The organism is Bacillus pretiosus (assembly GCF_051294775.1).
In the GTDB taxonomy this organism is placed as follows: domain Bacteria; phylum Bacillota; class Bacilli; order Bacillales; family Bacillaceae_G; genus Bacillus_A; species Bacillus_A wiedmannii.
Genome location: NZ_JBPPHF010000009.1, coordinates 1 through 56,843, shown reverse-complemented (window position 1 = coordinate 56,843; position 56,843 = coordinate 1). Strand labels below are relative to the sequence as shown.

At 35.9% G+C, this 56,843-nt stretch carries 58 protein-coding genes, 12 tRNA genes and 1 riboswitch (1 of these 71 running past the window's edge); of the genes, 52 read left to right on the top strand and 18 right to left on the bottom strand.

Going from position 1 to position 56,843, the window contains the following annotated elements; genetic code table 11:
• The 7 genes from ACSG5Z_RS27725 to modA form a co-directional block, all read right to left on the bottom strand.
• A protein-coding gene (locus ACSG5Z_RS27725; RefSeq protein ID WP_435712637.1) for a peptide ABC transporter substrate-binding protein crosses the window boundary here: on the bottom strand, window positions 1-535 show its start. 1,094 nt of this gene lie to the left of the window's left edge; 535 of the gene's 1,629 nt are visible here — the first part of the coding sequence; the start codon lies at window positions 533-535; the stop codon falls past the left edge of the window.
• 447 nt (window positions 536-982) lie between these two features.
• The gene (locus ACSG5Z_RS27720; protein WP_435712636.1) at window positions 983-2,623 is read right to left on the bottom strand and encodes a peptide ABC transporter substrate-binding protein; all 1,641 of its coding nucleotides are present in this window, start codon (window positions 2,621-2,623) and stop codon (window positions 983-985) included.
• A 132-nt stretch (window positions 2,624-2,755) separates the two neighbouring features.
• Window positions 2,756-2,860: riboswitch (SAM riboswitch) on the bottom strand.
• Between the two features lie 153 nt (window positions 2,861-3,013).
• Window positions 3,014-3,847 (bottom strand): glyoxal/methylglyoxal reductase, encoded by an 834-nt coding sequence (gene pgoN, locus ACSG5Z_RS27715; RefSeq protein ID WP_088061710.1) that lies wholly within the window; start codon window positions 3,845-3,847, stop codon window positions 3,014-3,016.
• Window position 3,848: 1 nt separating this feature from the next.
• Entirely contained in the window at window positions 3,849-4,652 is an 804-nt protein-coding gene (gene proC, locus ACSG5Z_RS27710) for a pyrroline-5-carboxylate reductase (protein WP_435712635.1), read from the bottom strand.
• 212 nt (window positions 4,653-4,864) lie between these two features.
• Window positions 4,865-5,716 (bottom strand): GRP family sugar transporter, encoded by an 852-nt coding sequence (locus tag ACSG5Z_RS27705; RefSeq protein ID WP_000353549.1) that lies wholly within the window; start codon window positions 5,714-5,716, stop codon window positions 4,865-4,867.
• Window positions 5,717-6,016: 300 nt separating this feature from the next.
• Entirely contained in the window at window positions 6,017-6,691 is a 675-nt protein-coding gene (gene modB / locus ACSG5Z_RS27700; RefSeq protein ID WP_435712634.1) for a molybdate ABC transporter permease subunit, read from the bottom strand.
• A 5-nt stretch (window positions 6,692-6,696) separates the two neighbouring features.
• Window positions 6,697-7,503 carry a molybdate ABC transporter substrate-binding protein gene (gene modA / locus ACSG5Z_RS27695; protein WP_137011016.1) on the bottom strand — a complete coding sequence of 269 codons (807 nt, stop codon included), beginning with the start codon at window positions 7,501-7,503 and terminating at the stop codon, window positions 6,697-6,699.
• A 133-nt stretch (window positions 7,504-7,636) separates the two neighbouring features.
• Between modA and ACSG5Z_RS27690 the strand changes: the two genes are divergently transcribed.
• Window positions 7,637-8,584 (top strand): substrate-binding domain-containing protein, encoded by a 948-nt coding sequence (locus ACSG5Z_RS27690; RefSeq protein WP_087984958.1) that lies wholly within the window; start codon window positions 7,637-7,639, stop codon window positions 8,582-8,584.
• A gap of 218 nt (window positions 8,585-8,802) precedes the next feature.
• Here ACSG5Z_RS27690 and ACSG5Z_RS27685 read toward each other — a convergent pair whose 3' ends face one another.
• A complete protein-coding gene (locus ACSG5Z_RS27685; RefSeq protein ID WP_001060018.1) occupies window positions 8,803-8,904 on the bottom strand; it encodes a DUF3948 family protein in 102 nt (33 codons plus the stop codon).
• Window positions 8,905-9,159: 255 nt separating this feature from the next.
• Window positions 9,160-10,026, bottom strand: coding sequence for a LysR family transcriptional regulator (locus ACSG5Z_RS27680; protein ID WP_048542928.1), 867 nt, complete (start codon window positions 10,024-10,026; stop codon window positions 9,160-9,162).
• A gap of 127 nt (window positions 10,027-10,153) precedes the next feature.
• Here ACSG5Z_RS27680 and ACSG5Z_RS27675 point away from each other — a divergent pair, with 127 nt between their 5' ends.
• Window positions 10,154-11,122: a DMT family transporter gene (locus tag ACSG5Z_RS27675; protein ID WP_142954002.1), complete on the top strand. Its 969-nt coding sequence runs from the start codon at window positions 10,154-10,156 to the stop codon at window positions 11,120-11,122.
• A 21-nt stretch (window positions 11,123-11,143) separates the two neighbouring features.
• A complete protein-coding gene (locus ACSG5Z_RS27670) occupies window positions 11,144-11,284 on the top strand; it encodes a YrzO family protein (RefSeq protein ID WP_000894068.1) in 141 nt (46 codons plus the stop codon).
• A 60-nt stretch (window positions 11,285-11,344) separates the two neighbouring features.
• Here the strand turns inward: ACSG5Z_RS27670 and ACSG5Z_RS27665 are convergent, their stop codons facing one another.
• Window positions 11,345-11,440 carry a DUF3948 family protein gene (locus tag ACSG5Z_RS27665; RefSeq protein ID WP_001060011.1) on the bottom strand — a complete coding sequence of 32 codons (96 nt, stop codon included), beginning with the start codon at window positions 11,438-11,440 and terminating at the stop codon, window positions 11,345-11,347.
• Between the two features lie 336 nt (window positions 11,441-11,776).
• Here ACSG5Z_RS27665 and ACSG5Z_RS27660 point away from each other — a divergent pair, with 336 nt between their 5' ends.
• Window positions 11,777-12,382: a lysophospholipid acyltransferase family protein gene (locus ACSG5Z_RS27660; RefSeq protein ID WP_000277788.1), complete on the top strand. Its 606-nt coding sequence runs from the start codon at window positions 11,777-11,779 to the stop codon at window positions 12,380-12,382.
• A gap of 73 nt (window positions 12,383-12,455) precedes the next feature.
• On the opposite strand, the gene ACSG5Z_RS27655 is transcribed toward ACSG5Z_RS27660, so the two are convergent.
• Complete coding sequence (locus tag ACSG5Z_RS27655; RefSeq protein ID WP_001060007.1) at window positions 12,456-12,551, bottom strand: DUF3948 family protein; 96 nt, start codon at window positions 12,549-12,551, stop codon at window positions 12,456-12,458.
• Window positions 12,552-12,856: 305 nt separating this feature from the next.
• On the opposite strand from ACSG5Z_RS27655, the gene ACSG5Z_RS27650 reads away from it, so the two are divergent.
• The 6 genes from ACSG5Z_RS27650 (at window position 12,857) to ACSG5Z_RS27625 (ending at window position 19,069) form a co-directional block, all read left to right on the top strand.
• A complete protein-coding gene (locus ACSG5Z_RS27650; RefSeq protein ID WP_087984956.1) occupies window positions 12,857-13,834 on the top strand; it encodes a LacI family DNA-binding transcriptional regulator in 978 nt (325 codons plus the stop codon).
• A gap of 147 nt (window positions 13,835-13,981) precedes the next feature.
• The gene (locus ACSG5Z_RS27645; RefSeq protein WP_060486406.1) at window positions 13,982-14,311 is read left to right on the top strand and encodes a PH domain-containing protein; all 330 of its coding nucleotides are present in this window, start codon (window positions 13,982-13,984) and stop codon (window positions 14,309-14,311) included.
• A 117-nt stretch (window positions 14,312-14,428) separates the two neighbouring features.
• Window positions 14,429-15,265 (top strand): YitT family protein, encoded by an 837-nt coding sequence (locus ACSG5Z_RS27640; RefSeq protein ID WP_000248044.1) that lies wholly within the window; start codon window positions 14,429-14,431, stop codon window positions 15,263-15,265.
• Between the two features lie 138 nt (window positions 15,266-15,403).
• Window positions 15,404-15,760: a YxeA family protein gene (locus ACSG5Z_RS27635; RefSeq protein ID WP_048563001.1), complete on the top strand. Its 357-nt coding sequence runs from the start codon at window positions 15,404-15,406 to the stop codon at window positions 15,758-15,760.
• An 894-nt stretch (window positions 15,761-16,654) separates the two neighbouring features.
• Window positions 16,655-17,443, top strand: a complete 789-nt coding sequence (locus ACSG5Z_RS27630) for a TatD family hydrolase (protein WP_137012878.1) — start codon at window positions 16,655-16,657, stop codon at window positions 17,441-17,443.
• Window positions 17,444-17,563: 120 nt separating this feature from the next.
• On the top strand, window positions 17,564-19,069 hold the full coding sequence (locus tag ACSG5Z_RS27625) for a DL-endopeptidase inhibitor IseA family protein (protein ID WP_435712648.1): 1,506 nt from the start codon (window positions 17,564-17,566) through the stop codon (window positions 19,067-19,069).
• Window positions 19,070-19,104: 35 nt separating this feature from the next.
• Here the strand turns inward: ACSG5Z_RS27625 and ACSG5Z_RS27620 are convergent, their stop codons facing one another.
• Window positions 19,105-20,754: a DUF2334 domain-containing protein gene (locus ACSG5Z_RS27620; protein ID WP_435712633.1), complete on the bottom strand. Its 1,650-nt coding sequence runs from the start codon at window positions 20,752-20,754 to the stop codon at window positions 19,105-19,107.
• Between the two features lie 250 nt (window positions 20,755-21,004).
• On the opposite strand from ACSG5Z_RS27620, the gene ACSG5Z_RS27615 reads away from it, so the two are divergent.
• Complete coding sequence (locus ACSG5Z_RS27615; RefSeq protein ID WP_137012874.1) at window positions 21,005-21,538, top strand: transglycosylase SLT domain-containing protein; 534 nt, start codon at window positions 21,005-21,007, stop codon at window positions 21,536-21,538.
• Between the two features lie 11 nt (window positions 21,539-21,549).
• Here the strand turns inward: ACSG5Z_RS27615 and ACSG5Z_RS27610 are convergent, their stop codons facing one another.
• Both ACSG5Z_RS27610 and ACSG5Z_RS27605 read right to left on the bottom strand, forming a co-directional pair.
• Window positions 21,550-22,344: a DUF4931 domain-containing protein gene (locus tag ACSG5Z_RS27610; RefSeq protein ID WP_435712632.1), complete on the bottom strand. Its 795-nt coding sequence runs from the start codon at window positions 22,342-22,344 to the stop codon at window positions 21,550-21,552.
• 134 nt (window positions 22,345-22,478) lie between these two features.
• Entirely contained in the window at window positions 22,479-22,607 is a 129-nt protein-coding gene (locus tag ACSG5Z_RS27605) for a hypothetical protein (RefSeq protein ID WP_002006681.1), read from the bottom strand.
• 421 nt (window positions 22,608-23,028) lie between these two features.
• Here ACSG5Z_RS27605 and ACSG5Z_RS27600 point away from each other — a divergent pair, with 421 nt between their 5' ends.
• Entirely contained in the window at window positions 23,029-23,163 is a 135-nt protein-coding gene (locus ACSG5Z_RS27600; protein ID WP_046956655.1) for an RAxF-45 family protein, read from the top strand.
• Between the two features lie 124 nt (window positions 23,164-23,287).
• Window positions 23,288-25,168 (top strand): ribosomal protection-like ABC-F family protein, encoded by a 1,881-nt coding sequence (gene abc-f, locus ACSG5Z_RS27595; protein WP_435712631.1) that lies wholly within the window; start codon window positions 23,288-23,290, stop codon window positions 25,166-25,168.
• Between the two features lie 242 nt (window positions 25,169-25,410).
• Here the strand turns inward: abc-f and ACSG5Z_RS27590 are convergent, their stop codons facing one another.
• Entirely contained in the window at window positions 25,411-25,608 is a 198-nt protein-coding gene (locus tag ACSG5Z_RS27590) for a hypothetical protein (RefSeq protein ID WP_435712630.1), read from the bottom strand.
• A 237-nt stretch (window positions 25,609-25,845) separates the two neighbouring features.
• Between ACSG5Z_RS27590 and ACSG5Z_RS27585 the strand changes: the two genes are divergently transcribed.
• The 6 genes from ACSG5Z_RS27585 to ACSG5Z_RS27560 all read left to right on the top strand — a co-directional run bounded on the left by ACSG5Z_RS27585 (window position 25,846) and on the right by ACSG5Z_RS27560 (window position 33,472).
• Complete coding sequence (locus ACSG5Z_RS27585) at window positions 25,846-27,546, top strand: ABC transporter substrate-binding protein (protein ID WP_435712629.1); 1,701 nt, start codon at window positions 25,846-25,848, stop codon at window positions 27,544-27,546.
• A 244-nt stretch (window positions 27,547-27,790) separates the two neighbouring features.
• Window positions 27,791-29,518, top strand: coding sequence for an ABC transporter substrate-binding protein (locus ACSG5Z_RS27580; RefSeq protein ID WP_048542902.1), 1,728 nt, complete (start codon window positions 27,791-27,793; stop codon window positions 29,516-29,518).
• A 108-nt stretch (window positions 29,519-29,626) separates the two neighbouring features.
• Window positions 29,627-30,583, top strand: coding sequence for an ABC transporter permease (locus ACSG5Z_RS27575; RefSeq protein ID WP_435712628.1), 957 nt, complete (start codon window positions 29,627-29,629; stop codon window positions 30,581-30,583).
• Between the two features lie 12 nt (window positions 30,584-30,595).
• Window positions 30,596-31,519, top strand: a complete 924-nt coding sequence (gene opp4C / locus ACSG5Z_RS27570) for an oligopeptide ABC transporter permease (protein WP_087984950.1) — start codon at window positions 30,596-30,598, stop codon at window positions 31,517-31,519.
• A gap of 10 nt (window positions 31,520-31,529) precedes the next feature.
• Window positions 31,530-32,510 carry an ABC transporter ATP-binding protein gene (locus ACSG5Z_RS27565; RefSeq protein WP_098230769.1) on the top strand — a complete coding sequence of 327 codons (981 nt, stop codon included), beginning with the start codon at window positions 31,530-31,532 and terminating at the stop codon, window positions 32,508-32,510.
• Window positions 32,507-33,472: an ABC transporter ATP-binding protein gene (locus ACSG5Z_RS27560; RefSeq protein ID WP_001294493.1), complete on the top strand. Its 966-nt coding sequence runs from the start codon at window positions 32,507-32,509 to the stop codon at window positions 33,470-33,472. The genes ACSG5Z_RS27565 and ACSG5Z_RS27560 overlap by 4 nt, the downstream gene beginning before the upstream one ends.
• A gap of 37 nt (window positions 33,473-33,509) precedes the next feature.
• On the opposite strand, the gene ACSG5Z_RS27555 is transcribed toward ACSG5Z_RS27560, so the two are convergent.
• The gene (locus tag ACSG5Z_RS27555) at window positions 33,510-34,382 is read right to left on the bottom strand and encodes a Cof-type HAD-IIB family hydrolase (protein WP_000766409.1); all 873 of its coding nucleotides are present in this window, start codon (window positions 34,380-34,382) and stop codon (window positions 33,510-33,512) included.
• A 451-nt stretch (window positions 34,383-34,833) separates the two neighbouring features.
• Here ACSG5Z_RS27555 and ACSG5Z_RS27550 point away from each other — a divergent pair, with 451 nt between their 5' ends.
• The 14 genes from ACSG5Z_RS27550 to uvsE all read left to right on the top strand — a co-directional run bounded on the left by ACSG5Z_RS27550 (window position 34,834) and on the right by uvsE (window position 47,994).
• A complete protein-coding gene (locus ACSG5Z_RS27550; RefSeq protein WP_000664237.1) occupies window positions 34,834-34,941 on the top strand; it encodes a DUF3948 family protein in 108 nt (35 codons plus the stop codon).
• A 41-nt stretch (window positions 34,942-34,982) separates the two neighbouring features.
• Window positions 34,983-35,090 carry a DUF3948 family protein gene (locus ACSG5Z_RS27545; RefSeq protein ID WP_000664237.1) on the top strand — a complete coding sequence of 36 codons (108 nt, stop codon included), beginning with the start codon at window positions 34,983-34,985 and terminating at the stop codon, window positions 35,088-35,090.
• Window positions 35,091-35,125: 35 nt separating this feature from the next.
• Window positions 35,126-35,242, top strand: a complete 117-nt coding sequence (locus tag ACSG5Z_RS27540; protein ID WP_000654250.1) for a DUF3948 family protein — start codon at window positions 35,126-35,128, stop codon at window positions 35,240-35,242.
• Window positions 35,243-35,277: 35 nt separating this feature from the next.
• Complete coding sequence (locus ACSG5Z_RS27535) at window positions 35,278-35,394, top strand: DUF3948 family protein (RefSeq protein ID WP_000654250.1); 117 nt, start codon at window positions 35,278-35,280, stop codon at window positions 35,392-35,394.
• A 42-nt stretch (window positions 35,395-35,436) separates the two neighbouring features.
• The gene (locus ACSG5Z_RS27530) at window positions 35,437-35,538 is read left to right on the top strand and encodes a DUF3948 family protein (protein ID WP_435712627.1); all 102 of its coding nucleotides are present in this window, start codon (window positions 35,437-35,439) and stop codon (window positions 35,536-35,538) included.
• A 310-nt stretch (window positions 35,539-35,848) separates the two neighbouring features.
• On the top strand, window positions 35,849-36,967 hold the full coding sequence (gene hppD, locus ACSG5Z_RS27525; RefSeq protein WP_000810916.1) for a 4-hydroxyphenylpyruvate dioxygenase: 1,119 nt from the start codon (window positions 35,849-35,851) through the stop codon (window positions 36,965-36,967).
• A 66-nt stretch (window positions 36,968-37,033) separates the two neighbouring features.
• On the top strand, window positions 37,034-37,990 hold the full coding sequence (locus ACSG5Z_RS27520; RefSeq protein WP_000674024.1) for a fumarylacetoacetate hydrolase family protein: 957 nt from the start codon (window positions 37,034-37,036) through the stop codon (window positions 37,988-37,990).
• Window positions 37,956-39,128 (top strand): homogentisate 1,2-dioxygenase, encoded by a 1,173-nt coding sequence (locus ACSG5Z_RS27515; RefSeq protein ID WP_048542891.1) that lies wholly within the window; start codon window positions 37,956-37,958, stop codon window positions 39,126-39,128. The genes ACSG5Z_RS27520 and ACSG5Z_RS27515 overlap by 35 nt, the downstream gene beginning before the upstream one ends.
• A 231-nt stretch (window positions 39,129-39,359) precedes the next feature.
• Window positions 39,360-40,775 carry a branched-chain amino acid transporter BcaP gene (gene bcaP, locus ACSG5Z_RS27510; protein WP_000809356.1) on the top strand — a complete coding sequence of 472 codons (1,416 nt, stop codon included), beginning with the start codon at window positions 39,360-39,362 and terminating at the stop codon, window positions 40,773-40,775.
• 108 nt (window positions 40,776-40,883) lie between these two features.
• Window positions 40,884-42,155, top strand: coding sequence for an MDR family MFS transporter (locus tag ACSG5Z_RS27505; protein ID WP_048542888.1), 1,272 nt, complete (start codon window positions 40,884-40,886; stop codon window positions 42,153-42,155).
• Between the two features lie 369 nt (window positions 42,156-42,524).
• Complete coding sequence (locus tag ACSG5Z_RS27500) at window positions 42,525-43,610, top strand: D-alanine--D-alanine ligase (RefSeq protein ID WP_088121135.1); 1,086 nt, start codon at window positions 42,525-42,527, stop codon at window positions 43,608-43,610.
• A gap of 60 nt (window positions 43,611-43,670) precedes the next feature.
• Entirely contained in the window at window positions 43,671-45,047 is a 1,377-nt protein-coding gene (gene murF / locus ACSG5Z_RS27495) for a UDP-N-acetylmuramoyl-tripeptide--D-alanyl-D-alanine ligase (protein ID WP_088121136.1), read from the top strand.
• 305 nt (window positions 45,048-45,352) lie between these two features.
• Window positions 45,353-46,939, top strand: coding sequence for a degradosome RNA helicase CshA (gene cshA, locus ACSG5Z_RS27490; RefSeq protein WP_000206596.1), 1,587 nt, complete (start codon window positions 45,353-45,355; stop codon window positions 46,937-46,939).
• Between the two features lie 92 nt (window positions 46,940-47,031).
• Complete coding sequence (uvsE, locus tag ACSG5Z_RS27485) at window positions 47,032-47,994, top strand: UV DNA damage repair endonuclease UvsE (RefSeq protein WP_149214239.1); 963 nt, start codon at window positions 47,032-47,034, stop codon at window positions 47,992-47,994.
• Here uvsE and ACSG5Z_RS27480 read toward each other — a convergent pair.
• Window positions 47,987-48,559 (bottom strand): rhomboid family intramembrane serine protease, encoded by a 573-nt coding sequence (locus tag ACSG5Z_RS27480; protein WP_435712626.1) that lies wholly within the window; start codon window positions 48,557-48,559, stop codon window positions 47,987-47,989. The genes uvsE and ACSG5Z_RS27480 overlap by 8 nt on opposite strands.
• A 92-nt stretch (window positions 48,560-48,651) precedes the next feature.
• Here ACSG5Z_RS27480 and acpS point away from each other — a divergent pair, with 92 nt between their 5' ends.
• The 6 genes from acpS to ACSG5Z_RS27450 all read left to right on the top strand — a co-directional run bounded on the left by acpS (window position 48,652) and on the right by ACSG5Z_RS27450 (window position 54,595).
• Window positions 48,652-49,011, top strand: a complete 360-nt coding sequence (gene acpS / locus ACSG5Z_RS27475; RefSeq protein WP_327957720.1) for a holo-ACP synthase — start codon at window positions 48,652-48,654, stop codon at window positions 49,009-49,011.
• A gap of 93 nt (window positions 49,012-49,104) precedes the next feature.
• Window positions 49,105-50,118 carry a LolA family protein gene (locus ACSG5Z_RS27470; RefSeq protein WP_000829111.1) on the top strand — a complete coding sequence of 338 codons (1,014 nt, stop codon included), beginning with the start codon at window positions 49,105-49,107 and terminating at the stop codon, window positions 50,116-50,118.
• 118 nt (window positions 50,119-50,236) lie between these two features.
• Window positions 50,237-51,406 (top strand): alanine racemase, encoded by a 1,170-nt coding sequence (alr, locus tag ACSG5Z_RS27465; RefSeq protein ID WP_000390587.1) that lies wholly within the window; start codon window positions 50,237-50,239, stop codon window positions 51,404-51,406.
• Window positions 51,407-51,715: 309 nt separating this feature from the next.
• On the top strand, window positions 51,716-52,003 hold the full coding sequence (locus tag ACSG5Z_RS27460; protein WP_000004570.1) for an antitoxin EndoAI: 288 nt from the start codon (window positions 51,716-51,718) through the stop codon (window positions 52,001-52,003).
• Between the two features lie 4 nt (window positions 52,004-52,007).
• Complete coding sequence (ndoA, locus tag ACSG5Z_RS27455) at window positions 52,008-52,358, top strand: type II toxin-antitoxin system endoribonuclease NdoA (protein WP_000635963.1); 351 nt, start codon at window positions 52,008-52,010, stop codon at window positions 52,356-52,358.
• Window positions 52,359-52,426: 68 nt separating this feature from the next.
• Window positions 52,427-54,595 carry a Tex family protein gene (locus ACSG5Z_RS27450; RefSeq protein ID WP_435712625.1) on the top strand — a complete coding sequence of 723 codons (2,169 nt, stop codon included), beginning with the start codon at window positions 52,427-52,429 and terminating at the stop codon, window positions 54,593-54,595.
• A 57-nt stretch (window positions 54,596-54,652) separates the two neighbouring features.
• Here the strand turns inward: ACSG5Z_RS27450 and cmpA are convergent, their stop codons facing one another.
• Window positions 54,653-54,769 carry a cortex morphogenetic protein CmpA gene (cmpA, locus tag ACSG5Z_RS27445; protein WP_001143642.1) on the bottom strand — a complete coding sequence of 39 codons (117 nt, stop codon included), beginning with the start codon at window positions 54,767-54,769 and terminating at the stop codon, window positions 54,653-54,655.
• 195 nt (window positions 54,770-54,964) lie between these two features.
• Between cmpA and ACSG5Z_RS27440 the strand changes: the two genes are divergently transcribed.
• From ACSG5Z_RS27440 to ACSG5Z_RS27380, 13 genes are all read left to right on the top strand, one after another.
• A complete protein-coding gene (locus tag ACSG5Z_RS27440; RefSeq protein WP_000344252.1) occupies window positions 54,965-55,423 on the top strand; it encodes a SprT family protein in 459 nt (152 codons plus the stop codon).
• Between the two features lie 114 nt (window positions 55,424-55,537).
• A tRNA-Asn gene (locus tag ACSG5Z_RS27435) sits at window positions 55,538-55,612 on the top strand.
• A 3-nt stretch (window positions 55,613-55,615) separates the two neighbouring features.
• Window positions 55,616-55,706: transfer RNA gene (locus ACSG5Z_RS27430), tRNA-Ser, on the top strand.
• An 8-nt stretch (window positions 55,707-55,714) separates the two neighbouring features.
• Window positions 55,715-55,789 (top strand) — tRNA-Glu (locus ACSG5Z_RS27425).
• 4 nt (window positions 55,790-55,793) lie between these two features.
• Window positions 55,794-55,869 (top strand) — tRNA-Val (locus tag ACSG5Z_RS27420).
• 24 nt (window positions 55,870-55,893) lie between these two features.
• Window positions 55,894-55,970: transfer RNA gene (locus tag ACSG5Z_RS27415), tRNA-Met, on the top strand.
• A 3-nt stretch (window positions 55,971-55,973) separates the two neighbouring features.
• Window positions 55,974-56,049 (top strand) — tRNA-Asp (locus ACSG5Z_RS27410).
• 87 nt (window positions 56,050-56,136) lie between these two features.
• A tRNA-Gln gene (locus ACSG5Z_RS27405) sits at window positions 56,137-56,211 on the top strand.
• A 5-nt stretch (window positions 56,212-56,216) separates the two neighbouring features.
• A tRNA-Lys gene (locus ACSG5Z_RS27400) sits at window positions 56,217-56,289 on the top strand.
• A gap of 16 nt (window positions 56,290-56,305) precedes the next feature.
• Window positions 56,306-56,388 (top strand) — tRNA-Leu (locus ACSG5Z_RS27395).
• A gap of 97 nt (window positions 56,389-56,485) precedes the next feature.
• Window positions 56,486-56,562: transfer RNA gene (locus tag ACSG5Z_RS27390), tRNA-Arg, on the top strand.
• Between the two features lie 3 nt (window positions 56,563-56,565).
• Window positions 56,566-56,642: transfer RNA gene (locus ACSG5Z_RS27385), tRNA-Pro, on the top strand.
• 1 nt (window position 56,643) lies between these two features.
• Window positions 56,644-56,714 (top strand) — tRNA-Gly (locus tag ACSG5Z_RS27380).
• Window positions 56,715-56,843: the final 129 nt, after the last annotated feature.

Genomic DNA, 56,843 nt, shown 5'->3' with positions numbered 1-56,843 from the left:
AGAAGTAGGGAACAGGACGGTCTAGTTGTACTTCTAACGTTTTATCATCAAGAGCTTTGACACCTAGTTGATCAATTGGCAATTGTTTCTGGCTTATTTGTTTCGCATTCTGTATATCGAAGAATAAGAATGCATATTCAGCTGCTGTATCAGGATTTACGGCACGTTGCCAAGCGAAGACAAAGTCCTTTGCTGTAACTGGAGTACCGTTTGACCATTTTGAATCACGCAGGTGGAATGTATATTTTGTTTTATCGGGACTAAGGTCAACCGACTCAGCAACACCAGGAATTGGTTTGTTATCTTCTCCCATTGCATATAAACCTTCAAAAACATTGCGCATTACGCTCATGGATTCCCCATCCGTTGCTTTTGCAACATCCATTGTTGGAATTTCTGAAGCGAATGATAAGTTAATCGCCTGTTTATCATTTGCTTTCGCTCCGCTTGCATGATCTTTATTTCCTCCGCAAGCAGTTAGTAATAGACTTGCCCCTAAAACAGATGCAACAACAGGTACAACTTTTTTCTTCATTGTTCGTTCCTCCCTAAATGTGTTGTTCGTAACGTCGTAATGTCCACGTTTTGAAGTGTAGCTATAGAAGAAGAGAAAACCTATTATAGATATGTGTATGTAGGTAATCAGGTGTTCTATATGTATATACATGTGTATGTAGGTAATCAGGTGTTCTATATGTATATACATGTTGAGCTATAATCTATCGTTATATGTTTCAACGTAGTAGACGTTATATTTTGATGGTGAAATATTTTGTTTCTTTGATTATTTAGAATATCAACACTGGAAAGAACTATATGTCAATAATAAAAATAGATTGTTAATTTCTTAGAATAATATATTAAAAAAGCAGATTTCCTCGCATTAGGGAATCTGCTTTTAATATGTTTTGCTAAAAAAACAATTGGTTTGGGCTAATAATCAGTGGGGGATGAAGAAAACCCAACTGATTAAAGTTTCGCTTTATTTTTCAATTTTGGCCCATTTGAAGTTTAATTGACCTGCAAAGTCTACTTGCACAATTCCTTTCACATAAGAACGTTCTAAATAAGATTCGCCTTTTTGGTAAAGAGGAGCGATAACAGAGTCTTTAAATAATATTTTCTCGGATGCTAGTAATGCTTCCCAGCGAGCTTTTTCATCACCGGCTAAAGTTGTTTTCACTTTTGCTATTGTTTCATCGAACTCCTTATTAGAGTAATGATCTAAGTTGTAAGGGTTATTCGTTGTAAATAGCTCAAGGAATGTAATTGGATCTGCAAAGTCAGGGCTCCAGCCGTCAATTCCAATTTCGTAGTCACCTTTTAATAAAAGTGAAACTTGTTGTTTACGTGGTTGCGGCTTTATATTTACTGTTAAGCCATCTAAATTCTTTTCTAATTGTCCTTTTAAGAACTCACCAGTTTTCTTTTCAAGGTCACCGTCATTTATTAATAGTTCTAATGTTATTTTTTCAGACCCAAGTTCTTGTTTTGCCTTTTTCCATAATTCTTGAGCAGATTTTGTATCAACCTTTGTTAAATCGCCGTTTGCAGTACGGAAGTCTGTTCCGTCAGGTCCTTTTGCAAAGTTTTTCGGCACGAGACTAGAGGTTGGTGTGGAGCCGTCATTTAATAACGTATTTACAAAGGATTTTCGATCAATTGTTTGATCGATTGCTTGGCGTGCAGAAACGTTTTGAAGTACTTTGTTTTGTTGATTCATACGTAGAAACTGTACCCCTACGTTTGGCCGTTCTTTAAAGTTAGCATCCTTTTTATATTTATCAACGAAGTCAGATGTTAGTTTGATACGATCTAATTGTTTTGACTCGAATAAATTTACTTCTGTAGATTTTTCTTTTACGACGTTAAAATTGATTTCTTCCAGTTTGACAGTATCTTTATCCCAATAGGTAGGGTTTTTCTTAAATTTAAAGCTTCGCTCATGCTTCCAATCGCTTAGTGTAAAAGCTCCGTTGTACAAAATTGTATTGTCTTCTAACGCATACTTATCACCTTGTGCTTTAAAGAATTCCTCGTTAATTGGTAGAAATGTTGGGAATGCTGTTAAGCTTATAAAGTACGGAACAGGACGTTCTAATTCTACCTCAAACGTATGGTCATCAATTGCTTTTACACCAAGTTGATCGGCTGGAAGTTCTTTGTTGTTAATTTTTGTTGCATTTTTAATATCAAAGAATAGAAATGCATATTCAGAGGCTGTTGCTGGATCAACAGCTCTTTGCCAAGCGAAGACAAAATCTTTCGCTGTGACAGGAGTGCCGTTTGACCATTTTGAATCTCGCAGGTGGAATGTGTATTTCGTTTTATCGCCACTTACTTCATGAGATTTCGCAACGCCAGGGACAGGTTTGTTACCTTCACCAAGATTATACAAACCTTCAAATACGTTTCTCATTACTTGACCAGAATCAGTATCTGTAGCACGAGCTGTATCCATTGTTCGTATTTCAGTAGGTGAAGATAAGTTTAAAACCTGTTTACTAGGCGCCTCGTCTTTTGCATTTGCTCCGCTTGCTTCGTTTTTATAACTACCGCAACCAGTTAATAAAATACTTACTCCTACAACTGATGCAATACCGGGTACAAACTTCTTTTTCATTTGATTTTCCTCCTAAATAATTAAGTTTGGATGATGATGAGGGAAATGAAAAATAAAAAATCCCTCTTTTCATATTGAGAAAGAGGGATTTTTACGTACAAGTTATGCACCCGTATATAAACGAAGTCCCTCATTCTATCTTTCAAGCACAATGCTTGCAGGAAGTGGCACAGTATTCAAAATGAACCTGTTGCCGAGGTTTCAAAGGGCCAGTCCCTCCACCTCTCTTGATACAATGAGTAAACGAATAAATTTTATTAATTTTTGCGTTTCTTTGATAATTCAAAATCTTACACCTTGGATGATGAAGTGTCAACCAATTGAAATATAGTTTAAATTTTCAGTTTTATTTAACGAGAAAAACCACTGCATATGGCAGTGGTTTTTCTACTAGAAGTCAAAGTTATCTGGATCTGGACCAACGCGACGATCTTCATTTAGAGCTTGAATTGCTTTCATGTCATCAGCACTTAATTCAAAATCGAATATATTTGCATTTTCAATAATGCGATGTTCTTTAATAGATTTAGGGATTGTTACAACTTCATTTTGTAAATCCCAGCGTAAAATAATTTGTGCAGTTGATTTATTATATTTTGTCGCAATGTCTTGTAATGTGGAGTTATCCAGTAGTTGTCCCTGCATTAATGGTGACCAAGCTTCAAGCTGGATGTTATGTTCTTTACAGAAAGCGTGTAATTCTTCTTGTGCTAAACGTGGGTGGTATTCCACTTGATTGACCATTGGCTTAATTTCAGCGATTTCAAATACGTCTTGTAAGTGGTGAATGTGAAAATTACTCACACCGATAGCACGAACACGGCCATCTTTATAAAGTTTTTCTAACGCTTTCCATGATTCAGTATATTTCCCTTTTACAGGCCAATGTACTAAATATAAATCTAAATATTCTAGACCTAATTTTTCTAATGTAGTTTCAAATGCTTGAAGTGTTGTTTCATATCCTTGATCGCTATTCCATACTTTTGATGTAATAAATAATTCTTCACGTGAAACACCTGCTTCACGGATCGCTTGTCCAACGCCTTCTTCGTTTTGATAGATTGCTGCAGTATCGATGCTGCGGTAGCCATTTTTAATTGCTGATTTTACAGACTCAATTACTTCTGAACCATCTTCTACTTTAAAAACACCTAAACCGAACCAAGGCATTTTTACACCGTTATGTAATGTAGTATAGTCTTTTAAACTTGTTAAACTCATATTATTTCCCCCTAGCTTTTTTGTTTGTTGCTTCTACTGCTTTTTGAATCGCCTCTGAAAAATTATATTCATATAAAGCTTTGAGACCTTCAGCTGTGGAACCACCTGGCGTTGTTACTTGTTCGCGGAGGTTAGCCGGATCTTGCGTTTGTTCAAGCATAGAAGCAGATCCAGAAATCATTTGAATGACAAGGTGTTTTGCGGTTGATTCATCGACGCCATAACTTTTTGTTGCTTCAATCAAGCTTTCAGCAAAGTAATAAAGGAAAGCTGGTGCACTTCCAGTAACTGCAGTAAGCTGATGAACTTCTTCCTCAGTGCAAAGTTGCGAAGTACCAATGCCTCTTAAAAGCAGTTGCAAGGTTTCTTGATGCATCTCGTTTACTGATTGTCCTGTTGTATATAAGGAGATTGACTTCCCAATTTCAGCAGCTGTATTTGGCATAATCCAAGCAACAGGCGTGTCCTTAGGGAGTCTAGCTTCTAAATAAGATGGACCAATGCCAGCAGCTACCGTTACGACAAGTTGATTCGATAGTAACGGAGATAGCTCCGCTAATAATTCTTCATGTGCAGAAGGCGGCATTGCTAAAACAATCGTATCAACAGATGTAACATGCTGCTTCCAATCTGTTGTGATAGACACATTATATCGTCCTTGTAATTGTTCTAGCTTTTCTACGTTGCTGCGGTTAGAAACGATAATTTTTTCGATGTATTCTTTGCTTGTTTTAAGTAATCCGGAAAATATAGCTTCTGCCATACGACCAGCACCAATAAATAGAATTCGATGTTTAGTTAGCATATCCTTTATTCCTTTCTAGTGAAGATATGTTATAAAAAACGATACCATCTTTAAGAGAATTTTGTAAAAAGAAAAGACTTATTGTGAAAAGGATGGAAATGGAGGGAGGAGGGTTAATATAAATAAGGTTATAAAAATTATTATACTTAAAAAATAGTTGTAATAAAAAATCCCTGAAGCATAACTGCTTCAGGGATTAATAGATTATAAGTTTATGCTTTTGTCATACCTAACAATACAGCGCCACCGATAATTAAAACACTACCTAGTGCAATAAAGATCAATTGACGTTTTGTTTTCTTTTCACCTAAGAAGACAATCGCACCGAATGTTGAGATAACGATTCCAGTTTGAGATAATGGGAAGCTTGTTGCTACTCCGACACGTGGTAATGAAAGAAGTAAGAATAAGTTTCCAGTTCCCCATAGTAAACCAGATAAAGCATTACGGATTGCATATTTGTTAAATGGTTTATGTTTAGATGTCAATACAACCGCACCAACAAACATACCAACTGCTTGTGGTAAAATAGCAGACCAACCATCGATATTATACCAACGAATAATAATTACATATACAAGGTAACCGAAAGTAGAAACAATTAAAGTAAGAAGTCCTTTTTTCAATTGTCCTGGTGGCTGTGCATTTTCTTTGTCATCTAGTGATGTGAATACAACACCAACTACGATTAATAGGATTGCAATCGTTCCCAGAACAATCGTTGTTGTAGTAGTCCACTCACGGAAAGCGATAACCCCAAAGATAGAAGTTGCAACAAGTTGCATACCAGTAGAAATCGTTACAGTAGTTGAAACACCTAGTTTTTCAACTGTTTTTAATTGGTTTACTTGTCCTAAAGCCCAGAATAAACCTGAAATAAAACCAACAATCAAGACTGTCATTGTTAAAGCTGGTTGAGTAAATACATACATAATTGTTGCGAAGAATAGAGCACCGATTGTCATACCTACCGTTTGGCTATATGCACCACCGCCCATTTTTACGCTTACTAATAAGATGTTTCCCCATGCAATTGCAGGAAGAAGCGCTAATAAAATGTCCATTACAAGACTCCCTTCGGTTTTCTATACCAATATAATTACATATCGTTCTAACGATCGGTAATGCCCCACTACTAGAGTAGAAGATTACCGATCGCTAAAACAGGATGAAGAATTCACGATATAAATGCGTTTTCATTTCTTCATTTTTTGAAACACCTCCATATAATAACAGGAAATTGCCTATTTTAGAAAGTGAATTCAAATAAAATGTATATTTTAATAAAAGGTAAAATTCAGTTATTTCCCAATGGTATATTTTATTTCCTAAGAAATAAAGAAGCAGCTTCGATAAAAGCTGCTTTAAGAGTTAGTAATTCTTTTATTAATAAGCTGAATACATAGCAGAAATAGGAGTGACATACTAATAGTGATAACTACAAGTGTCCAAGCGAGCTGCATATCACTTGCATCAATCGCCATGTAAATTGCAGTTGGGATTGTTTGAGTTTTACCAGGAATGTTCCCAGCGAACATGAGTGTAGCACCGAACTCACCGAGCGCACGAACAAAGCTCAAAATCATTCCGCTTAGTAAGGCGGGAAATGCAAGCGGAAGTGTAACGTGCAGAAAAACTTGATATTCACTTGCACCAAGGTCGCGAGCACTTTCTTCAATTTGTATATTTGCAATAGAAAATCCCGTTTTTGCTGATTGATACATGAGCGGAAATGCAACAACTGTAGAAGCGATGATCGCAGCAGTAGATGTGAACATAATGGACTGCTGAAATATTGATTCTACCCACGTTCCAATGGGACTATTATTTCCAAAAATGATAATGAGAAAAAAGCCGATTACAGTTGGCGGAAGTACCATTGGTAATAAGAAAATAGTTTCTAATATTATTTTATATCTCCATGAGGAGCGTGCTAAAGCCCTTCCAATAATCGTCCCTAAAATTGTAACGATAATGGTGGCGCATGCAGCTACTCGTATAGATAGAAAGATTGGTGAAAAAATAGCATCAAAGCTCATGGCAATTATGATAGGACTGTAAATCCATATTTTTTAAAGATAGATTGTGCATCTTTTGACTGCAAATACTCATAAAATGAAGTCGCCTCTTTCTTGTGCTTAGATTCTTTTATAACACCTAAAGGATAGTGGATTGGCTCATGCGAAGTAGCTGCTGCTGTCTCACCAATCTTTACTTTGTTTGAAATAAGAGCATCTGTTTTGTATACAATACCAGCATCGACATTACCTGTTTCTACATATGTTAACACTTGGCGAACATCTTTTGTAAATACGATTTTATTTTGAATGTCATTCCAAAGATTTTCATGCGTGAGAGAAGCCTTTGCGTATTTTCCCGCGGGTACAGATTCAGGTGTACCAAGTGCGATTTTCTTAATTTTTTCATCTTTTAAATCTTGAATTTTCGTAAGAGAACTATCTTTTGGGACAACTAGAACAAGTTCATTTCCAAGAAGATTTTTCCCTTCTTTTTCATTAATGAATCCTTTTTTTACAAGAGTTTGGAATTTATCTTCGGCTGCTGAGAAGAATAAATCAGCAGGTGCGCCTTGTTCAATTTGTTGTTGAAGTGCACCAGAAGCACCGAAGTTAAAAGAAAGTTTAATATTAGGTTCTTTTTCTTTATATTTTGTTTCAATTTCTTTTAGTGCATCTTGTAAGCTTGCAGCAGCTGATATAGTAAGTTCAACTGCTTTTCCTTCTTTAGCAGTTGATTTCTCTTTCTTTTCGCCGCTTGTACATGCAGCACTAAATATAAGAAGAAAAGAAAGTATAAGTGCTCCGATGGATTGTAATGTAAACTTGTTCATAAAAAAATCCCCTTTCGTTTTGACATGTTTAATTATAACTAATTATAACTAGATATAACTAGTTATAATTGAATATAATTTGAACGATGTAGTTGTTTTTAAATATAGGAGAAATATTCTTTTCTTTGTTACAATGAAGGAAGAAAGTGAGGAATCGTCTATGGATCATCATTCCTACACAACGGAAGAAGTAGCGAAGCGATTAAAGGTATCAAAATTAACTGTATACGATCTAATTAAAAAAGGAGAACTTCCTTCTTATAGAATTGGTAGACAGATGCGCATTGATGCAACAGATTTAGAACAATATATAAAGCAAATGAAAACAGGGAAAATACAAGGTACTCCTGTAAAGAGCGAAGATAGTAGGGGCTTGGATACATGTATTATTAGCGGACAAGAACTAACGTTAGATATGTTGGCAAAACGTATAGAAAATCGCCTGCCAAGTTCAAACATATTAAGGGCATATCAAGGTAGTTTAACGAGTTTAGTAAAAATGTATCAAGGAGAAGGAAATATCGTTAGCTTGCATTTGTTTGATGGAGAAACAGGTACATATAATGTTCCGTATGTAAAACGTATTTTAGTGGGACAACCATGTACGATGATTAATTTATTAGCAAGAAACGTTGGGTTTTATGTGCAAAAGGGAAATCCGAAAAATATAAAAACATGGGCTGATTTATCTCAATCTTCTATACGATTTGTAAATCGAGAAAAAGGTTCTGGCATTAGGGTGTTAGTGGATGAACAATTGCGCATTCAAAAATTAAATAAAGAGCGTATTAGTGGATATGAATGGGAAGAGTCGAATCATCTTGGTGTTGCCACGCAAGTCGCAAATGGAAAAGCTGACGTAGGAGTAGGTTCAGAAAAGTTTTCACAGATTGTAAATGTAGACTTTATTCCAATCATGAAAGAACAGTATGATTTAGTGATTTTGAAGAATAAAGAAAATGAAGAGCTGATCGAAGTCGTGAAAGACATTCTGCAATCGGAAGAATTTCATAATGAATTAAAAGCGATTGGCGGATACGATATGACGAAAACAGGTCAGGTTATATATGAAATAAAGTGAAACTTTAATCAGTGGGGGGTTTCTTCATCCCCCACTGATTATCAGCCCTCACCAATCGGACTTTAATGGGCAGCCCGATCCCCACCTAACTTCTTTGCTTTCGCTGAATTTTGAGGTGGGGGTCTTCCTACCCATTAAAGCGGGACAAACTAAAAAGCTGCTTGTCTATAAGACGAGCAGCCTTTTCTATATATAAAGGGGTTTGGGGAAACAAAGTATTAAACAAGACCTTGAGCAAGTGTGTAAATGAAGGCTGTAAGAAGAGTCGCTCCACTTGCAAGTCCGATAAAGTCTGATTTGTTAAATGTAATGTTGTTCATTATAATCTCTCCTTATTTATTTAATGTAGTTGCAACAGCTTTTGCATCGACAAGTGCGGATAGCACCATGCCCATTGTATTTAAAAATTTGTTTGATTTCATTTTGTTCATCATGCGTATCCGCTCCTTTTCGAATTGTTGTTGCCCTGCTTTATGTCTTAATTATAGGAAATATGATCGCCTGCAACTATCGAATTAGCTTACGGGAGACTTACATTTTTGTAAGAAAAAAAGACATTCATGTAAGAATGTCTTTTAAAGCATATTGATATGATGATGCTCTTCAATTGTTTTTAAAAAGCTACGCATTGAATTCGTCATATAACTATCTTTACGGCGTATGAAAACCGTTGAAATACTACCATATTTTTCAGGGATTGCATGACAATGTACTTTACCAGCTTTAGAAAGATGGTGGACAGCAGACTGTGGTACGAGTGTAATTCCAAGGCCGAGTGCAACACTGTTTAATATCGTTTCTAATATATTAAATTCCATAATTCTTTTTGGGAGCAAACCTTCATCTTTAAGCCATCGTTCTAGTTTGGAACGGTATCCACATCCTTGGTTAAAAACGAGTAGGGGCGTTGTTGTAAATTCTTCTATATGAAAAGCTTTATTTTGTGTTACAAGCATTAATTTTTCTGTACTAACATCGTATTGTTCAATTAGTGGGTGTTTAATAGGCCCTGATATAAAGGCACCATCTAATTGATGATCAAGTACTTCTCTAATCAATGCTTCTGTTAGACCCGCTTGTAATGATAAATCGACATTCGGATAGCGTTTATAGTAAGAAGATAAAATGGTAGGTAATGTACTTACTGTTTCGACTGTACCGATTTTTAATATGCCAGAGGGAGTTTCACTATCTAAAAATACTTGTTTTAGCTCGTCAACATCTTGCAAAATTTTATTAACATAAACGAGCATTTTTCTTCCTTCAGCTGTTAAAGTCATGCCTCGTTTATGACGATAAAAGAGCGGTGTTTTTAGTTCGTTCTCTAGTTGTTTAATACGTGCAGTTACATTTGATTGTACGTAATTTAATTCCTTTGCTGCGCCGCTTACACTACCTTTGTCGGCAACGTTCTGGAAGATTTGTAAATCTCTTAATTCCATAATGTGATCCTCCTTGATGTTAACTATCATTATAAATGATAGTTAACATCATTTTGAATCATTTTACGTGATATATTTTTTCTTTTACAATTCTCTTTGTGCAAATAGAAAGAAGTGGGGGATTGTGGTGAAAAAAGGTCAAATGATAATAGGGGCTTTAGCATGTTTAATTGCAAGTATGTCGTGGGGGGCAATGTTTCCGGTTGCTGATCATGCGCTAGAATACATAGATCCATTTTATTTTTCGCTCATTCGCTATGGAGCGGTGGCGATCGTACTGATTGTATTGTTGTTAATGAAAGAAGGAAAACAGGCATTTCGTTTAGAGGGAAGAGGAAAGTTACTCGTCTTTTTCGGAACGATGGCGTTTACTGTATATAATGTACTTATATTTTTAGGTCAAATGTTAATGGGAAAATCAGGTGTGATGGTAGCCTCCATTATGGAAGCACTGATGCCGATGATTTCTATTTGTATTCTATGGGGATATAAGCATGTAAAACCGAAAAAGTATATGATAACGAGCATGATTATCGCTTTTGTAGGGGCTGTATTCGTTATTACGAAAGGTGATATGAGTTTCTTTTTAACATTGAAAGATAACATGTTTTCGCTGGCCTTTATATTTGTTGGGGTTGTAGGTTGGGTTATTTATACGATGGGTGGTCAAACGTGTAGCGATTGGTCAACATTACGTTATTCTACGTTGACGTGTGTATTCGGTACGACTGTCACAGGGATTATAACTGTAATCATTACATCGTTTGGATACGTATCGGTTCCGAATATGGGAACGATTTCTATCGTGAAATATGATTTATTGTTTATGATGACATTACCAGGTATCGTAGCGTTACTTGCTTGGAACTATGGTGTGAAAATTTTATCGTCCATTAATGGGATTTTATTTATTAATTTTGTACCAATCACGACTTTAGTTATTATGATGATGCAAGGATATCGAATAACAATGTTTGATATTATAGGGACTTTACTTGTTATTGCAGCACTTATTCGCAATAACGTTTGTCAGAGAAAAGAAGAAAATATAAACAAGCGAAGTTTACAAGAAGAGCAATTACGTCAAGCTGTTTAATAGGCAATTGGAGGATTTCACATGTTAGAAAGTTTATTGTTTTTCTTCGCCGTCGGAGTTGCCTGCGAGCTTGCAGCAATTAACCGAAATGGTCGTAAAAAGATAAAACAACAAGCTGAAATGATACAGCTTTTAAAAGAGTTAAAAGAAAGAAAAATGTAAAAAGACGACCGGGCATAGACGGTCGTCTTTTTCTATATAAAGGGGAAAGGGGACACAAAGTTATACAAGCGTAGCAGCGTAAATAAAAGCAGTAAGAAGAAGAGAGCTGCTAGCTAATCCTAAAAAATCTAATTTGTTAAAAGTGATGTTATTCATCATGAATTCTCCTTACTTGTTTAATGTAGAAGCAACAGCTTTTGCGTCGATTAGAGCGGAAAATACCATGCCCATTGTGTTTAAGAAATTGTTTGATTTCATTTTGTTCATCATATGAATCCGCTCCTTTTCGAATAGTTGTTGTTTCTTTCTGACTTAATTGTATGAAATATTTGGGGAAGTAACTATCGAATTAGCTTACAAGAAAATTACACTTTTGTAAGAATTGAAATTTAACAATTAATACTTATTTTTATTACCAACTCCTAAAACTTAGTGTTATAATCATTGTAAGAGAATGACTATAATTCGGATGTTCAGAAAGGAACGAAACAAATGTATAAACCAATTACATTTTTGTTAAAATATATATTTAAAACAGCTGGGAAAGTAGAAGTGCAAGGAAGAGAAAAGTTACCAGAAGGCGGCCCATATGTTGTTGCGTGTACACATACAAGTTTTATGGATGTATTAATGTTAGCTACAGGGATGTACCCGACCCAAATTCATTACATGGCAAAAAAAGAGTTATTTGAAGGGAAGTTCAAAAATTGGTTCTTTAAAAATGTGAATGCATTCCCTGTAGATCGTGCGAATCCAGGACCGAGTACACTCAAAATTCCGTCACGCCTATTAAAAGAAGGGAAAGTAGTAGGGATTTTTCCGAGTGGGACACGATCAACAGAAGACGTTTCATTAAAAGCTGGGGCTGTTACGATTGCATTGCGTTCTAATGTCCCGTTAGTACCGGCAGCTTATGTTGGTCCATCAAGTGTAAAAGAATTAATAAAAGGGAAAAAGGCACAATTAATTTTTGGCGACCCAATTCAAATTGATGCGGAAGAACAAATAGATCGAAAAACAGCTATGAAAATGATGACAGATCAATTAAATGAGAAGTTTGATGAGCTAAAGGAAACTTTGCAATCAAATCAAAAGTAAGAAAAGACGACCGGGCATAGACGGTCGTCTTTTCTATTACTATTTATAATAAAGGGGAAAAGGGACACAAAAGTTATACAAGCGTAGCGGCGTATATAAAAGCAGTAAGAAGAAGAGAGCCACTAGCTAGTCCTAAAAAATCTAATTTGTTAAAAGTGATGTTATTCATCATACATTCTCCTTACTTGTTTAATGTAGAAGCAACAGCTTTAGCATCGATTAGAGCGGAAAATACCATGCCCATTGTATTTAAAAAATTGTTTGATTTCGTTTTGTTCATCATATGAATCCGCTCCCTTTCGAATAGTTGTTGTCCTGTTTCTGACTTAATTGTATGAAATATTGAGGAGAGTAACTATCGAATTAGCTTACAGGAAAATTACACTTTTGTAAGAAAAACGAATGAAGGTGTAATGATGAGAAAGTTTGACATATGTTCGTGGAATTCATTAAGTTAAAAATAGAGGTGAGTGTATGGCCAATATTAAAGATATTGCAAAGATGGCGGGAGTTTCAGTTACAACTGTTTCGAGAGTGTTGAATGATCACCCATATGTAAGTGAAGAAAAAAGGAAAGCGGTTATGGAGATAGTTGAGAAGTTGAATTACTCACAAAACGCAAATGCCGTTCATTTATCAAAAGGGAAAACGAATATTGTTGGTGTGATTTTACCGTATATTAATCATCCATGTTTTGATGCGATGGTGGGCGGGATGATGGAGGTGGCGTTAGCTCATAATTACAGAGTGCTACTTTGCCAAACGAATTATAATAAAAAAGAAGAAATGAAAAGTTTACATATGTTAAAAACAAAACAATTGGATGGCCTTATTATTTGTTCTCGTGCGAATGATTGGGAAACGATAGAGCCGTATGCTTCCTATGGGACAATCGTTGCTTGTGAAGATAATGATATTTCAAATATCTCAAGTGTATATACGAATCATTCGGCAGCTTTTCAATTAGGAATGGATTATTTGATTGAGAAAAGTTATAAAAAAATTGGTTATTGTACGGGGAGGAAATTAGGTCCGAGTAGTCAAAAACGTTTTGATGTTTATAAACAGCAATTGCAATCTATAGATGAAGAAGTGAATGAAGAATGGATTTTCACAGAATGTTTTACATTAGAAGATGGTGTGAAAGTGGCTCATAAATTAAAGGGGATGCAGCATCTTCCCGAAGCATTAATAGTAGCAGGAGATGAAGTTGCGATTGGGGTTATGACAGAAGCTGAAAAATTAGGTATTCAAGTTCCTGAGGATTTAGCGATTATTGGATTTGATAATCAACCTATTTCGCAAGTGTTACAACTTACAACCATTGATCAAAATTTAAAGGAGATAGGTAAAAAGGCTTTTGAAATGTTTTATAGGCAAATAAGTGGTGAGAGTTCTAAACAAGAAAAGGTGGAAATTCCATACGAACTTGTGGAACGCTCTACTGTTTAGTTTTACTCCGTTATGTGTAAATTGCATAACGGATTATTTTTTTGAAATATCTTTGACAGGAAACGCGTTTCATACTTTATAAAGGAGTTACACCGGTCTGTAATAATCCATGGATTCTTTTCAAGAATAGTATTTGGAGGGATATGCATGAATGAACTTTTATTGAGTATGAAAAAGCATATAGAGGATGATGAAAAGATTTTGGCTTTTGTCGTAGGGATATTTGAGAAGGATAATTTTACGCTATCGTATCAACAAGGGATTTTTGCTGCTACTACTAGACGTCTTCTCTTTTATGGGAAATTTCCATACTATCCTGCAACATTTAAAGATTATTCATATTTGCATATAGATAGCATAGATTTTCGTCCGCATTTCGAATGTACTTGTAATCATGAAACCATTCGAGCTAAGTATATTCAGAAGGGGAATGTGGAGCGATTTGTCCGTACAGTTAGAGCGAATATGAATAATTAATCACCCCTTTGTTTAAACATAATATCCCGATCTGTAAGAGTAAAAATGCGCAATAAAAACAACTTCTAAACCTCTAGGAGATAGTGATACAATGTCAAATGGGGGGAGGTATGAACTATGGTTAATCAACGTATAAAGGAAATAACACTAATTACAATTGGTTCATTATTATTCGCAATTGGTATTAATTACTTTGCAATTCCAAACCGTTTATCAGAGGGGGGAATTATTGGTTTAACGGTTGTTACGTACTATTTATTTGATTGGTCACCGGGGATTGTAAACTTTGCTATAAATGCAATTTTACTAGCTATTGGTTATAAATTTTTTGATAAGAAAACGATGGTTTATACAATTTTAGGGATTGTAGAAACATCCTTGTTTTTATATGTTACGGAACATATTGAGTATCATGTAAATAGTGATACGTTATTAGCAGCTCTATTCGCTGGCTTATTTGTCGGTGTCGGATTAGGCTGTATGTTCAAAGCTGGAGGTACATCAGGAGGATCGGCAATTTTAGCTCGGTTAGCCAATCAATATTTAGGGTGGAGCGTTGGTAAAGGCGTACTTATTATTGATATTGTGGTAATTGCTGGTTCTGTATTTATAATAGGGCAAGAAAAAGCAATGTACACACTTGTTGCAGTATTCATCGGAGCGAAAGTGATTGATTTCATTGTAGAAGGAATGGATACAAAAACAGCTGTTACAATCATTTCAAATCAACCGGATTTAATCCGTGAAACTATTACGAAAAACATGACACGCGGTGTCACTGTATTAGAAGGACGCGGCGGATATACTGGTAAAAATAAAGAAGTGTTATATGTTGTTATAAATAAACAAGAGCTTGTTAAGTTAAAGCAGGTTATTAGTCGAGTAGATGAAGATGCTTTCGTTGTTATTCATGATGTACGCGATGTACTTGGCGGTGGCTTTAAAGCGAGCTAAAAGGTGAACGAGTAAATTCGTTCACCTTTTTTAATTCTTACAATAATGTAAGTGTAATGTAATGAGATTCAATAGTAGATTTTATTCCTTCTTTTTAAAATGGATGTATATATATCCTGCAGAGGAGGAAGATTGATTATGAAGAAAAAAATGATCACTACTATAATAGCGATGATAGTGATAGTAGTAATGTTACTGCCTACGAAACTTGGACCGGTTATCGATAAATATAATCCACTTTATAAGACGAAAGAATACTATACGGTCGTGAATACAATTGGTCAGCATATTGGTGATGAGTGGTATGAATATGAATTTATTGCATTTGACGAACGTGGAAGAGAACAAAAAATAAAGAAGACTGTTAAGCATATGTTAAAGAGAGATGAAGCGTTAAAGGTGTATGCAAAAGGACGCTACGGAGAGGCAATTGAAGAAATTGAAGCTGTAAATATTCCTATTAATGCGAAGAGTAAACTTTTAACGATGAGATAGCAGATTATACCCCCACCTATTTTTTGTCGAAAATAAAAATACTAGGTAGGGGTATTTTAGGGTTCATGAAAGAGCCTTAGTCAATATGGACTAAGGCTCTTTTTGTTATATAAAGGGGAAGGGGGTACATTGTAGTAGCATGAGTGAAAGGTATAAGAAGAGTAGCTACTAGCAATGTAATTTGGTTATGTGAGTGTTCTTCTTATTTGGCTTGCTTTCTAACTTTATTGTACGAGATATAGGTAAGAGAAACTATCGAATTACATTACACATAGCTTACAAACATGTAAGTCTTCTGTAATGTAATTCGATGGTTAAAAGATAGTGAATTTCATATAGTGTAATTAGAAAGTCTCACTGTATTACTTTCTGTTTGTAATATTAATGAAGAATGAAAAACCAACTACTTTTTAATAGCCCTCATCTGTATTTAGATGAGGCTCTTTTTATCCTGCTTTAATGGGCAGTAAGCCCCCCACCTCAAAATTCAGCGAAAGCAAAGATGTTAGGTGGGGGATCAACTGCCCATAAAAGTCCGATTGGTTCAACTAATAATCAGTGGGGGATGAAGAACCCCCACTGATTAAAGTTTCACTTTATAAACCTTACAACATTGTAAGGTTTACGTAAGTTAATTCGATAGTAAATTTGTCATATTTTTTGCATAATAGATACAAATAGATAAAATAATTAGGGATATAGTAAGAAGGGAGAAAACTGGGATGCGTAAAGAAGAAGTAGTGAAGTTTCCAATTAAAGATTTCTGTAGCTACTTTACTGTTGCCGTAGTATGTATTGGATTATTTGATATCATAACAAACTTAATTGTTAAATAATATAGATGATAAAACAAGAAGGGAGATCCTTTCTTGTTTTTTTTATGGGGGAATAAAGATGAAATGGATTGATAGTCATATACATGTTGACCAATATAAGGATGAAGAAAAAAGTAGATTACTTAAAGATGTGGAACATAGTAAAGAGATACAGGGGCTTATCGCGGTATCTATGAATTATCAATCATGTAAAGAAACTTTATCTTTAGCAAAGCGATATCCTTTTGTACATCCAGCAATAGGTTTTCATCCGGAGCAACCGATTCATAAAGAAGAATGTGAGCAAATTTATAAATTAATTGAAGAGCATGTAGAAGACATAGTTGCGATTGGTGAAGTAGGCTTACCGTATTATTTAAGAAAAGAAGATGAGCGTATTACTATCAAATCATATATATCGGTGTTACAACGATTTGTTGAACTAGCTAGTAAATATGATTTACCCATTATATTGCATGCAGTGTATGAAGATGCTGATATTGTATGTGATTTACTAGAGAAATATAAAGTTTCACGTGCACACTTTCATTGGTTTAAAGGAAGTGAAACAACAATGAAACGGATGATGAGGAACGGTTATTATATTTCTATCACACCAGATGTTTTACATAAGGACAAAATTAGAAAAATTGTTTCGTATTATCCACTTGAATATATGATGGTAGAAACAGATGGACCGTGGGAATTTCACGAGGATGTTATGACGCATCCGAGAATGATTCGAGAGGTATTAAAGGAAATTAGTGTTATAAAAAATGTATCTGTTAATAAGGTTGCGAAAACGATATATGAAAATACGATTCAATTTTACCCCGCATTAACGGGCAGTAAGACCCCCACTGATTAAAGTTTCACTTTATTTGAAAGGATAGGAGAGTTACTCTTATCCTTTTTATTATGGATATTTTTTCTAATATTTTCTATAATTTATGATGTGTTTAATTTGATGAAGGAAGTTGGGAAGAAAATGGGGAAAGTAAATAAAAAAATAGCTATTACAATGATGAGCGGTGTACTTTCACTTGTAGCGTTTGGGTGTGAGGCAGAAAAAAAGGTTATAAATCCAAACACAACACAGGAAAAGAAGGAAGAACAAATTGATCCAGTAGTTGAAAAACAGATGAAAGAAAATGAGAAAAATGGGAATACGGTTGGAAACAGTTCTAATAAAGGGAAGATGGCAGAGGGTGATGGATGGGTTTACTATGCAGTAAATGGTGATAAAAATACAGGAGGCATTTATCGTACGAACGATCAATTCCAAACTTCGGAACGTGTAGTGGAAGGTGTAAATGCTTCTTACATAAATATAAAAAACAAAGCTTTATATTTTATTCATACGGATGAAGGTAAGAATGCTGGATTATCTTCTTTAATGAAGTATGACATATCTAGCAAAAAGTTAGACACGTTAAAAGTGGATACAAATTATGTTTATATAAAAGATCAAACTTTATTTTATCCAAAAAAATATTCTGAGCATGGTGGTTTTGATATTGTAGGAATAGTAAAAATGGATTTGAAAACGGGACAGGAAGAAGAAGCGGCATTTAAAAACTCAGGTTGGTCTCAAACGATAGACGATAGTATTCTACATTGGAATAAAAATCGTGGAACACAAGTGACAAAAGATAATAAAACTTGGTCAAAACAAAATTATGCAACAATATCTAGTGCTACTTATAATAATGAAAAATTATATGCTGTTGTCGACTTTTCGTTACCTTTTGAAACAAATGAAGCTGAGCATGGCATATATGAAATAGACATTCAACAAAATAACGAAAAGTTATTGGTAAAGGATGCTTTGCTGATGAATGTGAAAGGGGATACTTTTTATTATGTAAAAAAGGATGGAGTATATAAGAAGAAAATGAATGGTGGAAATGAAAAAGTAATTTATAATAAAGCCATTGAACCAACTAAATCCTATTTATATTTTGTAGCAGGAGATATGTATCTCTATACGGATAATGGAACTATTTTAAATTTAGATACAAAGAAATCAAATGAAGAAAAAGGTAAGAAATTAGCAGATGATGTTATGCTACAGAAAGTATGGAATGCACAGAAGGAACTTACTAATGTTCAAATGGCTGCACTAACAGGAAATCCAAAACGAGTAGGGGATTTTTCATACGGGGAATTAGTGAATCCTATTTATAATACGAAGGATACTTTAGAGACTACGCTATCTACGTACTTCTCAAAACCATTTATAGCGGAGTATATGAAGAGTAAGTATTTGAAAGAGTTAAATGGGAAAATGCACTATGCTATTGGAGATCCAGGATCAAAAGCAGCAACTAAATTTACAAAAATTATTTCTGCCGAGTTAAAGGATGGAAAAATAAAAGCGCAGGTAGAAACGTATAATGACTATGATAATGTAACGGAAAAAGAAGAAGTGGAATTTATTTATGAAAATAATCAATGGGTTATTAATAATATGCCACGTTTTAGTTTAAGTTAAAAAAACCACCAAGCAAAATGCTTGGTGGTTTTTTATTAAGATTCTAATTTTTTCCCACGTCTTAATAACAATAGAAAGACAATGATGAAGAAACCAAGTATAAGGAAGAATCCGTATTGTTTTATATAATCCATTACATCGCTTGCGCTCGTTGGTTTTTCAACGTGAATGCCGTCTTTATTAGTAGTGATATGAATATCTTTCATTTTCACTTCATTTGTTTCTTTTTGTAAATCAATCCATTCTATATTTGGGATGCTTTCTAGATCCTTTAGTACTTCTTTTAATGGTTTCACACCTAAGTAAGGATGATAGAATGCACCAATAACTCCATCGGATAATTTAGCAACAGATACAGCATTTTCTTTCATTTTAGCAATAGCATGTGGCTTATCTTCTTCAATAAAACCAACTGTTTCAGGCATTAATTTCATCCCCTGTAAAAATGATGGGGTACTTGTATAGAATGGTGAGTGCATGGATTTCCAAGTTGTATCACTTAACTGTAGTTGTCCTACATAAGTTGAAAAGTACCTTGATAATATTTCATATCCTTTTTGAGACATCGTGTAATGAGGTGCTTCAAATGCGACAGGATATAGTTTGGCATCTACAAGTTCTTGAATGCCTTTTTCAATATGCTCAGTTGTATATTTTTCTTCAAATTCTTCCCCTTTTTTTACGTATGCATTATATGCTTCGATATTAGGAAAGTCATCTGTTGTTTTTGGTTCTTCATGCTTCGGTTGACGAATTGGTTGGTCTGTTTTTACGTCCCAAAATTCAAAACCTTCTCCAGTTTCACTATCATAAAATTGGTGCGTATAACCATGCATAATAATTGCTGCACCATCATCTTGCATAGAGCGTAAAAGATCGACTAGTTCGGGTTTATCTTTTAAATGCAGTGTTTTACCTGTATCAGGATCTTTATATACAGGAATAACAGTAATCATGTAAGGAATCTTTTTCTCTTTTAGTAATTCAGCAATTTCTTTTAATTGATTTATATCTGCGGCCGGATGAACGTCCTCAAGACGCAAATAAGCCTCTACTTTATTTGTCGTTGGCTTTTGTCCAAAGTAAGAAAATAACATTTCACCAACGTAATGAGACATCCAATCAAAGAGGTGTGGCGTTGCGACGTAATAAGATGTTTCATGCTGAACGATTAGTGGGTTCTTGCTATTTGAAGTTACAGCGTTAGCAAGAACAGTTCCATTTGTATCAAAAGATTGAATCAATCGTTCCTCTTCTAAAGTATTTTTAAGCTTATGGCTTGGATATTCGATTTTATTAACTCGTATATCATCAGCCTTTAGGTTAATGAAAGAAAAGCGATGAGATAATTGTTCAACATTTTGTCCTAAAACTAATATTGGGCCTGAGAAATTTTCTAGAAGTTGCTTTGTTTCAATAGGAAACTCTTCTTTTTGTTCACCGATATAAACAATATGTGTATAAGAAGATGAATTAGTAATTTCATTAGCCTTTTTTAAACTTTTCGTAGTTATATCGTTTGTAAAATGTCCTAATTGGGTATTAAGGATTTGAATATTATTTGTAATTTTATCGTCTTGTGTACTGTATAAAACAAGTACTTTTGGTTTTGATGATGTTTGTGCAGAGGTGTGGATAGGGATAAGTAGTAAAATGCTGAACAAGAGTATGATGCACTTTTTCATTTGGTCTGCTCCTATTCTATATGTAGAGTTCAAATTACAATTATATACAAAAAATACGTTGTAGTCTATGAAAGTTACATTTTTGCACGTATTTACCAGCTGTTTTTTCACAAAATCGGTCTAAAGCATGATGATAATATATATAGTTATTTGCTATGATAAAAGGGTAAGAGAATGATAGAATGTGGGTAATTGTAAAGGGAGGAAGGCTGAAAGGGGACAAATTTCAGCGGAGAAAGAGGTAGTGGTAGTGAAGAAATTCTTTGTAGGATTTTTAGTTGTTCTTGGGGTGTACTTATATTTCCAAGGAAAGTCTGAAGGAATGGACAAGTTAGTGAATGAGACAAGCTATGTTGACTCAGAAGAAGCAAAACAAATGAAACAAATTATTATAGAGGAAGCAAAGAAAGTCAATCTTCCAGAATGGATACCTCTTACAATTGCTGAACATGAAAGCCGGTTAAATCCAAGAAGTATTGGAGATAACGGAACTTCATTCGGACTATTTCAATTGCACCGTGGCGGTGGGCTTGCACCAGATCATTTAACTGATGAAGAGTTGAAAGATCCGCGCACAAATGCGCAAATTGCAATGCCGCATTTAATGAAAGGATATAAGCGCGGGGTGCAAAAAGGTTTGACTGATTTTGCATTATTAAAATATGTAGCAAATACATCTGGATGGCCAGGTAATTTGGGTCCAGAGTGGACGGATAATAATATGAAGTATAACGTCGGGTTAGAGGATGTGTACTATCGAAATAAAGGCGTAATAAAAGAGTAGGTTTTTTATACCTACTCTGTTTTTTTATGAGTAAATTCGTCGTCTTGTTTTGTGAAATACGCTGCTAGTTGTATTTTCACGTCTTCTAGTTTTGTAGAAACTTGCGGTATTTTATATCCTACATACAACGGCGAAACGACAAACCTAGGAACAACTTTACAAATGATTTTTCCGTTGAAGTAATAGAAGAATAAGTTATAACTACTACATCCTTTATGGAAATCTGTCAGTATGTAACGTACAGTTTGCTGAATATAATTTGCTAGTTCATCTATGCATCCAATATCTTCAATGATGATATTAAATTCAGTAAAACCGATAATAGGACGATCTGAAATATTGAGTTCAATGCGTTCGTTTTTTTGTACAATTACTCCTCGGAAGTTGTCCTGTTCTACGTTACCGAGATAGTCTACATATTTCATTCCGATAATCTGCATGTGTGCATGATGCAAACTCCCGCCTGAGAATGGACCGTGATTTTTGTATAAAATCACAGATGTGAATTCTTCATTCTTCTGTAAGTCTAACCAATGTTTAATGGAGAAACGAATTAGCGATCTCATATGTTCTTCTGTATATGTCGCAATGTGGTCTTTACAATTATCGGTTTCGATTAGCACCGTTTGAAATGTATCTTTTAATGTAGGGAATTTGTTTTTTAGCCAAATAATTGAGCCCTCAGTTGCTAAAATATCCGTTAAATTTTCTCTGTCACAAAAAGGACATGCAGCGCTTCTATTCCGAATGCTTTCTGGTTTTTGTTTGCCAATATCGTTTAAAAAGTATAGTTGTTGTGTATCCATTTGTATATATGCCCCTTTAAAATATGTGTAAAAATCCCGCTTAATACATTCGGGAAAAGGAGAAGGAAATCCTTTAAAAGGAATAGGAAAAATAAAAGACAAGATATCCTCATTACAATAGGGTACCTTGTCTTTTATTTTTTCTTTAATAATGTGTATGGATAATATAAATCATTTTTATTATGTTTCTTTTTTCTATTTTTTATTGTGTATAAGGCAATTGCTGTACTTGCGATTACAATAATGGCTTTCTTCATATTCATTTACCCCTTTTTTATTGTTGGTTTAATTCTTGGCTAACTGCTTTTGCATCAACTAGAGCATGTAAAATCATTTTTACCATGTTCATCATATTCCTTCACTCCTTTTTATAGTTCATTTAGTTCTTTTACAACTGCTTGTCCGTTCACTAATACCTCAAAGATTGCTTTTACGATTTCTTTCATCATGATCGTTTCCTCCTTTTGTTTGGCTCTCTTGTTTACATCTTTATTGTATAGGGAGGCATCTTTTCGTACTATCGCTTTCTATTACGTGAACATAACAGTTTTGTAAGATTTGATGTCACTTATTGAAATGTTTAGTCTATCTTCATTATTTTCAGAAAAATGACTATTCAAACATGAAATGGGAAAGTATAATAAAGAAGTAAGTATTAAATTCCGTACGAAAGAGGTGAATGAGATGAAACGTTCTTTAGCTGCACGTGCCAAATTTTTAGATTATATCTATTTTTGTCGTGCGATTTTTCATGATGTAGTTGTTAACGGGATACGTCTGTCCTTTTTTAACAATTGCATAGTAGCTATTGAACGATAGAAATCTCTTCACCCATTTTTAATAAACGTGTGAAAAGGGAGCTATTTGGCTTCCTTTTTCTATGTCGAAAACCATGGGGAATGTTTCTTTCCCATGGTTTTTTATATTGAAAGGAGTATGGAAAATGACAATTTGTAGTGTAAATAATGTAACGAAATCTTTTGGTGGAAACATCATATTTGAAAATATATCGCTTGAAATAAAGAATGGTGAACGTGTTGGATTAGTTGGTCGTAACGGTAGTGGGAAGACAACAATCTTTCAGCTTCTAACTGGAATGGAAAGTTTAGATGTAGGAGCCATTCATATGAAGAAAGGTACACGTATTGGTCATGTGGCACAAATTCCGAAATTTGATGAAGGTATGACTGTATATGATGTATTGAGTTCCGCTTTTAAAACAGAAAAGGAATTAGAAAGAGAAATGCGTGCTTTAGAAAAAAATATGGCGGAAGAACTGGAACCGTCTGCTTTACAAAAATTAATGGAGAGATACGGAGTAATTCAAGAAAAGTTTGCGTTTCTCGGTGGTTATGAAATAGAAGCGAACTTGATGAAGGTAGCAAATGGTCTACAGGTGACAGAACTATTTCCACGATCATTTTTGGAGTTAAGTGGTGGGGAACAAACAAAGGTAAGCCTTGCATACATGCTATTGCAGAAACCAGATTTACTTCTATTAGATGAACCAACCAATCATTTAGACTTATTAGCCGTAGAGTGGCTAGAGCAATTTTTAAAAGAATACAATGGAACAGTTATGGTCATTTCACATGATCGCTATTTCCTTGATGAAGTTGTAACGAAGATTTTTGATTTAGAAGATGGAGAGATTCACGTGTATCATACGAACTATTCTCAGTTTGTTGACGAAAAGGAAGAACGGTTGCTTCAGGAGTTTCAGGCTTATCAAGAACAGCAAAAGAAAATAAAGAAAATGAAAGAAGCAATTAAGCGACTACGTGAATGGGCAAATCAGGCGAATCCTCCGAATGAAGGATTGCATAAGAGAGCGAGAAGTATGGAACGTGCACTGGAACGTATAGAGAAACTAAAGAAACCTATTTTAGAACGAAAACAAATGGGACTTCAATTTGAAGGGCAAGAGAGAAGTGGGAAAGACGTTGTTGTAATGAAAGAAGTGAGTAAAGGTTTTGCTGGCCATCCTTTATTTAACGAAGTGAATTTACATGTTCGTTTTCAAGAGCGTGCGGCGATCGTTGGCCGTAATGGTACAGGAAAGACAACGCTACTAAAGTTATTATTAGAAGAAATAAAACCAGATGCTGGAGAAATTCGAATTGGTAGTAGTGTGAAAATCGGTTATTTATCACAGCATGCGTACGGAAATATGAAGAGTAATGTATTAGAGGCTTTCAGGGAATATGTAGCTGTAACAGAGGGAGAAGCGAGACATATATTAGCTAAGTTTTTATTTTATGGTCCAGCGGTGTTTAAGAAAGTAACGCAACTGAGCGGTGGAGAAAAAATGAGATTAAGACTTGCGCAACTTATGTATCAAGATATCAATTTTTTAATTTTAGATGAGCCGACAAACCATCTCGACATTGAATCAAGGGAAGTTTTAGAGGAAGCTCTTGAGCAATATAATGGGACGATTTTAGCTGTTTCACATGATCGTTATTTTTTAAATAAGTTATTTGAAAAGACGTATTGGATTGATGAGCATAAATTATTTGAGTTTGCAGGGAACTACGCATGGGCTCGTCAAAAGTGGGAAGAAAAGCTCGAGAAACAAGTAATAAAGCAGCAACGCCAAGGAAGAAAAAGTATGGCAACAGCTCCTGTAAAAAAGAAAGAAGTTAGGAATGTTGAGGATATTGAAACGGAGTTAATGCATGTAGAAGAAGATATATATATGCTTGAGTGTAAGATGGAACATGTATTTGATGTTGAAATGCTTGAACAATTGTATGAAGAAAAAACGAAGAAAGAGTTGTTACGAGCGGATTTATATAATGAGTTAGAGAATATTGTGGAGTAAAAAGTAGAAAGCGAATCCCTTCAGCTTTGCTGAAGGGATTCGCTTTTTTATACTGATATTTTACTTTAAGAGAAAAATAAAAATTGTGTTTCACGTGAAACAGTAAATTTGATACATCTTTGTTCCGTAATTTGCATAGATTGTAAAACATAAATGATATTAGTTTTTTTTGATCGGTTACTTATTTCCCGAGACATAAGTATGTGTAACAGCGAATCAGGATTGAAAATAAAAAAACAGAGTTACAGCTTTACACGCTGAACTCTGTTTTCTTTTTGTGTCGTATCTTCCCTTGTTGAAATGCTAATAGCGATCCCGAGCATAATAAAAAAAGCTAAAAAGAGGACGAACTTTGGGAAGAATGGGAATAGTAATAGCGCCCCGACTATCATAATTGTTAATAATACGTAGTGCAGGACGTATTGGAATAGGTTGTCCATGTTTTCGCCCCCTTTTTGGTAATTGGTTATTAGTAGTCTATGTTTCATATGGAACGAATAGAAGTGAATTTTTAATTTTTTAATAAGAAATAAAAGAGAGTGATTGACATGTTTAAAGGAAAGGAATAATCTTGAAATTAATTCATACTATTTTTATAGGAAAAATAAAGATAATTACAGGGAGGAGGCCTATGTTCCTACATCGATAAAAATTAGGAAGGTAAAGGTGAGAGGGCAATGAAAAATGTTTTTAAAGGAGCACTTGCTACATTTCTTAGTGTGTCAGTATTACTAGCCGGATGTGGTCATGAGGAAGCAAGTACAAATGAAGCCGAGAACGTACCAAAAGTAAAAGATGAATTTATTAAGGCGAGTGACAAAGCAAAAAGTCCTACAAAAGTAAATGAAAGAAAAGATACTTTTATAGTTGGAATGCCGAGTCCTGGAGGGATATTCCTTCCGCACTTTATGGAGAATGGATGGGATGGTAATATAACGCAAGCTATCTTCGCGCCCCTTGTTGGGCTGGATAAGGAAGGAAAGCCAATTCCAATATTAGCGAAAAAGTGGGAGATTTCGGAGGATCAGCTTACATATACATTCCATTTGAAAGATGATTTAAAGTTTAGTGATGGTTCACCGTTAACAGCAGATGATGTAGCATTTACATTAACGTTATTACATGATCCAACTTATAGTGGTGCGACTGATATAAGCCAAACAGCAATAAAAGGTGGGCAAGCTTATAAAGAAGGAAAGGCAACCTCTATTGAAGGAATTCAAATCATTGATCCGAAAACAATTACGATTACGACTGAAAAGGTAAATGCTCAAACATTATCATTAATCGGTGGAGAAGTAATATCTAAAGCTTATTATGGGAGAGAGTATAAACAAGGACACTTGGAGTACTTAAAAGAGTTATATGGAAAGCCGGTGGGAGCAGGAGCTTATAAATTGGATAAATATATTCCTGGTCAAGAGGTTCGATTTGTAGCAAATGAAAATTATTTTGAAGGAAAACCGAAGATTGAGCACTTTATTTATAAAATTACAAAGGGTGATACGAAGTTACAACAATTTCAAGCAGGAGAAGTAGATTATGATGGTTTTACGACAAACGTGGAGACCATTGAGCAATTAAAAGATTTAGGTTTTGCTAATATTAATGTGTATACAGGAAGCTCTTATGGCTACATTAAAATGAATTATAAGAAGCCATACTTTAAAGATAAACGTGTCCGCCAAGCATTTATTTATGGATTAGAGCGTCAAAAGGTTATTGATACGTATTTCCAAGGATATGCGTCACTCGTTAATGTACCGATTACGCCAGTTTCATGGGCGTATACAGAAGAGGGCATTAATAAATATGAGTATAATTTAGAGAAGGCGAAGAAATTACTGGATGAGGCTGGATGGAAAGCGGGTTCGGATGGAATTCGTGAAAAAGATGGACAAAAATTGAAAGTAAGTTATTTTGCCTCATCAGCAAGTAAAATAAATGATGTAATGATTCCTATGATGAAAGAAGATTATAAAAAGTTGGGTGTAGAGTTTAACCCAGAATATATGGACTTTAATACGATGATTTCAAAAGTGATAAAAGGTGATTATGATTTAGCGATGGTATCTACGCCAATGATTGATGATCCGAGCGGAACGATTGAAGAGTTTGTTTCAACAAGTAAACGAAATTATGATGGATATTATAATCCGAAAGTAGATGAATTAGCTAAGCAAGCATTAGAAACGTTGGATATTGAAAAGCGAAAAGAAATTTATAAAAAGTTATATCAAGAATTAAGCGAAGACCCGCCTGTAATCTTCTTGAATAATAGCAAAGTGGTGTCTGCACATAATGCACGAATTCAAGGATTACAAGAAGATAACTATAACGGTATTTTATTAAGTTTACCTAAATTAAAGATAGAATAATAATTTTGAAAAAATTCTAAAAATATTTATTTAGAAAGAATTGACAAAATATAACGGACGATATAAGCTAATAACCATAAAGTCTACCGGAAAGGTTGGAATAGGATTGTTACCCCTCAAAAACATCTATTTTTTTACGATTAAAACCGACTTTTCCGATTGGCTATAAAATGTTGCTGTGGGAGGCATACATAAGGCAAGCAATTCATAAGGTTTAATTATTAAAAAAGTTAGGGTGGGGACAATGAAGAAAAAGACAAAAAAATGGGCTGGTGTATTTTCAGTATTATTGAGTAGTTCGCTTGTGTTATCTGCTTGTGGGGGACAGGAAGATACGGCTTCTACAGAACCGGTAAAAAAGCAGGATTTAAAAGACGCTAAGATTGAATCAATCCCAGCTACAGATAAAAAGAAAAGTCCAGAGAAAGCAAATCAGCGAAAAGATACTTTTATTACAGCCATTTCTAAGCCAGGGGGAGTTTTCCTTCCGTATTTTCAAGATAATGGTTGGGATGGAAATGTAACATCTGTTATTTTTGCGTCACTAGTAACAACAGACAAACAAAGTAAACCTATTCCGGATCTTGCAGAAAAATGGGATATTTCTGCTGACCAGTTAACATATACATTCCATTTACGTAAAAACCTAAAATTTAGTGATGGTTCGCCTTTAACGGCGGAGGACGTAGCATTTACATTAACACTACTTCATGATAAAGCGTATGAAGGTGGAATGGATATTGCCCAGTATGCTGTTAAAGGTGGAAAAGAATATAAAGAAGGAAAAGCAACTTCTATTGAAGGAATTCAAGTTGTTGATCCACAGACAATTAAAATTACAACTGAAAAAGTTAATTCACAGGCGCTAACTAATTTAGGTGGCCCAGTGCTATCAAAAGCTTATTATGGAAAAGATTATAAACAAAATACAAGTTTAGACTATTTAAAAGCATTATATGGGCAACCAATTGCAGCGGGTCCATATAAATTTGAAAAATATGTTCCAGGTCAAGAAGTACGCTTTGTTGCTAATGAAAATTATTATGCAGGTAAACCAAAAATCAAAAACTTTATTTACAAAATCACATCAGGTGATACTGGATTCCAATTATTCCAAACAGGTGAACTGGACTATAGTGGATTTAGAGCAAATCCTGAGAATATAGACCAATTAAAAGGATTAGAGTTTGCAAATATTAATCTTGAGTCATCAAGTGATATTGCTTATATCTATGTAAATAATAAGAAATCGTATTTGAAAGATAAGAAGGTACGTCAAGCACTTACTTATGGATTAGACCGTAAGAAGTATGTGGATACAGCTTTACAAGGATATGGATCTGTTGCTAACGTACCAATTGCGCCAGTTTCATGGGCATATACAGAAGAAGGTATTAATAAATATCCACACGACGTAGAAAAGGCTAAAAAATTATTGGATGAGGCTGGTTGGAAAGTAGGTTCTGACGGGGTTCGTGAAAAAGATGGTCAAAAACTAAAATTAACATACTACGCATCAAATACAGGTAAAACAAATGATATCTTTATTCCAATTGCAAAAGAAAGTTACAAAGAAATCGGTGTTGAATTAAATCCAGAGTTGATGGACTTTAATACGATGCTTTCAAAAGTAGGAAAAGGTGACTACGATTTAGCGGCAGTTTCAACACCAGGAATTAGTGATCCAAGTGAAGTTGTAAGTGATTACTTATCAACTAATCCAAAAAGTGATACGGGTTATAACAACCCGAAAGTAGATGACTTGATTGTAAAAGGTATAGGGACGACAGATATTGAAAAACGTAAAGCAATTTATAAAGAACTGTATAAAGAGTTAAGTGATGATCCACCAGTTATTTTATTAAACTATCGTAAACTACTTTATGCTCATAATGCACGTATAAAAGGAATTGATCCAGAAAAGTACGATAGCATTAGTTCCAACTTACCAGTGTTATCTATTGAACAATAAGGGTTGACCTAAATAATAGAAGGCGTTTTTTCATACAGCGATGGGATAGTAGCTGTTTTGAAAAAATGTTCTTCTATTTTTAAGTAAATAGGATTGGGGAGACAAAAGGTGAAAACATATATCGTTCGTAGGTTCCTTCAAATGATCCCTACATTGTTTGGTACATCTATTATTATTTTTTTCTTATTTGCACTTTTGCCGGGGGATTATATTGATTCAAATCCTAAGTTAACACCAGAGAGAGCTCAAGAGTTAAGGGAATTGTATGGCTTAAACAAACCAATTATTGAAAGATATTTTCAATGGTTAGTGAATGCTTTGCATGGTGATTTTGGATTTTCTCTACAGTATCAAGAACCTGTAACTTCATTACTTAATAAATTTATTTGGAATACATTTATCGTTGCTGTTGCAGCTTTATTTTTCACTTGGATTATTGCTCTTATTATTGGGGTTATTTCTGCAACAAGGCAGCACTCTTGGTTTGATAGATTGGTAACAATCGGTGTCTTTGCAGCAATGTCATTTCCATCATTCTTTATCGGATTATTTTTAATTAAATTATTAGCAGTTGATTTAAAGTTATTACCTATTGGTGGCATGATTGATATTGGAAGTAACTCAACAGGAATAGCATACATATTAGAAGTATTACGTCATATGATTCTACCTGTATTTATTTTAACGCTTCTTGGTGTAGGATCATTAACACGATATTTTAGAACTAGCATGTTGGATGTTGTTAGGCAAGATTATATTCGTACTGCTCGTGCAAAAGGTTTAAAAGAAAGAACCGTTATTTATAAACATGCATTGAAAAATGCAATTTTGCCAGCAATTACATTACTTGCTTTTGAATTACCTGGTTTATTTTCAGGAGCGATTATTATTGAACAGATTTTTAATTGGCCAGGGATTGGGAGTATTCAATTAGAAGCATTAAACTTCCGTGATTATACGGTATTAATGGCCTTTACAATGTTTCTTTCTTGTTTAACAATTATGGCTAATTTCTTAGCTGATATTGTATATGCGTTTGTTGATCCAAGAATTCGATTGAAGTAAGGGGGGAAAGATATGGAGACTATTACACCAATAATAGAGAAAAAGAAAGAACGAAAAAAGAGAAATGAATCATCACCATGGCGTCAAGCGTATAAAAAAATTAAGAAAAATAAGCTGGCACTGTGTGGCTTATACGTTTTAATATTTATGTTTTTATTTAGTTTTATCGGTCCAATCTTTTCGCCGTATGCTGATGGGAAAGTACAAGTAACACAAATTAATAAACCACCCAGCCTGTCACATTGGCTTGGAACAGACCAGTTGGGACGGGATATTTTAACTAGACTTATGCAAGCAGGGCGTATTTCATTAACAATTGGTTTAGCGTCGATGCTATTATCCGTTATACTAGGAGCTTTATTAGGAGCAATTGCTGGTTTTTATCGAGGGGTTGTAGATCATTTAATTATGCGTGTTGCGGATGTGTTAATGTCCATCCCGGGATTACCGCTACTTATTATAATGGGAGCAATTTTATCAGAATGGAAATTACCATCGGAATACCGTTTATATGTTGTAATGATTATTTTAAGTTTAGTAGGATGGCCAGGACTTGCCCGGCTTGTGAGAGGACAAATTTTAACATTGCGGGAGCAAGCCTTTATGCAAGCAGCAGATGTATTAGGATTAAAGGATTCTCGGAAAATTATTCATCATTTAATTCCTAACGTCTTTCCGTTGCTTATTGTTGTAGCAACTTTGGGTGTTGCAGGTTCAATTTTGAGTGAATCCGCGCTAAGTTACTTAGGTCTCGGCGTCGTCCCACCTACACCATCATGGGGGAATATGATTAGCGCAGCAAACTCATTAATTGATTTCCAAAAGCGGCCGTGGTTATGGATTCCGCCTGGTTTCGCAATCTTTATAACAGTTGTATCAATTAATTTACTTGGTGATGCACTTCGTGATGCGTTAGATCCAAAGATGAGACGGTAGGTGAGAAGGTATGAGTAAAGCGGTAGTAGAGCTGAAAGACTTACAAACACACTTTCAGACAGAAGAAGGAACAGTAAAGGCTGTGAATCATGTTAGTTTTACAGTTCGAGAAGGTGAAACGGTTTGTGTTGTAGGCGAATCGGGTTGCGGGAAAAGTGTAACAGCTTTATCTATTATGGGACTTATTGCTGAATCAGGCAGTGTAGTAGGTGGAGATATCTTATATGAAGGAAAAAGTCTTTTAGGAATGAAAGAGAAAGAGCTTCGTAGTTTACGAGGAAATGATATTGCGATGATTTTCCAAGAACCGATGACATCGCTAAATCCTGTCTTCACTGTAGGTGAACAAATTGTAGAGACGTTAAGAGAGCATGAATTACTTAGCAAAAATGAAGCGTATAAGAAGGCAATTGAGTTAATTCGTAAAGTTGGGATAGCTCGTGCGGATGAAATCGTCCATTCTTATCCGCACGAACTGAGTGGTGGCATGTTACAACGTATTATGATTGCTGTTGCACTTAGTTGTAATCCGAAGTTATTAATTGCGGATGAACCGACAACGGCTCTTGATGTTACGATTCAAGCTCAAATATTAGACTTATTAAGACAAGTAAAAGAAGAATTTAAAACATCCATTTTATTAATTACACATGATTTAGGCGTTGTAGCTGAGATGGCTGATTACGTTGTCGTTATGTATGGCGGGAAAGTTATTGAAGAGGCACCAGTACTAGAAATATTCCAAAATCCGAAACACCCGTATACGAAAGGGTTGTTGAAATCAAAACCAGTGATGGGAAAACGAATAGATAAATTATATTCTATTCCAGGGCAGGTTCCTAATTTAGTTGGTTTGGATGAATTTTGCTACTTTAGCGGTCGTTGTGAGCATTGTATGGAAATATGTAAAGAAGAAGCGCCAAATCTGAATGTACATGATGAGAATCATAAAGTAGCTTGCTGGTTATATGAGGAGCGTGCGGGAGAATGAGTGAACCATTATTAGAAGTAAAAAACTTAAAAACATATTTCCCAATTAAAGGCGGCATATTTAGTAGAACGATTGGACATGTGAAAGCAGTTGATGGAGTAAGTTTTACTATTAATAAAGGCGAAGTGTTCGGTCTCGTTGGTGAATCAGGAAGCGGAAAAACGACGATAGGAAAAACAATTTTACGTCTCGTTCAAAAAACGGAGGGAGAAGTGAAGTTTAAAGGACACGATGTTCATTCTCTATCAAAAGAGGAATTGAGAAAACATCGTCCTAATATGCAGCTTGTGTTTCAAGATCCATTTAGCTCATTAAATCCGAGAATGAGGATTGGAGAAGCACTTGGCGAGCCGATGTTGGCTCACGGACTAGCGACGAAAGAAAATGTTCGTGAAAAAGTGACAGAAGTATTAGAGTTATGTGGCTTAGCCCCATATCATATTGACCGGTATCCTCATGAGTTTTCTGGTGGACAACGTCAGCGTATCGTTATCGCAAGAGCTATGGTATTAAATCCGGAATTTATAGTAGCTGACGAACCTGTGGCAGCACTAGATGTATCTATTCAAGCACAGATCATTAATTTATTTAGTGAGTTACAGGAGAAAAAGGGACTATCTTATTTGTTCATTTCTCATGATTTAAGCGTAGTAGAGCACTTATGTACGAAAATTGGAATTATGTATTTAGGAACGATTGTGGAAACCGCGCCGCGTGATGAGTTATTTACGAACCCACTGCATCCGTATACAAAAGCATTGTTATCAGCTGTGCCAATACCAGATCCAACAGTGAAGCGAGAGCGGATTATACTAGAGGGTGATATTCCAAGTCCAGCAAATCCACCTTCGGGTTGTCGCTTTCATACACGTTGCCCGTTTGCAACAGATATTTGTAAACAAACGGTACCAGAATTCCGTAATGTTGGTGAAGAGCATTTTGTTGCTTGTCATCATGTATAAAAGAAAAGGACCCTTTCAAATTGAAAGAGTCCTTTTTTTATTTACTAGATGAAGTTTGTTTCAATACAAATTTCTCGATTGCGTGAGCAACACCATGCTCATTATTTGTTAATGTTACGACATCACATAGTTTTTTTACATCTTCTTCAGCATTTCCCATTGCAACTGATAAGCCAGCTACTTGTAACATTGGCACATCATTAAAGTTGTCCCCGATCGCAATAGTATCTTCAATTGGTATATTGAAATAAGCAGCCATTTCTTGTAGACCGTTCCCTTTATGACCGTGCTTATCCATAATTTCTACATTAGTAGGAGCTGATGCCGTAACTGAAATATCAGTGTCTTCTTGTAACATGCTTAATAGCTGTGCACGATGCGCTGCATTAAATGTCAAAATGAAGAATTTAGATATTTCTAATTCTGGATTATTTACAACATCTTCGATTTTTTGGAAATCAGTAATTAAGTTTGATTTCTTTTGTTTTTCTGTAATTCTTTCAAGTTCTTCAAGTGTAACATCTAGTGCATGCTTGTTTTCTTCGAACGCTTGCATGACTTGATCTTGCCATGTATATGGAGAATAAACTCCTTTATTCGTATATAGCTTATAAGGAAAACCTTCAGATTCTAGTAATTTTGCAAGCTTGTATACTTTATCGTTTTGTAAACAACGCGAGTTAATTACTTTTCCATCCACATAAACAATTGCCCCATTGCTCGCTCCAACTGGAAGAGATAGTTTATATTCTTCCAATAATTTTAAAGCATCCTCTTTTGCACGACCAGAACAAATCATGACTATATGACCAGCCTCTTTTGCAGTTTGGATAGCTTGTAAGTTCTCCTTGGAGATTTCAAGATTAGATGATAGTAGCGTACCATCCATATCTAATGCGATTAATTTCAAAATGACCACCTCTTTGCTTTTATTATACATAGTTATATAGAGGAAACATATAAACTTATCTTGGAAAGATCGTATTTTATCTTGCGTGAACCGTCAGTAAAAAGTTGATAGGCGCCATCTTATTAATTTGAATATGCACTTTAATTTGTAATAAAAATAGAGGTAGGTATGAGGGTGTTTCGTTATATGACTGTAATATTACAATAACATTACAAACGTCAACTTAGTAGAAAGTGCATTAAAACAGGGGTTTTAAGGGTGTTTATAAAAAAACGTAAAAAAAGTGTAATAAAATTTACGTAATTATATTGCAACGTAACAATAGTTATGTTACATTAATGTTACAAACGTTACGTTAATAACTTTAATGTAACGCTAACATAAAAACTATGAAATAAACATTTCTTAGAAATTACATATAGATAACTTATTAAAAAGGAGGATACATAAAATGAAAGAGCAAGTATTACAAGTAACAAAAGGTGACTTCGTAGGATCAGCAAGTGGAGCAGTAGTATTAACAGCATTAATCGTATTTCTATCAAGCGTATTAGTATAATAGAAGTTTTGTAATAAAAGAAAAAGAGAGGAGAATGCAAAATGAAAGAGCAAGTATTACAAGTAACAAAAGGTGACTTCGTAGGATCAGCAAGTGGAGCAGTAGTATTAACGGCATTAATCGTATTTCTATCAAGCGTATTAGTATAATAGAAGTTTTGTAACAAAAGAAAATAGAAGGGAGAATGAAAGATATGAAAGAGCAAGTATTACAAGTAACAAAAGGTGATTTCGTAGGATCAGCAAGTGGGGCGGTAGTATTAACGGCATTAATCGTATTTCTATCAAGCGTATTAGTATAATAGAAGTTTTGTAACAAAAGAAAATAGAAGGGAGAATGAAAGATATGAAAGAGCAAGTATTACAAGTAACAAAAGGTGATTTCGTAGGATCAGCAAGTGGAGCAGTAGTATTAACGGCATTAATCGTATTTCTATCAAGTGTATTAGTATAATAGAAGTTTTAAATCATACAAAATGAAAGGAGAATGAGGAATATGAACAGTGAACAAGTAACAAAAACAGATTTATTAGGATCATTAGGTGGAGCGGTAGTATTAACATCATTTATTTTATTCCTTGCAAATGTATTAGTATGAGACATATAAATACAATCATTCAAAAAAAATAAAGACTCTAGCATATTAGTAAGTAGTTAATATGTTGGGGTCTTTTTTGTTTTCCTCTCCTATATACCTTCAAGTATGAATATTCCCTCCGTCATGTAAAGAGAAAAAAGTCGAATTTTATATGTAAGAAAAAAAGAGGAATTTGACAGAAAAGATAGAAAATTTTAAAGGTCAGAATTTGTTAGCTTGCTAACTAATTTCTATTAATTGATGTTGGAAGCGTTTTCGGTTGGTTTTAAGTATGAACCATTTAATCTATTTACAGGGGGATGAGGATTTTATGAAACAAAAATCTATGGATACGCTAGCTGCACAAATGGAGGACTTTTTTCCGGTACGTGATGTAGATCATTTGGAATTTTACGTAGGAAATGCAAAGCAATCAAGTTATTACCTCGCGAGAGCATTCGGGTTCAAAATTGTGGCTTACTCTGGATTAGAAACTGGTAACCGTGAAAAGGTATCTTATGTTCTTGTGCAAAAAAATATGCGTTTTGTTGTGTCTGGTGCTTTAAGTAGCGATAATCGTATCGCAGAATTTGTAAAGACACATGGTGATGGTGTAAAAGATGTTGCTTTACTTGTTGACGATGTTGACAAAGCATATTCGGAAGCTGTGAAACGTGGTGCCGTTGCAATTGCTCCACCTGTGGAATTAACAGACGAGAACGGTACACTGAAAAAAGCAGTTATTGGTACGTATGGTGATACAATTCACACGCTTGTAGAGCGTAAAAATTATAAAGGAACATTTATGCCAGGATTCCAACAAGTGGAGTTTAATATTCCATTTGAAGAGTCAGGTTTAATTGCTGTAGATCACGTAGTTGGTAATGTTGAGAAAATGGAAGAATGGGTTAGCTATTATGAGAATGTTATGGGCTTTAAACAAATGATTCATTTTGATGATGACGATATTAGTACAGAGTATTCAGCATTAATGTCGAAAGTTATGACAAATGGAAGTCGTATTAAGTTCCCTATTAACGAGCCAGCAGATGGAAAGAGAAAATCGCAAATTCAAGAATATCTAGAATTCTATAATGGAGCAGGTGTACAACATCTTGCTTTATTAACAAGCGATATCGTTAAAACAGTGGAAGCACTTCGTGAAAATGGCGTGGAGTTTTTAGATACACCTGATACTTATTATGATGAGTTAAGTGCGCGAGTTGGGAAAATTGATGAAGAAATTGATAGGTTAAAAGAATTAAAGATTTTAGTAGATCGCGATGAGGAAGGATACTTACTACAAATCTTTACGAAACCAATTGTAGATCGTCCAACTTTATTTATTGAAATTATTCAACGTAAAGGTTCTCGCGGATTTGGAGAAGGGAACTTTAAAGCATTATTTGAATCAATTGAAAGAGAACAGGAACGTCGCGGAAACTTATAAGATTTGTATCCACCAGCAAAAGTCTCTTTGCTGGTGGAAATTTCATTTTCATAGGGAGGAATCATGATGAAATTTGTTACATTTCGTCTTCCTTCGAAAGAAATGCGAGCTGGATGGCTTGAAGGTGACAAAGTAATTGATATGAATCTTGCTAGTGATGGAAAATTACCTTCTTCTATGTTCGCCTTTTTAGAGAAAGCGGATGAGTATGTAGAAGTATTGCGTAATATGGAGAATCCGGAAAAGGGTATATATTCCTTAGAGGAAGTGCAATTAGCGGCGGCAATTCCTAATCCGAGTAGTATTCGGGATTTTTACGCGTTTGAACAGCATGTAAAAACGGCCCGCGGCCGGAGAGGGCTAGAGGTTGTACCTGAATGGTACGATATCCCGGTTTTTTATTTTACGAACCATCGTGCTGTAATTGGTCCAGATGATTTTGTAATTGGTCCGAAGAAATCTAAAAAGCTTGATTATGAGTTAGAGATCGCTTGCGTAATTGGGAAAGAAGGAAGAAATATTTCTCGTGAGCAAGCAGAGGAATACATTTTTGGTTATTGTATTATGAACGACTGGAGTGCAAGGGACTTACAAGCAACAGAAATGAAGGTAGGACTTGGTCCAGCAAAAGGAAAAGATTTTGCAACTTCATTAGGAGCACACCTTGTTACGAAAGAGGAATTGGATGTTTATCGTAACGGTGACCGTTATGAGTTAGAGATGACTGCTCATGTAAATGGAAAGCTATTATCAAAGGGGAACTTCCAAGATATTTACTATACATTTGCTGAAATGATTGAACGTGCTTCGGAAGACGTTACGTTATATCCAGGCGATGTGATTGGTTCTGGGACAGTAGGAACCGGTTGTGTTTTAGAACTGGGTACGGAAGAGTGGCTGCAAGATGGGGATGTTGTAGAACTTACGATTACTGGTTTAGGTACGTTACGTAATACGGTCAAAAAAGAAATGGAAGCAGGTGATGGGCATGTTTTATCGTCACATGGGGGAGCTACCTCATAAACGACATGTACAATTCCGTAAAAAAGATGGGTCGCTTTATCGCGAACAGGTAATGGGAACAAAAGGTTTTTCTGGTACGCAATCTATTTTGTACCATCATTATATGCCAACGGAAGTAGGTCATGCGGCATTATCTCATTCTTGTCAGTTACAGTATGAAGAAGATGTAGCTCTTGCTCATCGTCATTTTCGCACGAAAGAAAATAAAAAAACTGGCGATGCAGTAAGCGGAAGGAATTTTATGCTTGGGAATGAGGATTTATTAATTGGAGTAGTGGCTCCAACAGAAAAAATGGACTATTTCTACCGTAATGGTGATGGTGATGAAATGTTATTTGTTCATTACGGAACAGGGAAAATTGAAACGATGTTTGGAACGATTCACTATCGAAAAGGTGATTATGTAACAATCCCAATTGGAACGATTTATCGTGTTATTCCAGATGAGGGAGAGACTAAGTTTCTTGTTGTAGAGGCAAATAGTCAAATCACAACGCCGCGTCGTTATCGGAATGAATATGGACAATTGTTAGAGCATAGTCCGTTTTGTGAGAGAGATATTCGTGGTCCTGAAAAATTAGAGACGTATGATCAAAAAGGTGAGTTTGTCGTAATGACAAAGTCGCGAGGCTATATGCATAAACATGTTTTAGGGCACCATCCGTTAGATGTTGTTGGTTGGGATGGCTATTTATATCCGTGGGTCTTTAATGTAGAGGACTTTGAACCAATCACAGGTCGTATTCATCAGCCACCTCCAGTACATCAAACTTTCGAAGGTCACAATTTCGTTATTTGTTCTTTCGTACCACGTTTATACGACTATCATCCAGAATCTATTCCGGCACCATATTATCATAGTAACGTGAATAGTGATGAAGTACTGTACTATGTAGAAGGAAACTTTATGAGCCGGAAAGGTGTGGAAGAAGGTTCTATTACACTTCATCCGAGCGGAATTCCTCATGGGCCGCATCCTGGGAAAACAGAGGGAAGTATAGGGAAGAAAGAAACACTTGAACTAGCTGTTATGATAGACACGTTCCGTCCGCTTCGTATTGTAAAGCAAGCACATGAAACAGAAGATGAAAAATATATGTATAGCTGGATTGAAGAAGGTTCACATACTGTGAAATAGGTAAAAAGAGGCATGCTCAATAAGTGAGCATGCTTCTTTTGTGGAATCGACATGTATAATAATACCAAAAAAAATTACGGAAAGATATATAGAAACAACGATAAGGATATTGTATGTTCCGAAAGATTTCTACTTATTTCGACAAAAGTATTGACTGGGGAAAGTGCAATGAGTAAAATAAAAAAGCGAATTAAAAATTTTCAGAAAATTTAAAACTTGGAGGAGCATGCTATGAAGCAAATTTTTCAAAAGAAGCCTATTGCAAAGCTAATGCAAGAGAGTAAGCAAAAGACGTTAGCAAGAACATTGGGTGCATTGGATTTAACTATGCTTGGAATCGGGGCAATTGTTGGAACAGGTATTTTTGTTCTAACGGGCGTGGTAGCAGCAAAACATTCTGGGCCAGCTATTATATTATCATTTGCGATAGCCGCGTTAGCCTGTGCCTTTGCTGCATTTTGTTATGCTGAATTCGCTTCTTCAGTTCCTGTCTCAGGCAGTGTGTATACGTACACATATGCGACGATGGGAGAGGTATTCGCATTTTTAATTGGATGGGACTTAATGCTTGAGTATTTACTCGCTACATCTGCTGTAGCAAACGGTTGGTCCGCTTATTTTCAATCTTTATTAAAGGGATTTGGGATCCATATTCCTACCATTCTCTCCTCGGCCCCTGGTACAGGAAAGGGTGGAATAATTGATTTGCCTGCGGTTCTAATTATTTTAGTAATGACAGTTCTTTTATCTAGAGGTGTTCGTGAAAGTGCACGAATAAATAACATTATGGTGTTTATTAAATTAGCGGTTGTTCTCATATTTATCTTTGCTGGTTTTAATTATGTAAAACCTGAAAATTGGACACCTTTTATGCCGTTTGGCTTAGATGGTGTAATGGCTGGAGCTGCTACAGTGTTTTTTGCATTCATAGGGTTTGATGCAGTTTCAACGGCAGCAGAAGAAGTGAAACGTCCACAACGTGATTTACCAATTGGCATTATTGCATCTTTATTAATTTGTACGGTTCTTTATATTGTTGTTTCACTTATTTTGACAGGAATTGTTCCATACGGACAGTTAAATATATCAGATCCAGTTGCTTTTGCACTTCAATTTATTGGACAAGATAGTTTAGCGGGAGTAATTTCAGTAGGAGCAATTACAGGAATCACAACAGTAATGTTAGTTATGATGTATGGGCAAGTACGTGTTTCGTATGCAATGAGTAGAGATGGATTATTGCCGAAGCGCCTTGCTAAAGTCCATCCAAAATTTAAAACACCATTTTTAAATACATGGACAACAGGAATTATTGCAGCACTTATTTCAGGATTAATAGATTTAAATGTGTTAGCGCATCTTGTAAATATGGGGACTTTATCAGCCTTTGCACTTGTAGCTGTTGCTGTTATTGTAATGAGAAGAACTCATCCGGATTTACCAAGAGCATTTAAGGCACCACTTGTACCATTTTTACCAGCATTAACGGTGATTTTTTGTTTATATTTAATGCTTCAGTTATCCGGAACTGCTTGGATTAGTTTTGGGGTATGGATGGTTATCGGTATTGCGGTTTACTTCTTATATAGCCGAAAACATAGTGCTTTAAATAATAGTAAAGACGAAGAAGATGCAGCGAATTTATAAGTTGAAAAATCCATTCTAATTCTGTTAGGATGGATTTTTAGTTCTGAAAATTTACATTTTTCTGATTGTGTATATAATATAATTGTTGGGGAACTGAGGGGGGAATGTATGAAAAATACGTGGCGTGAGTTAAGGGAGATGGACCGAAACATATGGATTCGGTTTATTGGCGAAACGTTAAATGGAATTGCAATGATGATGTTGATGCCTTTTTTTGCCCTATATTTAAAAGATAAGGTGGATTCGTTATTGGAAGTAGGGGTTATTATGGCACTTTCTCCGATTGCCGCAAGTTTCGGTTCTCTTCTTGGTGGGAGGATTGCTGATATATATGGAAGAAAGCCAATAATGATTTTTTCAATGGTGAGTAATGCTTTGTTCATGCTAGGTTTTTTATTTATAGAAGGATTTATTCCTTATGCTATTTTATCTATTTTTTTAGGGCTCAGTAATTCATTATTCCATCCCGCTGCATCAGCAATGGTTGCGGATGTAACAGCACCTGAAAAAAGAACAGAAGCATATGGTTTATTACGAATGGGGCACAATATAGGTGCTGCAATTGGCCCGATAATGGGTGCTTCAGTAGTTATGTTGTCGAAGAACCTTGTGTTTATTATTGCCTCGTCTACGATGTTATTTTATGCATTACTTGTATTCATTCTTATTCAAGAGACAATGCCAAAGAGTGCGACTAAAGAAGAGAATAAAGAAAAGGAATCAGAGGCGGTTTGGAAAATTGTAATGAGAGATAAGGCACTAATGATTTATTTGTTAGCAGGTATCATTATTTCGATGGGATTTTCTCAAACAGAGGGCATGTTGCCGCTGCACTTTGATAATGAAATGAAAGGTATTTTTGGAACTAACAATCCATATCCATATTTAATGGCTTTAAATGGACTATTAGTTGTGTTGTTCCAATTTCAAATTTCAAAATGGGCCACAGATAAACCTGTCGGAAAGACGATGTTATATGGTGCATGTTTGTTCGGTGTTGGTTTGTTCTTTATAGGATGGTTACCGAAGTGGTTTGGAGAATTTGATGCAAATGCTACGATTATTTTAATAACGTTGCTGTTCGTTTATGCTATATATACGTTAGGTGAGATGATTATGTCGCCTGTACAGATGACGTTTGTAGCGAATTTGGCCCCTGAGCACTTGAGAGGGACTTATATGGGAGCTGCCAGTTTGCAGTGGATTACAGGAGGCGCATTCGGTCCACTTCTTGGCGGTTTTTTATTGGATCGATTACTTGGTCACTTTCTATTTACAATTTTAGCTGTAGGATGTGTAGTTGCAGGTATTGTATATGTTTCTTTAGATCGTCTCGTTGAGCAAAGGCAAAAAGGCACACTGACCAAACAGTCTTCTTAATGAGTAGATGACATACACAAAAAGGGGATTTCTACATATTTTAGGTACATAACTAGATTGGATTACAATTTTATCCCGCTATTTATGGGCAGTAAGACTTCCACCTCAAAATTCGGCGGGAGATAACTGTCCGATTGGTGCGGGCTGATAATTAGTGGGGATGGCCCCTCGTTAATTAAAGTTTCACTGTATTTTAGAATTTAATTTTGTATATTTATGAAGAAAGTTAAGTAGAAAAAGTATAGAAAACCAATAAGTGGTGTCATTTAATTATTTGTGGAAGTTACATTTTATTTCAAATAGGAACTACCTATTTTTATAAAAAGTGCTAAAATAGAAAAATGAAAACAATTGGTTAGGGTGATTTCAGTGACAAAAATTAAATTAGGTTTATTATATGGTGGAAAATCAGCTGAGCATCAAGTTTCGCTACAAACGGCTCTTGCTGCTATTAAAGCATTAAATCAAGATAAATTCGAGATTCATCCAATTTATATTACAGAACAAGGTCAATGGGTGCGCGGTGAGCGTATTGAAGGTGAAGTAACAGATGTTGAAGTTCTAAAAATGAGCGGCGCGGAAAATGCGATTTCTCCGTTATCATTAAGTACAGAAATCATTCCATCTGCAGCTTCTGAGGAAAATGCTATTGACGTTATTTTCCCATTATTACATGGACCAAATGGTGAAGATGGAACGGTTCAAGGATTATTAGAATTAATGAACATTCCTTATGTAGGAAATGGTGTTCTAGCATCAGCTGCTGGTATGGATAAAGTTGTTATGAAAAACATCTTTGCAGAAGCTGGATTGAAACAAGCGAAGTATGCATCGTTTATTCGTAGTGCATGGGAAAAAGATCGTGAAACAGCATATGAAAAAGTAGAAGAAGTTTTAGGATATCCTTGCTTCGTAAAACCAGCAAACCTTGGTTCAAGTGTTGGTATTAATAAGTGTAAAAATCGTGAAGAGCTTGAGAATGCATTTGAAGAGGCATTCCAATTTGATCGCAAAATTATTGTAGAAGAAAATATTGTTGGACGTGAAGTAGAAGTTGGTGTATTAGGTAATGATGAACCGAAATGTTCAGTTGTAGGTGAAATCGTACCGAAAAAGGACTTCTATGATTATAAGTCGAAATATATCGATGGCGATACAGCATTAATTATTCCGGCTGAAATGACAGAAGAAGAGTCTAATGTCATTAAGCGAGATGCAATTATTGCATTCCAATCGTTAGATAGTGCTGGCTTAACAAGAGCTGATTTCTTCTTAACGAAAGACGGAGAAGTATATATTAACGAAGTGAATACGATGCCAGGGTTTACGCCGTTTAGTATGTTCCCTCTACTATGGCAACATACTGGATTACCGTATCCGGAATTAATTGAAGAGCTAATTCGTTTAGCGATTGAGCGTCACGAAGAAAAACAAAAAATTAAATATACAATCTAACAAAAAAGGAGGAAGCACTATTCGCAGGAATAGTGCTTCCTCTATGTAAGGAGTGTTCTCATGATAAATCGAACGTTAAAACAAGTAGAACAGATGGTAAATGGTACGGGATTAGCAGAGCAATATGAGGGAATTACTATACAAGGAGTCTCTATTGATACGAGAAAAATTGAAAATGGAAACTTATATGTTCCGATTCAAGGTGAACGTTTCGATGGACATGCTTTTGTAGATAAAGCCGTTGAAAATGGAGCTGTGGCGACATTATGGATGAAAGATGTAGCAAATCCACCTGAGAATCTTCCCGTTATTTTTGTGGAAGACACGTTATCAGCATTACAAATGTTAGCGAAAAACTATCGCAATCAATTGGATGTGAAAGTTATTGGTGTGACAGGGAGTAACGGTAAAACATCTACAAAAGATATTGTAACAAGTCTTCTTGCGACTAAATTCAAAGTTCAAAAAACAGAAGGAAACTTTAATAACCATATTGGGTTACCTCTTACTATTTTAAACTTAGAAGAAAATACAGAAGTAGCTGTATTAGAGATGGGTATGTCCAGCCGAGGGGAAATTGAATTCTTATCTAAGTTAGCACGTCCAAATGCAGCTATCATTACGAACATTGGTGAGGCACATTTAATGGACTTAGGCTCTCGTGAAGCAATTGCTGAAGCGAAATTAGAAATTGTGACAGGATTACAAGAAGGTGGAGTATTCGTATATAACGGAGATGAGCCATTATTAACAAATCGTGTTCCTGAAATGAATTTAATAGCTGAAACAGTTACGTTTGGTGATGCTAGAGCAAATGATTACTATCCAACGACTGTAACATTACAGGCAACTGGGACACATTTTAAAATGAATAGAGAAGAAAATATTTCATTCTACTTACCAGTATTAGGAAAACACAATGTGTACAATACGCTTGCTTCAATGGCAATTGCGAAATATTTTGGTGTAACGTGGGAAGAGATGAAAGAAGGTTTAGTAACACTTCAAATGACAGGCATGCGTATGGAAATTGTAAAAACAAATAGTGGTTTAACAATTATCAATGATGCTTATAATGCAAGTCCAACGGCTATGGAAGCAGCGTTCCACCTAATGAATGGTTTAGATGGATTTGCTAAAAAAATTGTTGTACTTGGTGATATGCTAGAACTTGGTGATCAAGAAGTACAATTCCATTATGAGGTAGGTAAATTAATCGATCCAGCAAAAATCTCATATGTGTTCACATATGGTAAATTAGGGGCTCAAATTGCTGAAGGAGCGAAAATTAATTTCCCTATTGAGCGTGTAAAAGCGTATGATAATAAAGAGGAGCTAGTAAAAGAGTTACAAGCAGTAGTTGATGTGAAAGATGTTGTATTAATAAAAGCATCTCGCGGCATGAAATTGGAAGAAGTAATTACGATGTTGAAATAATTGGTGTATATAAATAGGGATGATAGATGCGAAAATAGAAGAAACTTATAATAAGCGCTTACAGTAAATATAAAAAAATAAAAGTGAAGAAAAAAACTCTGAATATGAAAATAAGGTAACAGTTGGGTTTGCTTTTTGCACATACAAAACTTATAATTGATAAAGTGTAATAACGTTTAGAAGTATTTTCGCGAAGAATATACGCCCGTTTATATACGTGAGCATTCAGGAAAAGGGCTTTTCCGCAAATTCGGAAAACGCCTTTTTTTAAATGATAAGTATAGGATAGAAAAGGAGAAGTAACATTGACAACATTTCGAGAATTAGGATTAAGTGAGTCTTTACTACAATCTGTTGAAAGTATGGGCTTTGAAGAGGCTACGCCGATTCAAGCTGAAACAATTCCACATGCATTGCAAGGTAAGGATATTATTGGGCAAGCGCAAACAGGTACAGGGAAAACAGCAGCATTCGGATTACCACTATTAGATAAAGTGGATACAAATAAAGAAGCAGTTCAAGGTATTGTTATCGCGCCAACGCGTGAATTAGCAATTCAAGTTGGAGAAGAGCTGTACAAAATTGGTAAACATAAACGCGTTCGTATTTTACCAATCTATGGTGGTCAAGATATTAACCGCCAAATTCGTGCTCTAAAAAAACACCCACACATTATTGTTGGTACGCCGGGTCGTATTTTAGATCATATTAACCGTAAAACACTTCGCTTACAAAACGTAGAGACAGTTGTTCTTGACGAAGCGGATGAAATGTTAAACATGGGCTTCATTGAAGATATTGAAGCGATTTTAACAGATGTGCCAGATACACATCAAACATTATTATTCTCAGCGACAATGCCAGATCCAATCCGTCGTATTGCTGAGCGTTTCATGACTGAGCCTCAACACATTAAAGTAAAAGCAAAAGAAGTAACAATGCCAAACATTCAGCAGTTCTATTTAGAAGTGCAAGAAAAGAAAAAGTTTGACGTGTTAACACGCTTATTAGATATTCAATCTCCAGAGCTTGCAATCGTATTCGGTCGTACAAAGCGTCGTGTTGATGAATTATCAGAAGCATTAAACTTACGTGGTTATGCAGCAGAAGGTATTCACGGTGACTTAACACAAGCGAAGCGTATGTCTGTATTACGTAAATTTAAAGAAGGTGCTATTGAAGTTCTTGTTGCAACAGACGTTGCTGCACGTGGTCTTGATATTTCAGGCGTAACACATGTATATAACTTCGATATCCCACAAGATCCAGAATCATACGTTCACCGTATCGGTCGTACTGGCCGTGCAGGTAAAAAAGGTATTGCAATGTTATTTGTAACACCACGTGAATCAGGACAATTAAAAAATATCGAGCGCACTACAAAACGTAAAGTTGATCGTATGGAAGCACCGACACTTGACGAGGCATTAGAAGGTCAACAACGTTTAATCGCTGAAAAACTTCAAAGCACAATTGAAAATGATAATTTATCATACTACAAGCGTATTGCAGAAGAAATGTTAGAAGAGAATGATTCTGTAACAGTAGTAGCTGCTGCTTTAAAAATGATGACAAAAGAGCCAGATACAACTCCAATCGCTTTAACGTCAGAACCACCAGTTGTTTCAAGAGGTGGCGGTTCTAAAAAACGCGGCGGTAACGGAGGCGGATACCGTGATGGTAACCGTAATCGTAGTCGTGACGGACGCGGCGGTGGCGATGGTCGTAACCGCGATCGCAATCGTGATGGTGGTAGCCGTGGTGGCGATGGCCGTAACCGTGATCGCAATCGTGATGGTGGTAGCCGTGGTCGTAAAGGTGAAGGTCAAGGTCGCCCTGGATCTTCAAATGGACGTGGCGAAAGAAAACATCATAGCCGTCCACAAGCTTAATAAAAAAGAGAATGCCCTTTGCTGGCATTCTCTTTTTTTATTTCTGTAATTGTACATACTACATAATAACTTGTGTAGAAAAGAGGTGCTACATGCTTGTAAGACTTGGATATGTTGCGATGAGTGTACATTTAAAGAATGCATCTCCATCTCAAACGATGACATATGCGCAGTTTCAACGAATTGGTGATCGAGAGGCTGCAATTCGTAAACTCGAAAGAATTGCTAATTCGAATTTAGAAAATTGTTTACGGTTATTAAAGCATAATAAAGGGCATGACATATCTTTCTTTCGGCTTAGTTCCAAGCTTGTTCCTTTAGCGAATCATGAGGAGTTGTTAGAGTGGAACTATATTCGCCCCTTAAAAGAAAATTTAAAAGTACTAGGTGATTACGCTATTCGAATGAATATGCGTATTGATTTTCATCCAGATCATTTCGTTGTGCTGAATTCACCTGAAGAGAATATTTTTAAACAATCTGTAAAGACATTGCAGATGCATAAAAAATTATTAAAAGGTATGGGGATTGAACATAAGCAACGATGCGTATTACATGTGGGTGGAGGTTATAAAGATAAGGAACTCGCATTAGAACGCTTTATAGAAAATTGGTCAAGTGTTCCAAGAAGTATCCAAGAGATGGTCATATTAGAAAATGATGATACGACCTTTTCTTTAGAAGAAACATTGTATTTAGGTGAAAAATTAGATATTCCAGTCGTGTTTGATTTGCATCACCATATGATGAATAATGATCGAGAAGATTGGCATGAAGATTGGGCGCGTGTTGTACATACGTGGGAATCGTCTTTGTTACCAGTGAAAATGCACATTTCTAGTCCTAGAGAGGGAAAAGACCCGAGAGCGCATGCGGACTTTATTGATGTAGATACTTTTTTATCTTTTTTAAAAAAGATAAAGGGAAGTGTTTCGCAAATTGATTGTATGATTGAGGCGAAGAAGAAGGATGAGTCTTTATTTCAACTAATGAGAGATTTAAGTAAACAAACAGATGTAGAAATTGTCGATGGTGCGAGCTTTTATATTAAATAAGCTCTGCACCATCGAATTTTTTTGTTAATAAAGGAGTGCAAATACCACCAATAATCAATCCTGTTAAATGGCTTATAGGGTTAGCGGAGGGATTGAAGAAAGTGAATAGTAGTAATATACATATCATGATTGAAAAAATAGCAATGTCTCTTGGATTGGAAGAACGATATCGACTATACAATAGAAATAATTGTGCACCTAGCAATCCGAAAATACCACCAGATGCCCCGGCATGAATATATTCAAGAGGCATAATGAGATAAGAAGAAATATTTCCAAGAATGCCAGAAAGGAAAAAAATAATGATGAAAGAAAAGTGCCCTAGTTGTTTTTCAATAGAAGAGCCAAGCACAAATAAACAAATACTATTAGAAAGGAAATGTTGTAAGTCTACATGTACAAGTAAGGAAGTTATGAGACGCCACCATTCTCCTTTAGCGATATATTCATTGTAGGATGCCATGGGAAAGAGAAGAAAGTCGCCTAACATAATCGTGACTAATTGTATGAGAAGTAAAGTGATGACGACTGGTTGTAAGGAAATGCGGGCAGAAGGTATTAGCATGTTGTGAGTATCACTCCTTTTGCATCAGAAAGATTCTCTGTTATTCTTACAATATGAAAAAAGAAAGCTAAATAGAAGAAGGGGATTTTGAAATGATTGTAGGGATTGGAATCGATATTATTGAATTGAATCGAATTGAAAAAATGCTAGATGGAAAACTTAAATTTATGGAGCGTATTTTAACTGAAAGTGAACGTAATGTTGCTAAGGACCTGAAGGGAAGTCGCCTTACAGAGTTTGTAGCTGGAAGATTTGCAGCGAAAGAGGCGTATTCAAAAGCGGTAGGAACTGGTATTGGAAAAGAAGTAAGTTTTTTAGATATTGAAGTAAGGAATGATGATAGAGGTAAGCCGATTCTCGTTACAAGTACAGAGCATATTGTTCATTTATCAATTAGTCATAGTAAGGAATTTGCTGTTGCTCAAGTTGTTTTAGAAAGCTCGTCACGCTAGTCTGCATATTTTATATCTTTGTCTCATATATTTGATGTAGCGATAAGGAAGGTACATCTTCCATTCATTTATAGGGGCAAAGGGGCTGAAGTGATGAAAAGGCGTCTGTTTTTAGTTCTTGTCGGTTTATTAACCGTTTTTGTGTTGGCGGGTTGTATGGAAAAGAAACAAGATGATGTTGTGAGAGATTTAGAGGCGAAAGTAAAAGGGATGAAAAGTTATCAAGCTGAAGCAAAGTTATCTATTAAAACAGGGAATGAGCCTCAGGAGTACAAGGTAGAAATATGGCATAAGGAACCTTCTTTTTATCGTGTGAATTTGCAGAATGCGAAAAAAGATCAAAGCCAAATTATTTTAAGAAATGAAGAAGGGGTATTTGTATTAACGCCAGCACTTAATAAGAGTTTCCGTTTCCAAAGTGATTGGCCGCAAAATAGTAGCCAGGCTTATTTATATGAATCCCTTGTGAGAGATATTTTGCAGGATAAGAAAAACCTTACTTTTGAAAAAACAGATAAGTATTATATTTTTAAAACAAAAACAAACTATCAACATCAAAACATGTTGCCGAAACAAGAGATTACATTGAAGAAAAGTGATTTAACACCAGTTTCGGTGAAGTTAATGGATAATGATCAAAATGTTCTTGTGAAAGTAGATTTCTCAAAAGTGAAATTTGATGCGAAATTTGATAAAGGTGCATTTGATACGAAACAAAATATGTCTAGAGCGCAAGTAGATGTTCAAACAACAGCGAAAGAAGACAAACCATTTGCTATTTTGTATCCGCGTGATACGCCGCAAGGTATGGTTTTGAAAGATGAAAAAGAGTTAAAGACAGACAGTGGCAAGCGTGCGATACTCACATACACTGGAAGTAAGAAATCCTTTACTTTGATACAAGAAAAGGCAAAAGTTGCAGAGGCTTCGTCAGCGATAAGTGTGAGCGGAGAATTGGTTGATCTTGGCTTTACAATTGGGGCATTGACGAAAGATTCTTTAACGTGGTCGCATAACGGAGTAGAATATATGCTCGTGTCTAAAGGTTTAGAGCCGAAGGAGCTATTAATGGTTGCTCGTTCAGTTACAGAAAAGCAAGTGAAGTAAACTTCTTAGACGTGGTGATATATGTGCACCACGTCTTTTCTTAGTTTGAAGGGTGGATTTCATAAAAGAAGCATATAAAAGAATAAGCTTCGCATATCGTGTATAAGGAAGTGTATTTATGGAAGAAGCACCATTTTACCGTGACACTTGGGTGGAAGTGGATTTAGATGCGATCTATAACAATATTACACACATTAAAGATTTCATTCCAAGTGATGTAGAGATTTTTGCTGTAGTCAAGGCGAATGCATATGGACACGATTATGTACCGGTAGCTAAAACGGCATTAGAAGCAGGGGCGACAAGGTTAGCGGTTGCCTTTTTAGATGAAGCTCTAGTGCTTCGAAGGGCTGGTATTACTGTGCCGATTTTAGTGTTAGGTCCTTCCCCGCCTCGTGATGTCAATGTAGCTGCTGAAAATGATGTAGCATTAACTGTTTTTCAAAAAGAATGGGTGGATGAAGCGATCAAACTTTGGGATGGTTCATCTACAATGAAATACCACATTAATTTCGATAGTGGTATGGGAAGAATTGGAATACGCGAACGGAAAGAATTAAAAGGGTTTTTAAAAAGTTTAGAAGGTGCGCCATTTTTAGAACTAGAAGGAGTTTATACACATTTTGCAACAGCGGATGAGGTGGAGACTTCTTACTTTGATAAGCAATATAACACATTTTTGCAGCAGTTAAGTTGGTTGAAAGAGTTCGGAGTGGATCCTAAGTTTGTCCATACAGCTAATAGTGCTGCAACGCTACGTTTTCAAGGGATTACATTTAATGCAGTACGAATTGGCATTGCGATGTATGGGTTATCTCCGTCTGTAGAAATACGCCCTTTTTTACCGTTTAAATTAGAACCAGCACTATCACTGCATACGAAAGTTGCTCATATTAAACAGGTGATTAAAGGGGATGGGATTAGTTATAACGTCACTTACCGAACGAAAACGGAAGAATGGATTGCAACTGTTGCGATTGGATATGCAGATGGATGGCTTAGAAGATTACAAGGGTTCGAAGTGCTTATAAATGGTAAAAGGGTACCGATTGTAGGTCGAGTAACAATGGATCAATTCATGATACACCTTCCTTGTGAAGTGCCGCTTGGTACGAAAGTTACACTCATTGGAAAACAAGGTGATGAGTATATTAGTGCTACTGAGGTTGCTGAATATTCTGGGACTATTAATTATGAAATTATTGCAACGATAAGCTTCCGAGTGCCGAGAATATTCATACGGCACGGCAAGGTTGTAGAAGTAATCAATTATTTGAACAATATATAGAAGGTAGTATGGTTTGCTTCTTGTCATTTGAGAGGACTGTTCATTGGTTAAGAATAAGCTCATTTTTGATGAGAAGCTTTTTACTTATCATTACTTTTAACATAATTTAACGTGAATTTTGCTGGGAAACTCTTTCGTTTCTTGTTTGTAATAAGATAAAAATAAAAGAATATGAATTTTTTGTTTGTGAATTGGAAAACATAAGCAAGGAATAAGGAAGTCTTTGCAACAGGCTCCATACAATGGTATTATTACAATAGGTGTCATATATATATTTGGGTGTGTAGTTGACGGTGGAGGTGTATTTTTGTGTCCGAATCAAGTGTAACTACTGAAATCGTGGTTCGGTTGCCAAAGCAAATGGTAACGGAATTGGACGGAATTGGAAAACAAGAGAATAAGAATCGCCATGAACTAATTTGCCAGGCAACACAACTGTTATTGCGTCAACATAAGACGAAGAAACGCTACCAACATGAATCAATGCGACGTGGGTACATTGAAATGGGAAAAATTAATCTTGGTATTGCATCGGAAGCTTTCTTAGCAGAGTATGAAGCAGCTCATACAGTAGAACGCTTAGTTAGCGGGGGGTAATATTTTGATTGTAAAACGCGGCGACGTGTATTTTGCAGACCTTTCCCCAGTTGTTGGTTCTGAGCAAGGAGGCGTTCGTCCGGTTCTTGTCATTCAAAATGACATCGGAAATCGTTTTAGTCCAACGGTGATTGTAGCGGCTATTACTGCACAGATTCAAAAAGCTAAATTACCCACTCATGTGGAAATTGATGCGAAAAAGTACGGTTTTGAGAGAGATTCTGTTATTTTACTTGAGCAGATTCGAACAATCGATAAGCAGCGCTTAACGGACAAAATCACTCACTTAGATGAAGTGATGATGATTCGTGTAGATGAAGCGCTACAAATTAGTTTAGGACTAATAGATTTTTAAATCGGCAGTTTAAGTTGCTCTCTTTACAGGGCAACTTTTTTTTATTATAGAGGAGGTTACGGTTGTATATGGAAATGGTAGATAATCGACAAGCGTTAATGAAAATGTTAGTGAAGGAATTAGGCTTTACCGAAAAGCAAGTTCGTCATGTTATTCAATTAACAGAAGAAGGTAACACAGTTCCATTTATTGCTCGTTACCGAAAAGAATGGACAGGCTCTTTAGATGAAGTGCAAATTCGTACAATTTTAGAGAGATGGCAATATATGATGCAGCTTGAAGATAGGAAAGAAGAGGTTCTTCGTCTTATTGATGAGAAGGGGAAACTGACAGGAGAGTTACGTCAGCAAATTGTTAAAGCTGTAAAGTTGCAAGAAGTAGAAGATTTATATCGTCCATATAAAGAGAAAAGAAGAACGAAAGCAACGATTGCAAAAGAAAAAGGACTAGAGCCGTTAGCTGAATGGTTATTGTTATATAAGAAAGAAGATCCAAATCAGAAGGCAGTGGAGTTTATTAACGCAGAGAAAGAAGTGCAATCTGCAGAAGAAGCATTACAAGGTGCCCAAGACATTATTGCAGAAATCGTTTCAGATGAAGCAGCTTATCGTAGTTGGATTCGGAATGTTACTTTTAGAAAAGGTGTTATGTCTTCGTCCGTAAAAGATGAAGAGAAAGATGAAAAGAATATATATGAAATGTATTACAGTTATGAAGAACCGTTGCAGAAAGTAGTACCGCATCGTGTATTAGCGATGAATCGCGGTGAGAAAGAAGATATATTGAGAGTTTCTGTTGTTCCACCAGTAGATGAGATAGTAACTTTCTTATATAAGAGAGTAATTCGTGATAACGATTCTAAAAGTGCACATTATGTAAAGTTAGCAATTGAGGATGGTTATAAACGATTAATTCAATCCTCCATTGAAAGAGAGATTCGAAAAGAATTAACAGAAACAGCTGAGGAACAAGCGATACATATTTTTTCTGAGAACTTACGTAATTTGTTATTACAACCTCCAATGAAAGGAAAGGTTGTGTTAGCTTTAGATCCTGCATATAGAACGGGTTGTAAATTAGCTGTTGTAGATGATACGGGGAAGGTTCTATATATTGATGTTATTTATCCGCATCCACCTGTTCGTAAATATGAAGATGCAAAAATGAAAGTTCTTTCTATTATAGATAAATATCAAGTTGAAATGATTGCGATTGGGAATGGTACAGCTTCTAGAGAATCGGAAGAATTTATAGTTGATGTATTACAAAATGTGAAACAAGAAGTCTTCTATATTATTGTGAACGAAGCTGGTGCGAGTGTGTATTCGGCCTCCGATTTAGCTCGTGAGGAATTTCCGAATTTACAGGTTGAAGAAAGAAGTGCTGTTTCTATTGGGAGACGTCTGCAAGATCCACTTGCTGAACTTGTGAAGATTGATCCTAAATCAGTTGGGGTTGGACAATACCAACATGATGTATCTCAAAAGAGGTTGAATGAATCATTAACATTTGTAGTAGAGACGGCAGTTAACCAAGTCGGTGTGAATGTAAATACAGCTTCAGTTGCGTTATTGCAATATGTTTCGGGTTTATCGAAAACTGTTGCGAAAAATATTGTGGCAAAGCGTGAAGAAGAAGGGAAATTTACAAAACGAACAGACTTAAAGAAAATACCGCGTCTAGGTGCGAAGACATATGAACAATGCATAGGTTTCTTACGTATATTAGAAGGGGCAAATCCGTTAGATCGAACGGGTATTCATCCAGAACAATATAAAAATGTTGAATTGTTATTGAAGAGTCTAGGGTTATCAAAAGATGACGTAGGGCAATTGCAATTACAAAAGAGCTTAGAAGAAGTGGAGATTTCTAAGTTATCGCAAGAAACGGGAATTGGGGAGCCAACATTAGTTGATATTATAGATGCGCTCATTAGTCCAGAGCGAGACATGAGGGATGAGTTGCCTAAACCGCTTCTGAAAAAAGGGATTTTGAAATTAGAAGATTTAAAACGTGGTATGGAACTGGAAGGAACAGTTCGTAACGTTGTTGATTTTGGTGCTTTTGTTGATGTAGGTGTAAAACAAGATGGTTTAGTACATATTTCTAAACTAAGCAAACAGTATGTGAAGCATCCGTTAGATATTGTATCTGTCGGACAAATCGTCAAGGTATGGGTAGATGATATTGATACGAAAAAAGGTCGCGTTGCACTATCCATGTTGCCGATTGAATAGTAAGAGAAGAGAGCAGATGAAACTGCTCTTTTTTTATGGGATAAAACGTGTAATGGATTATGAGCTTTGATGTATTTTGCTATAATAAAACCAGCATTCATTTAGTAATTTAATTTGATACCGGTTTTTTTCAAAATATGCGCGTTGCATTTGTTTTTTTAGCCACGTAGGCATAGGAATCCCTCCTTGTTTAATCCTACTCTCAAAAATGTAAGGTACTATTGATGAGAGGTTGGTGAGTGGATTTCTATTCATGCTATATTTTTAGAAACCACGCTTCTTGAATGAGGATGGGTATATGTACTATTTAATATATGTGTAAGGGAGGAGAAAAGTGTAAAAATATTTTTTAGTTTAGGAGGAATGAGAGTGGATGAGCAAGAAATACAGCGTCTGGTGGAAGAAGTATCACTACAATACTTCGGAATGCCATTTTTACATAGAGCTATGTTCAATAGTAGGTTGCGTACAACTGGTGGACGTTATCTATTGAATACACACAACATTGAACTGAATTATCGATATTACGAAATGTATGGGAAAGAAGAGTTAGTCGGAATCATTAAACATGAGCTTTGTCATTATCACTTACATATTACAGGAAGGGGCTATAAGCACCGGGATAGAGATTTTCGTGAATTGTTAAAAGAAGTTGATGCGCCACGCTTCTGTAAACGAATAATTAATGAAGAGAAGGAAAAAAAGGTTTATACGTATGAATGTATGGGCTGTTTGCTTCAATATGTAAGAAGACGTCAAATAAATACAAAAAGATATGTCTGCGGAAAGTGTAAAGGGAAACTGAACCTGATAAAGAAAACATCTTGACAGCGAAAACGCAATCCAGTATATTATAAACATGTCACGTTTGTACAAGATGTTGAGAAAAAACATCTTGACTTACGATAAGAAATTTTATAAGATACAAATTGTCTTTATTATTCCGCAGTAGCTCAGTGGTAGAGCTATCGGCTGTTAACCGATCGGTCGTAGGTTCGAGTCCTACCTGCGGAGCCATACAGAGAAGTACCCAAGTGGCTCAAGGGGCTCCCCTGCTAAGGGAGTAGATCGCTAACGCGGTGCGAGGGTTCGAATCCCTTCTTCTCTGCCATACATACTGGCCCGTTGGTCAAGTGGTTAAGACACCGCCCTTTCACGGCGGTAACACGGGTTCGAATCCCGTACGGGTCACCACTTCGGAGGATTAGCTCAGCTGGGAGAGCACCTGCCTTACAAGCAGGGGGTCGGCGGTTCGATCCCGTCATCCTCCACCATATAAATTATATAAATAGTATCATCGCGGGGTGGAGCAGCACGGTAGCTCGTCGGGCTCATAACCCGAAGGTCGCAGGTTCAAATCCTGTCCCCGCAACCAAATGGTCCCGTGGTGTAGTGGTTAACATGCCTGCCTGTCACGCAGGAGATCGCCGGTTCGACCCCGGTCGGGACCGCCATTTTAACTTCTGCTATTTGGCAGTTGTTTTTTATTGGACATTATGTTACAATAGCATTTGTCTTTGAAAAGAAGATAAATATTTCGATGGGCTATAGCCAAGCGGTAAGGCAACGGACTTTGACTCCGTCATGCGCTGGTTCGAATCCAGCTAGCCCAGCCATTTACGAGCCATTAGCTCAGTTGGTAGAGCATCTGACTTTTAATCAGAGGGTCGAAGGTTCGAATCCTTCATGGCTCACTTTTGTTTTTTTTGCGCGGTCGTGGCGGAACGGCAGACGCGCTAGGTTGAGGGCCTAGTGGGGGAAACCCCGTGGAGGTTCAAGTCCTCTCGGTCGCATCAAAAAATCTTTTTAAAAAGTACTTGCATTTGAAAATGTAGTATGATAAGATAATTGAGTCGCCAAAATACAACGACGAAAAAACATCATGAATAAGCGCCCGTAGCTCAATTGGATAGAGCGTTTGACTACGGATCAAGAGGTTAGGGGTTCGACTCCTCTCGGGCGCGCCATAACGGGAAGTGGCTCAGCTTGGTAGAGCACCTGGTTTGGGACCAGGGGGTCGCAGGTTCAAATCCTGTCTTCCCGACCACGCGGGTGTAGTTTAGTGGTAAAACAAGAGCCTTCCAAGCTCTGGTCGAGAGTTCGATTCTCTTCACCCGCTTTTAGTTCTTTGAAAACTGAACGAAACAAACAACGTGAAACGTCAATTTTTATTTTTAGATGCTAGACAAACTAACTTTATTGGAGAGTTTGATCCTGGCTCAGGATGAACGCTGGCGGCGTGCCTAAT

What these genes read in the sequence shown, in the direction of transcription:
- bcaP (WP_000809356.1), top strand. Translation starts at nt 39,360, where the DNA reads ATGAAGCAAATTTTTCAAAAGAAGCCTATTGCAAAGCTAATGCAAGAG.
- murF (WP_088121136.1), top strand. Translation starts at nt 43,671, where the DNA reads ATGATAAATCGAACGTTAAAACAAGTAGAACAGATGGTAAATGGTACG.
- ACSG5Z_RS27685 (WP_001060018.1), bottom strand. Translation starts at nt 8,904, where the DNA reads ATGAACAACATTACATTTAACAAATCAGACTTTATCGGACTTGCAAGT.
- ACSG5Z_RS27660 (WP_000277788.1), top strand. Translation starts at nt 11,777, where the DNA reads ATGTATAAACCAATTACATTTTTGTTAAAATATATATTTAAAACAGCT.
- ACSG5Z_RS27640 (WP_000248044.1), top strand. Translation starts at nt 14,429, where the DNA reads ATGGTTAATCAACGTATAAAGGAAATAACACTAATTACAATTGGTTCA.
- ACSG5Z_RS27705 (WP_000353549.1), bottom strand. Translation starts at nt 5,716, where the DNA reads ATGGACATTTTATTAGCGCTTCTTCCTGCAATTGCATGGGGAAACATC.
- ACSG5Z_RS27515 (WP_048542891.1), top strand. Translation starts at nt 37,956, where the DNA reads ATGTTTTATCGTCACATGGGGGAGCTACCTCATAAACGACATGTACAA.
- ACSG5Z_RS27610 (WP_435712632.1), bottom strand. Translation starts at nt 22,344, where the DNA reads ATGGATACACAACAACTATACTTTTTAAACGATATTGGCAAACAAAAA.
- uvsE (WP_149214239.1), top strand. Translation starts at nt 47,032, where the DNA reads ATGCTTGTAAGACTTGGATATGTTGCGATGAGTGTACATTTAAAGAAT.
- ACSG5Z_RS27690 (WP_087984958.1), top strand. Translation starts at nt 7,637, where the DNA reads ATGAAGGAAGAAAGTGAGGAATCGTCTATGGATCATCATTCCTACACA.
- ACSG5Z_RS27580 (WP_048542902.1), top strand. Translation starts at nt 27,791, where the DNA reads ATGAAGAAAAAGACAAAAAAATGGGCTGGTGTATTTTCAGTATTATTG.
- proC (WP_435712635.1), bottom strand. Translation starts at nt 4,652, where the DNA reads ATGCTAACTAAACATCGAATTCTATTTATTGGTGCTGGTCGTATGGCA.
- modA (WP_137011016.1), bottom strand. Translation starts at nt 7,503, where the DNA reads ATGAACAAGTTTACATTACAATCCATCGGAGCACTTATACTTTCTTTT.
- ACSG5Z_RS27530 (WP_435712627.1), top strand. Translation starts at nt 35,437, where the DNA reads ATGAACAGTGAACAAGTAACAAAAACAGATTTATTAGGATCATTAGGT.
- ACSG5Z_RS27535 (WP_000654250.1), top strand. Translation starts at nt 35,278, where the DNA reads ATGAAAGATATGAAAGAGCAAGTATTACAAGTAACAAAAGGTGATTTC.
- ACSG5Z_RS27600 (WP_046956655.1), top strand. Translation starts at nt 23,029, where the DNA reads ATGAAACGTTCTTTAGCTGCACGTGCCAAATTTTTAGATTATATCTAT.
- ACSG5Z_RS27680 (WP_048542928.1), bottom strand. Translation starts at nt 10,026, where the DNA reads ATGGAATTAAGAGATTTACAAATCTTCCAGAACGTTGCCGACAAAGGT.
- ACSG5Z_RS27665 (WP_001060011.1), bottom strand. Translation starts at nt 11,440, where the DNA reads ATGAATAACATCACTTTTAACAAATTAGATTTTTTAGGATTAGCTAGC.
- acpS (WP_327957720.1), top strand. Translation starts at nt 48,652, where the DNA reads ATGATTGTAGGGATTGGAATCGATATTATTGAATTGAATCGAATTGAA.
- ACSG5Z_RS27505 (WP_048542888.1), top strand. Translation starts at nt 40,884, where the DNA reads ATGAAAAATACGTGGCGTGAGTTAAGGGAGATGGACCGAAACATATGG.
- pgoN (WP_088061710.1), bottom strand. Translation starts at nt 3,847, where the DNA reads ATGAGTTTAACAAGTTTAAAAGACTATACTACATTACATAACGGTGTA.
- ACSG5Z_RS27560 (WP_001294493.1), top strand. Translation starts at nt 32,507, where the DNA reads ATGAGTGAACCATTATTAGAAGTAAAAAACTTAAAAACATATTTCCCA.
- ACSG5Z_RS27550 (WP_000664237.1), top strand. Translation starts at nt 34,834, where the DNA reads ATGAAAGAGCAAGTATTACAAGTAACAAAAGGTGACTTCGTAGGATCA.
- ACSG5Z_RS27540 (WP_000654250.1), top strand. Translation starts at nt 35,126, where the DNA reads ATGAAAGATATGAAAGAGCAAGTATTACAAGTAACAAAAGGTGATTTC.
- alr (WP_000390587.1), top strand. Translation starts at nt 50,237, where the DNA reads ATGGAAGAAGCACCATTTTACCGTGACACTTGGGTGGAAGTGGATTTA.
- ACSG5Z_RS27625 (WP_435712648.1), top strand. Translation starts at nt 17,564, where the DNA reads ATGGGGAAAGTAAATAAAAAAATAGCTATTACAATGATGAGCGGTGTA.
- cmpA (WP_001143642.1), bottom strand. Translation starts at nt 54,769, where the DNA reads ATGCCTACGTGGCTAAAAAAACAAATGCAACGCGCATATTTTGAAAAA.
- ACSG5Z_RS27605 (WP_002006681.1), bottom strand. Translation starts at nt 22,607, where the DNA reads ATGAATATGAAGAAAGCCATTATTGTAATCGCAAGTACAGCAATTGCC.
- ACSG5Z_RS27545 (WP_000664237.1), top strand. Translation starts at nt 34,983, where the DNA reads ATGAAAGAGCAAGTATTACAAGTAACAAAAGGTGACTTCGTAGGATCA.
- ACSG5Z_RS27720 (WP_435712636.1), bottom strand. Translation starts at nt 2,623, where the DNA reads ATGAAAAAGAAGTTTGTACCCGGTATTGCATCAGTTGTAGGAGTAAGT.
- ACSG5Z_RS27620 (WP_435712633.1), bottom strand. Translation starts at nt 20,754, where the DNA reads ATGAAAAAGTGCATCATACTCTTGTTCAGCATTTTACTACTTATCCCT.
- modB (WP_435712634.1), bottom strand. Translation starts at nt 6,691, where the DNA reads ATGAGCTTTGATGCTATTTTTTCACCAATCTTTCTATCTATACGAGTA.
- ACSG5Z_RS27590 (WP_435712630.1), bottom strand. Translation starts at nt 25,608, where the DNA reads ATGGACAACCTATTCCAATACGTCCTGCACTACGTATTATTAACAATT.
- ACSG5Z_RS27650 (WP_087984956.1), top strand. Translation starts at nt 12,857, where the DNA reads ATGGCCAATATTAAAGATATTGCAAAGATGGCGGGAGTTTCAGTTACA.
- hppD (WP_000810916.1), top strand. Translation starts at nt 35,849, where the DNA reads ATGAAACAAAAATCTATGGATACGCTAGCTGCACAAATGGAGGACTTT.
- ACSG5Z_RS27670 (WP_000894068.1), top strand. Translation starts at nt 11,144, where the DNA reads ATGTTAGAAAGTTTATTGTTTTTCTTCGCCGTCGGAGTTGCCTGCGAG.
- opp4C (WP_087984950.1), top strand. Translation starts at nt 30,596, where the DNA reads ATGGAGACTATTACACCAATAATAGAGAAAAAGAAAGAACGAAAAAAG.
- abc-f (WP_435712631.1), top strand. Translation starts at nt 23,288, where the DNA reads ATGACAATTTGTAGTGTAAATAATGTAACGAAATCTTTTGGTGGAAAC.
- ACSG5Z_RS27565 (WP_098230769.1), top strand. Translation starts at nt 31,530, where the DNA reads ATGAGTAAAGCGGTAGTAGAGCTGAAAGACTTACAAACACACTTTCAG.
- ACSG5Z_RS27470 (WP_000829111.1), top strand. Translation starts at nt 49,105, where the DNA reads ATGAAAAGGCGTCTGTTTTTAGTTCTTGTCGGTTTATTAACCGTTTTT.
- ACSG5Z_RS27655 (WP_001060007.1), bottom strand. Translation starts at nt 12,551, where the DNA reads ATGAATAACATCACTTTTAACAAATTAGATTTTTTAGGACTAGCTAGT.
- ACSG5Z_RS27450 (WP_435712625.1), top strand. Translation starts at nt 52,427, where the DNA reads ATGGAAATGGTAGATAATCGACAAGCGTTAATGAAAATGTTAGTGAAG.
- ACSG5Z_RS27585 (WP_435712629.1), top strand. Translation starts at nt 25,846, where the DNA reads ATGAAAAATGTTTTTAAAGGAGCACTTGCTACATTTCTTAGTGTGTCA.
- ACSG5Z_RS27645 (WP_060486406.1), top strand. Translation starts at nt 13,982, where the DNA reads ATGAATGAACTTTTATTGAGTATGAAAAAGCATATAGAGGATGATGAA.
- ACSG5Z_RS27630 (WP_137012878.1), top strand. Translation starts at nt 16,655, where the DNA reads ATGAAATGGATTGATAGTCATATACATGTTGACCAATATAAGGATGAA.
- ACSG5Z_RS27635 (WP_048563001.1), top strand. Translation starts at nt 15,404, where the DNA reads ATGAAGAAAAAAATGATCACTACTATAATAGCGATGATAGTGATAGTA.
- ACSG5Z_RS27520 (WP_000674024.1), top strand. Translation starts at nt 37,034, where the DNA reads ATGAAATTTGTTACATTTCGTCTTCCTTCGAAAGAAATGCGAGCTGGA.
- ACSG5Z_RS27480 (WP_435712626.1), bottom strand. Translation starts at nt 48,559, where the DNA reads ATGCTAATACCTTCTGCCCGCATTTCCTTACAACCAGTCGTCATCACT.